We start from the raw sequence: 57,040 nt of genomic DNA on the forward strand, positions 1-57,040 counted from the left end.
CATGCCAGAGATAAAGATGCCATCGTGGCGACCATGGCACTGGCGGAGGCTGCCGCTTACTACAAGACCAAGGGCATGACCCTCTGGGATGCCATGCTTTCTCTCTATGAGAAATATGGCTATTATAAGGATGCCATCAAATCCATTGAGCTGAAAGGCATGGAGGGACTGGCGAAGATCAAGGAAATTCTGGAGACGCTGCGTCAGGAATCCCCGAAGAAGATCGGCAGCTGGACCGTACAGGCAGTCCGGGATTACCGGGAGGATACGGTGACCGATCTGGCTACCGGCGAGGTACATCCCACGGGGCTTCCCACATCCAACGTGCTGTACTACGAGCTGGATCAGGATGCATGGTTATGCGTCCGGCCTTCCGGCACCGAGCCGAAGGTGAAGTTCTACTATGGCGTGAAGGGCGCTTCTCTGGCAGAGGCAGATAAATTATCTGAGGAAATGGGAGAAGCAGTACTTGCAATGATCAACAAAATGCTTTAGAATGAGGAACGGGACTTTTGCGAAACGTGCAGAAGTCCCGTTTTGAACCTGAAAACTGACGGAAAAGAAAGACAAGAAGAGAAAGAAACCGGAGGAAGAAAAAATGCTGATGACCGTAGTTTTATTTGTGATCGGTCTTTTGTTGATCATGTTCGGCGGTGACCGTTTTGTGGATGCTGCCGTGGAAATTTCAAGAAAACTGGGCATTCCCCAGCTGGTGGTGGGTGCCACCATCGTCAGCCTGGGAACGACGCTGCCGGAGATCCTCGTATCCACCACAGCAGCGCTGCAGGGATCCTCGGACATTGCAGCGGGCAATGCCTTTGGCTCCATCATCTGTAATACCGCTCTGATCGCTGCAGTGGGACAGCTGGTGCGGCCGACCAAAAATGCAGAGGCCAGGACCTTTCGCTGGCGGATCGTTTATTTTGTCCTGTTTGCCCTGTTTCTTATGGCGGACGCTGCGGTGAAGGGACGGTTTGGCAGAGTAACGGGCATCACCCTGCTGTTGGGCTTCGTGGTATATGCCCTCATCAGCATCCGTTCCGCGGAGGAAGAAGAACAGGAAGAGGGGATCAAACCGGACGGCGGCTTTGTGCGTCCGCTGGTGACCCTGGTGGTGTGTGCGGCGCTGTTGTTCGAGGGCGCCAACCTGCTGGTGGACAACGGCATTCTGCTGGCTCAGGCACTCCATGTGCCGGAGCGGGTCATCGCCGTCACCTTCATTGCCCTGGGCACCTCCCTGCCGGAGCTGGTAACCGCCATCAATGCCCTGATCAAGGGATATGAGGATGTATCCCTGGGCAACATCATCGGCGCCAACCTGCTGAACCTGCTGCTGGTCATCGGCATTCCTGCCGCCATCCGCGGCATCCCGGTGACACCCCAGGTGGCATCTGTGGACATTCCGCTGGGCATCGGGGTGATGCTGCTGCTGGCCGTGCCGATCCTGGTGAAAAAGAGAGGCTACCGGTGGCAGGGAGCGCTGCTGCTGGTGATCTATGGGGCGTATTGTGTTATTCAATTATAGCACTCATTATATTCGTTTTCACATAACTGGTCTTACATGCGAGCGGGGCGCAGTCAAGTTCAGTCGCGCCATTCGCAGAATCGCATCTGCGATGCTTTTCGCTGCTTACGCAGCTGATTTCTGCTCATTACCTGGCGCTCTGCTTATTCTTTCATGAAACTGCCCACCCGTGCAAGCACGGTGTTCAGATTTCATGAAAGAATAGCTGAACTTGACCTAATTTCCTTGACAAATGCCCGTAAAACAGGTATAAATAAGCATGTAGGTTTTAAGCATAATAAAAGCAGGGTGCGTGCACCTTCACTTTATTAGATAATTTGAGTATTTTTTAAGGAGGAATTACCATGAACAAAGCTGAGTTAGTAGCAGCCGTTGCTGAGAGAACAGAATTATCCAAGAAGGACGCCGAGAAGGCATTAAAGGCTTTCGTTGATGTTGTAGCTGAGGAGTTAAAGAAGGGTGAGAAGATCCAGCTCGTTGGCTTTGGTACTTTCGAGGTTTCTGAGAGAGCAGCAAGAGAGGGAAGAAATCCTGCTAACGGACAGCCGATGCAGATTGCAGCTTCCAAGGCTCCGAAGTTCAAAGCCGGCAAAGCATTAAAGGATGCAATCAACGCATAATCAAATCATGAGATTAGATAAATTTCTGAAGGTCTCAAGACTGATCAAGCGGCGTACCGTAGCCAATGAGGCATGCGATGCCGGGCGTGTGCTGGTGAATGACAAGCCCGCCAAGGCCTCCCTGAACATCAAGGAAGGCGATGTCATTGAGATTTTATTCGGGACAAGATCCGTGAAGGCCAGAGTTCTGAACGTACAGGAGACGGTGCGGAAGGAAGAGGCCAAGGATATGTACGAATATTTATAAGTCATAAGATAAGAATCCCCCTAATATAATTTATGAGAACAGCATAAATGGACAGGGGGATTTTTTATATGGAAGAACGGATGGCGGGAAAAGCCCACCGGCTGACGGTGGAAGGGAGACGGACGGGGACGGTCACCGGCGTGGTGGATGTGCTTTCCTTTGACCTGACGGAGATTTTGCTGGAGACGGATCAGGGGATGCTCATGATCAGGGGCAGTGACCTGCACGTGAACCGGCTGACGCTGGAAAAGGGCGAGGTGGACGTTGAGGGCAAGATCGACAGCCTGACCTATTCGGATTCCGTTGCCAAACCCACCGGTACTTCCATTTTAAGCCGTCTGTTCGGCTGACGGCTTGACGCAGCTTTTGATCCGGGAGGAGCTGATGCTGTTTCTCCACTCCCTTCTGTGCGGTGGGTTCCTTCTGGCGGTCTACGATGGAATCAGGATTTTCCGGCTGTTTGTGCCCCACAAAACGGTGGCCGAAGGGGCGGAAGACCTGTTCTACTGGGTGTTTGATGCGCTGTTTATTTTTCACATGCTGTACCGGGAAAACAGCGGCGCCGTGCGGGGGTATGCCATTGTCGGCGTACTGCTTGGCATGCTGGCCTATCACCGGGCGTTCAGCCCGCCGGTCATGTGGCTTGGTATGAAGCTGGCCCATGGTTTCAGAAAAATCATGGAAATCGTAAAAAACACATTGAAAAAAATTGTGAAACCTTTTACAATGATGGTATATAACTTTAAGGGTGAAGCGGGTAGAAGAGATGGCAAAGAGAAAGACTAAGAAAGCCTCGGGCGGCCGCAGGGCGTGCTTCCTGATGTTTCTTTCGGTCTGTATTCTCCTCGGCGTCATGTTCGTGCAGGGAACGCGTCTCCAGGCCAGGGCGGAGAGTTATGAGGCCAGGGAAGCTGCGCTGGAAGCGGACATTGAAGCGGAGAAGGACAGAACCCAGGACATTGAGGAGCAGCGCAAGTACATGCAGACGAAGAAGTATGTGGAGGAGGTCGCGCGGGAGAAGCTGGGGTTGGTGTACCCCAATGAGACCATTTATAAGGCAGACAAGTAGAACAGCTGTGCATTCGGAAAATATGTGCGGCTGTTCTATTTTTTGTGATGCCAGGATCGAAAAGTCTGCATCCACGTGAGCTTGCTCATAGGTGGATGCAAGACCTTGAGATCCGCCCTGACATGAGCATAAAAGTGGGATGGAAATCCCACGATATGCGAATGACAGGTAGAATTGTGAAAGTGCGAAGCACGAAGCAATTCGTAGGCATCATAAGGATGTGACAGATGGAGCGGGTGAACTGAAATTTTGTCCGATTTCTGTTGCGCGGCGGTCTGGGGGGTATATAATTATTTTGTAAAAATGTCGTTAAATTTTGAAATTGTATGTAAATTTGATGGTCATACAAAGGAAAAGGAGAAAAAGAATGCAGAGACGAAAACTTCTGTGTGCATTGCTGGCAGCGGCATGCACGGTATCGCTGCTGGCCGGATGCGGTCGCACGGACACGGTTGCGGGAACAGACAACAACAGTGAGGACAACAGCAGTGCCAGTGCTGAGGAGAGCGATCACCCGGTCATTACCATGAATGCACCGTATCGGAACATGTCTGCATTCTCTGATCTGGTTCATGAGAAATATCCGGAGATCAATCTGGAGATCATCCCTTATAACGGACAGAACACCTCTGCCTATATGAAGGATATGCGCCTGTCCGGACAGATGACGGATATCTATTTTACATCGTTTTATACGCCGGGGCGGTATGACGATGAGGAAGATTTCCTGGATTTGTCTGCTTATGAGTTTACAGACAATTATACCCAGTCCCGTCTGCGTGAGGTGACATATGATGGCGGCATTTATATGCTGCCGCAGGGTTACAGTGCACTGGGCATTACGTATAATAAAACATTGCTGGAGAAAAACGGCTGGGCGCTGCCGACGAATCTGGATGAGATGGAAGAACTGAAGCAGCAGGTAGAGGATGCAGGGTATATTTTCAGCCGCTGCCAGCTGCAGTATCCCGGTTATGGGTTCCAGTATCTGTGCAACATCGCGGATACCGGTTTCTTAAGTACCCTTGACGGACTTGCCTGGCAGGAGAAGTTCTTAAAGGGCGAGACAACGGTGGCAGATACGCCGGAGATGATGGAGACCCTGCATTTGCTGGAACGCTGGAAGATGCCCTTCATGTCATGGAGGTGCTTTCCACGGTAGAAGGTCTGGAATCCCTGGAGCCGACCCAGGTGAATGCCCGTCTACTGCCGCTGAAGGACTGGAACGCCGGGGAGGACAGCTATTATGCAGATATGCTGGAGGAGCTGAACACCGGCCATACGGCGCCCTTTATTTATTCCGGCTGGGAAAATCTGGCTGTGCCTATGGGCGAGAAGATGATTGATTACATCTGCGGCAATGCCACATTGGATGAGGTGATCGCATGCTTTGATGAGAGCCAGCATCTGGTGACGGAAGATATCACACCTTATTATACGACAGTGACAGAGACGATCAGCACGGAGGACTGTGCGAAGCTGGTTGGTATCTGTTTCGGAGAAGCCACAGGGGCGGATGCGGCGCTGATTTCTGTCAACGAATGGAATTATAATCTGGAGACCAATAAGATGAATGCTCAGGGAGTCAGCGGCAATCTGTTCCCGCTGCCGACAGGCGACGAGGAGATCGTTTCTGTATTCCCGACGGGCTGGCATGATAATATCCGGACACTCACTATGACCGGATCTCAGATCAAAGAACTGGCCGCAGCCGGATATGATGCGTATGGCAATGGCAATCCGTTCCCGTATGTGCTTGTGACAAAGGGCGGTATGGAACTGGACGATGATACCACATATACCATTCCGGTGTGCGGTGCGACAGAGGAAGTGGCGGAAGCAGCAGGAGGATTTACGGACAGCGGTGTGTTTGGACTGGATGCTGCGAGAGAATATCTGAGCCAGTTTGAAACTTTGAGTGCAGAGGATATTGTTTGGGAGTAGGAAAAACATGGGGAAATCAATGAAAGACGCTGATGCCGGGAGAAAGAGCCGCCGGTCAATCCTTTGGCTTGTTATGGCAGCTTTACTGGCTGTGCTGATCAGTGTGTTTGCATTTCTGAGATTTTACAGTGCCTATATTGATAAAATGTTTCATACCCAAATAGGTGTAGGAAAACGGCTCGATGGCGGGCGGCGGCGTGTCAAGAAATATCTATGGAGTTTTTAAGAACCGCCCCGGCGGGGGCAGGTCAGGCTGTGACCTGCTCCACCTCCGGGATGGGTTTGAGATTGAAATGAATTTCGATAGAAATGTGTCTTGTCTTATCGCTGTCTATGCTCTCATGGACAACGATTTCTTTAATCAGGCGGTTTAAGGTGGCGGCGTCCAGTTCCGTGATGTCGGCGTATTCCTGAATGGCTTCCACCCATTGGCGGGCGTCACACGCAAGCCGGATTTCATCGGCCAGCTTCTTCCGGCCTTCCGTGACCTTTGCTTTCAACTCGGCCTGTTCCGCCTGCGTCTTTTCCATCAGCAGATTGAAGTTCGCTTCGCTGATACGTCCGGCAACCATGTCCTCATACAGCCGCAGAACCATCTTTTCCAGAACGTCAATGCGTTCCTCGTCTTTGGCAAGGGAGCGTTCCAACGCTTCCCGCTGGCCTTTCTGCTCGGCTTCGCAGGTGTCGGACAGCTTCCCGGCAACGGCTTCCCCGTCCATCAGGGCGGCTCTGGCGCACTCCCGGATTTTGTTCAGCACAAGGCTGTAAAGGGTGTCGTACTCAACCCGGTGCTGGGTACAGTGCTGTTTCCCGTAGGCGTTGTAGGTCTTACAGGAATAAATCTGCTTCGGGTGCTTGTCGTTGGTGTAGCGGATCGTCAGCGACTTCCCGCACTCGCCGCACTTGATAAGCCCCGCAAACAGGCTGATTTCCCCGGTCTGGCGGGGGCGCTGCCGGGATTTCAGCTTGCGCTGCACGATGTCAAAGGTCTTGCGGTCAACAAGCGGCTCATGCTGGTTCTCCACCACAATCCAGTCCTCCGGCTTCTTTTCCCCGATAGTGCCGATTTTGAAGCGGTATTCCTTCTTCTGGGAAGCGATAGCGCCGGTGTAGACGGGGTTCATCAGGATGTCCTTAATCACGGAGAAGTCCCACATATACCGCCCGTTGACCGGGTCTTTCTTTTCCCACTTGGTTGACACGTTCCGAAAGCCCCGCACCCGGTTCCAGTAGGTCGGGCATGGGATTTTTTCTTCTTCCAGCCTGCGCCGGATGTAGTTGGGGCCGTGTCCTTCCAGCGCCCACGCAAACAGACGCCGGACAATGGGGACCGTTTCCTCATCAATCAGCAGATGGTTTTTGTCCTCCGGGTCTTTCCGATACCCGAAGGGGGCAAGGCAGCCGGTAAACTGGCCTTTCTGCGCTTTCAGCAGATAAGAGGAATGAACCTTCTTGGAAATGTCCTTGCTGTACATCTCGTTGAGGATGTTCTTGAACGGCGCAATGTCGTTGTTGTCCCGCATGGTGTCGATACCGTCATTCATGGCGATATACCGCACGCCGTTGCGGGGGAAGAAATCTTCAATCAGGAAGCCGGTCTGCAAGTAATTCCTACCCAGTCTGGACAGGTCTTTCGTGACCACAAGGTTTATCTGCCTGCGCTCGATGGCTTTCAACATCCGTTTCAGGTCGGGGCGCTCCATGTTCAGCCCCGTGTAGCCATCGTCCTGATAGACTGCAACAACCTCCCATCCCTGCTTCTCGCAGTAGGTTTCCAGCATAGCCCGCTGGTTTGCGATACTGGCGCTCTCCCCGTCAAGGTCATCGTCCTTGGAAAGCCTGCAATAGATAGCCGCCCGGAAGCTGCCTGCCAGTATTGCGTCTACGCCTGTATATTCAAATCCGTTCATCATAACCGTTACCCGCACAATCCAGACGGAACACGGTCACTCTGAACCTTGTCTTTATTATACTCTAAATCTTGCTTTTTCGCAAGATATTCTTTATCATTTCTCTGGCTGTATTTCTGTGCAATCAGGCTCACGAAAACGTCCGTAGCGTCCAGTTCGCCGTCAAATACCGTTGTGACATGGATTTCAGTTTTGCTTTTTGCCATAGGCAGTTACCTCCATAAATGAAATAAGCCAGACAGGAGAGGGTCGGCAACGAAGTCCGGCAACGGGCTTCAAAAAACCTTGAAAACAATCTCTGTCTGGCGGGTTACTGTTTATTTACTTTTTCTTTTATTTTTCTGTTGCTTTGGTTGTCAGAGGGGAGAAAAGCCCGCAGTTACGGGCTTTTTCCCGGCAACCGGCCCGGCAACGGGATAGCAACGGGGTCGGCAACCGGCTGTCATTTCCCCGGATTTTTCAGAAGGGAAGCTCCATCTGCTCCGTGACTTCCACAAATCCGTCCGGCGTTTTTTCACGCCCGTTGTCAGCGCCCGTTGCCGGGGTTTCCCGTTCCCAGCCCTTTTGCCTGCCGTATCCTTCAAATATCCGGGGATTGGAGAAATACTTCCATCCCGTGATACCGTGGTTCATGATGTCGTTGACTTCCCGGATTTCCCATTGTTTCGGTTCGTCAAAGGGGTGGTTTAAGGCTTCCTTGAAAAGCTGCTTGGAGCATACGGCGCTGCCGGTGTAGCGGTCAAGGTACGCCTGTATCATCCCGGCCTTGGTATCCTCCGGCATGAAATCCCGCTGGTGTTCTTTGAGGTACTGTATCATTTCGGGGGTAAAAGACAGCTTAAAATCGCCGCTTTTGTAGGTTGTCATGGCTTCCGCCCATACCTGTTCAATATAGGCTCTGGAAGCGGCTTCATCGTCCAAAATGTGTACCTCGGCCCGTTCGGGGTAGACCATGACCGGCAGGAAGCGCCGGTTCCCGGAACGGTCAAGGGGCAGAAAGTCCAGGGCGTTGGAAGTCCCGCCGAACACGCACTGGCGCAGCCTGTCCTCCGGGTGGGTTTCGTAGGGGATTTTATAGACCTCCTTCTGGCGGCTTAAAAATGACTTGATTTCCTCTATGCTCTTGGCGTTGGCGGTGGCAATCATCTCCGACATTTCAATAATCCAGTGGCCTTGTAGCTTACGGTACACGTTATCATCGTCCAGCTTCCGCAAATCATCGGAAAACCACTCGTCTTTTACAGCCAGCAGCCGGAAGAAGGTGGATTTCCCGGCTCCCTGGCCGCCAACCAGACAGAGCATGACCTCAAATTTACAGCCGGGGCAGAACGCCCGGTGGATGGCTCCCAGCAGGAACAGCCGCAGCGATTGGAAGGTGTAATTGTCCGTGTCGGCTCCCAGAAAGTGCCGCAGGCAGCAGCGGATACGCTCTTTCCCGTCCCAGACAAGGCCGCTTAGGTAGTCCCGGATGGGGTGGTAGCTGTTGGCGTCTGCCGCAAGATCGGCGGCGTCCGCTATCTTTTTCTCGCTTGTCAGGCCGTAGGTCTTTTCCAGATACAGCCGGATATATTTCATGTCCGTATCGGTCATGGCCTTGCTGCCGGTTCTGCGTTTCCTGCCGATGGGCTTTAGAAGGTCAATGCGCTCGGTCAGGAGATTTTTCGCCACCGCCCCGGAAAGTTCGGGGTCGTGCTGGAACACGGTCAGGCAGTTTTGAATACTGTTGCGAACGCCGCCTTTCTCGGTGCTTTCCAGCATGGCCTTGACTTCCTCAACGCTCCGGGGTGGCGGGACTTCTTGTATGGTCTGTTCTACGGCCTGCCGCAGTTCGGGCGGCAAAGTCTGCCATTCTCCGCTCAAGGTTCCTCACTTCCTTTCCGTAGCTGGCAATCAGGGCAGCCCGTTCCTCAATATCGGAGAACAGCAGCACATCCAGCAGATATTCCACATGGGATTGTTTCTGCAAGGCTTCCACGAAAAGCGGGTGCCATTCCTCGTCCGGCGTCTTGGGGGCATAGTCCCGCTTCCAGCGGCGCAGCAGATTGCGATAGTCGGACAGTACCTGAAAACAGTGGCGCTCCATGCGTTTAAATTGCTGCTCCGGGCTTTCCTGCCGGGGCTGGGGGCGGCGGCTCCTGCCGGGTGGCTCCCTGTCCTCATAGGGGATGGAGAAGTCCTGCGCCAGCATGAGAGCGGCTTCCTTGGGGCTGACGTTTTCCAGACGGGAAACAAAGTCAATCACATCCCCGTCTGCCTGACAGCCGAAACAGTGGAAGCGCCGGTCAACCTTCATGCTGGGGTTTTTATCGTCATGGAAGGGGCAGACACACATCCCGTTTCTTCCTACCCGGATACCGTAATGCTCGGCGGCCTGCCGGGTGGTAACAGACTGCTTCACGGCTTCAAATACGTTCAATAGGCAAATCCTCCTGAAAATAAGAAAAGCGCTTGTCATTCTCACGGGGAAAATGGCAAGCGCCTGATTGGTTAAAGTTCCATATCCTGTTTTTGCTGGCGGCGGGGCTGCTGGCGTTTCTGTTCTTCCCGCTGCTTCACGCCCTCGATGTTCCAGCTTAATTGTTCGTTGAGGGACGGTTTCTTTCCCGGCTCCGCCACGGCTCGGCGCTGCTCCGGCGGCAACACATGGTTTATCCAGTTCCGCACATCCCGCAGCAGCTTCATATCCTCCTGAACCGCCTGCAATCCCTTATTCTTTTCAGACAGTTCCCCGGAAAGCTGCGCCCGTTCCTTTTTCAATTCTTTCGTATCAAAGGGCAGTTCCTCCTGATGGGCTTTGAAGAAACGGTTGGCGGCAAGGTAGGCGTCCAGTTCTTCCCGGTGTTCGGCGGCAAATTTCTCCTTCCGGGTTTTCCAGCCGATGGAAGCGTATTTCTTGTAAATCTCTTTGTAGGCTCCGTGGTTGGCAAGATGGGAAAGCGTGGTATCAATGGCCTTTATCCGGCGTTCCGATTTTTTTATGTCGGTCTTGACGGAAAGTATCTCCCCGCTGACCTTATCCAGATAGGCGTCAAGGCTCTCCACGGTGGAAATCTCTTTCTGCCGCAGGAAGTCAAGGGCTTCCATGACCTTGTTGAAATCGCCAACGGTTCCCTTTAGCTTCCCCTTGGAAGTCCAGCCGGTGCGTTCCTCGCTCCGCATATCCAGATACCGGGAAAGCAGTTCGGGGATGGTCGGCTCCTTTACCTGTTCCAGTGCTTTCAGCAGTACCGCCTTTTTCTCTTTCAGGCCGGACAGCCAGCCCTTTAAGCTGTGTACCATCTGCCGGATAGACTGCATGAGGGAATTGGCGGCTTTGATGTCCCGGTTCAGGTTGCCGATGTTGGTCTGTATGCCTTTCCGTTCCAGATAGCTGACCGCTGGCCCCATGTGGACGGTGGGGATTTTATCTATCCCCTGACGCTCATAGGATTTCAGGTTCAGCCGTTCCGGGCTGCCGATGGCTTCCAGATAGCGGTTCGCCGTGTCCTGCCACGCCTGCCGCCATATCTCGGCGTACTTCTGGTCGTTCCAGTCCACGGTGTCCTCTTTGTGGCTTTTCCAGTTCCCGGACGGGAGCCGGATACGCTCGCCGTTCTCGTCAAGGTCGTACACCTTCCGGCTCTTGGGGAGCCACCTGCCCTGTTCGTCCATCCCCCGCATGGTAAAGAGGATATGGGCGTGGGGATTGCCGTCCCCCTTGTCATGGATGGCAAAGTCGGCAATCATGCCTTTGGAAACAAAAAACTCCCGGCAGTAGTCCCGGATAAGGTCGGCTTGCTGCGCCGGGAGAATATCCCTCGGTATGGCAAGCACCAGTCTCCGGGCAAGCTGGGAGTTCCATTGTTTTTCTATGGCTTCGGCGGCGTTCCACAAGGTATTGCGGTCTGCGTACTCCGGCGGGGCGTGGGGTGGCAGCACGATTTCGGTGTGGACGATTTCGCTTTTATGGGAATAGTATTTCTGTTTCTGGTCGTATTCGGAAAACAGCCGTTCCCCGCTCTGGTAGGCGGCGGCAGCGACAGCAGACTGGCGCTTGCTGCGCTGGACGATTTTCAGGTCAAAGTGCGGGCATGGTGGCATGACGGATTGTGGCCTCCTTTCTCCCGGCGTCCGGGCAAAGAAAAAGCAGGAAACCGTTCCATGATTTCCTGCTCGGTGGTGCCGCCGGTGGGCGGCTGGTATTCAGTTTTGAAAGTTCGGGTCAGGGTGGCCCGATGATGGATAGCACGATAAATGGAAAGTTATCTCTTACTTAGAATATAGTATGAAAAACCATAGGAACAATGAGAATTAAAATTGCACCTACTACACATATAGTAATTACTTTTTGAAAACTTCGTTTTTCTTGTTCAGACATATCATTATACCATTTCATAGGCAAGCACCTCCTCAACTTTCAATTTTTCGCTGATTCTATTTTGCTACTTGCTGCGGGACTTCATTCTTCTTTATTTTGATTAGGGCGTTTCTTATTACAAAGCGAACCTACCAACATACCGATTGCAGAGATTATCGTTCCTGCTATAATCATTCCAAAGTCTGGGGCATTCAGTTTGTTAAAAGTAATGTTGTTTGCCATTTTGAATGTGCCATATTCGGCAAACATATACATAATACCAAAGAAAAGGGTAAACGCCCATTTTCCTTTTCCCCAGAAATTGTTTTTACCAATAACAACGGACACAATAAATGTTGTTACAGGAAGAATAATCCAAAGGAACATCAAACTGTAACCCATAGCGTCGCTTCCGCTTGTAAAGAACCAGAACACAATCATTGCAAATGCCCAAATCAACAGATAAGCAAGAATTGTAATAATTTTGTTTCTGCTGGCGTTGCTTTTCACAACATTTGTACTTTCTTCGAGATAATCATAATAGGTTTTCATTTTCTGTTCTCCCTTCAATAAATAGTCAAGAGAGACATCGTAGCATTCGCTCATTTTTATGACACTGATGATATCCGGATAGGATTTTTCATTTTCCCAATTTGAAATGGTCTGGCGACTCACTCCTAATAATTCAGCAACTTGTTCTTGTGTTAGCTTTTTTCTCGATTCGGGCTGCCTTGATTTTGCTTCCAATATCATGCTCCATGCCACTGCACCTCCCTTGCACTTTCATTGTAGGGAAAACACCCTATATCGTCTACCAAACGGCTTTTACATCACTTATAATGTGTGTCAAAATCCTTTGACAACAGCATAAAAACCTATCTGTCTTTAATTTTATTATACTATGACCAGCATCCTTTGGGAATAGATGAATTGTAAACTTGCTGGACGGGAACAGCTTGCAGCGCAAGGTGTTTCCGGGCGGCAAGTCCACAAAGGGGTAGCTGGCGGCAGCCAGCGCAGGGGAAGTGTAGCTTCCCCTGCGATGATTGGAACAGATTGAAAATCTGCGGAAATCATCTGCTCCCTGCAAGGGGCTTCCGGCAGGACGCAACGCACCGGCTTGACCGGTGTATAGTTGCGCCCTCTTTCAGAGGGGCAGTCCACGGGCTGCGGCTCTGAAAGCAATTATGACCGTTCCCGGTCTGGCTCTTTTCTCTTGGGATGTGGCTTTTCCGTCCTCGCCTGTGCCTTGGCTTCGGCAAGCCTGCGCCGGATGGAATTGTCCCGCTTCTGGATAAAACGCTGCTTCGTATCAGCGATAAAGCGGCGGCACTCCGGCTCCGGTATGGCGTCCAGCTTTCGGATGGTATTCTCCACAATCTCCCTCGTCTGCCGGTCACGGATAACCGGCACGATTTCTTTCAGCCCCGCAAGGGTTTCTTCCTTCGTACCGGCGGCGTACTGATAGACCATAGCCAACTCGTCTTTAGAAAAATTCATCTTCATTCTGCGCCCTCCTTCTCTGTGCCGTTTCCGGCGAATACTTTTTCCATAAGCTGACGGGTGCTGTCCTGACGGAACAGCAGCTTCAAAAATACGCTGACCTGTTCATCCGTGATGGCTTCCGGGTGGGGAAGGTAGCTTTCCAGCATGGCGGCTCTGGTGCAAAGCCGGTGCGTTCGTTCCTTCCGTGTCAACGTCTTTATCTGGTGTTCCAATATTTTTTCTTCATGCTGCGCCCTCCGTAGCTTCTTTTCCGTTTTCTCTATCTCCTGATTGAGTTTTTCCAGCTTTTCATTCATAAGCGGCTGTCCTCCTTCCCCGGAATGAGTACATATATTTTGTTGGGTTCCCCGAAGCCCTGACGCACTCGCAGTATCAGTCCAGCGTCCTCCAATTCATTCAGGGAACGCTTCACGGTCATGGTGCTGCGGGCAAGTGCCGCCGCCAGTTCCACGATGGGGAAATGGATAAATAAAATCCCGTTGGCGTCCTCTATGCCGGACAGGAAAACAATATCCAACATCCGGGCGTACATGACTTTGGCGGTGCTGCTGATCGGGAGCCGCAGCATGGCTCTCGGCAGCGGCATACAGGGCGGCAGGGTGGTGTCTGCGGTCATAAATTCAACTTCCATTCAATCGGTGTCCTCCTTTGCTTTTCGTTTTGAGCGTTTGGAAAGATAATGGGGGCAGTCCACAATGACCGCCCGGAAACTCTGTTTGCAAGTGCGCTGGCATTTCCGGCAAAGGTCGTTGTACGTTACCCGCCCCCGTTCATTGAGGAAGAAGGACAGTTCCAGCTTCCTCTTTTTCGGCATTCTCGGCATGGTGCCTCCTTAAACAAAAAATCCGCCCATTTCAGCCGTAACAGCCGCAATAGACGGATAGCAGATTTTAGTGTCGTGTTTCGGGGCGATTTTCAAGGAAAAAGCGGCCATAGAGCCGCCCGGAAATCCCCCATAGTATTACGGATAGGGCAGACTATGCCCTATCGGATTGTTGTGTTTCAGTATCAATTCGGTGTTCATTTTCGCCGGTTCTCCCTGATGTCGTTCCTGCCCCTGGCTCTCACAACGGCGTTTCGCTCCCTTTGGTACGCTCGTTGCGGTCAGGGTTCCTCCATTTCCCTTCCGCAAGTCGTTGCGCTACATCGCCGGGGAGCATATCCCATACAGGCCGGTCATTCGATTGGAATAATCCATCGATGAACTAAGCCCATTATGGCACATTTTTGAGCCTTCTCCCGTATATCCACAAAGTAGGAAAACCGCCCCGAAATCGAAAATTTCCACGATTGCGGAACAGGTATGGTATAATGAGATGGATGGCGGCAGCCAGCCGCAGGAAGGAGCGATGTATCTATGAAAACCCGCATTTCCGTACAGGAGCGCCTGAAAGATTTACGGGTGGAACGGGGCTTAAATCTGGAAGAACTGGCGCAGGAAACCGGCATTTCAAAATCAGCCCTCGGCAGCTATGAAAACGACAACGATGAATACAAGGAAATCAATCACGGCAGCCTGTTGAAGCTGGCAGACTTCTATAAAGTGTCCGTTGACTATCTGCTCGGCCTTACCAACAACCGGAAATATGAAAACACGCCGATAGAAGAACTGCATTTGAGTGATGAAGTCGTGGAACTGCTGAAAAGTGAACGCTTCAACAACCGGCTGCTGTGTGAGATTATTTCCCATGAAAAATTCAAGGAACTGCTGGCAGACGCAGAAATCTATGTGGACGGAATGGCAACCATGCGTTTCCATGACATGAACATCTCGCTGGCTGCTGTGCGGGCTATGATACTGGAAGCACATCCCGAAGCGGTGGCAGACCGGGCAATCAAAGTATTGGAAGCCGGTCAGGTAGAGGAAGAAGATTTCTTCTGCCATGTGACGCACAAAACATGGGACGTCATTCTTCACGACATACGCAAGGCACACGAAAATGACAGCGAAAGTGCGCCAGATACCACGCCCGCCGATGAACTGATACGGGAAGTGCAAAAAGCCATGCAATCGCCGGGGGACAGGGTTCAGCAATTCACGGAGATATTCTGCAAGGCGTTCCGGCTCAAATATAAGCGGCTCTCACAAGAAGAACAGAGCCTTTTGAAGAAGCTGTTCAAGAAATCTCCGCTGATAAAACAGTCTGGTATGAACTTCCGGCGCAGGCCGTGGAAATGAAAAACTGCCGTTGTGGGAATGGGTGTTCCTGCAACGGCAGCTTTACAGTTAATTATTTTTATGTTTCTCCATCAATTATTATTGAGTATGTCAGCAATGACTTCTGGTGCATCTTTGTTAATCTCATGCCCTGCACCGGGGACTATTTGCAAAGTTGCTTGAGGAAGTAACTCATTTAACTTCTTTGACGCTTTTAGATTGGCGCTATCTTTTTCACCGCACACAATAGTGACAGGACAAGTAACCCTATTTAATTGCGGAGTGAAATCCAATGAACGCATTGAGTGAGATAGCTTAATCGTATCAATTTTTGATAGCCCCATGTTTTCAAAACTCTTGCCGGGCATACAGCGGAACAGGAGATTTTGAAAATCTATCAGTAATGTTGGTACTTTGTATTGTGCGCCAACTAAGACCAGTGAAGCTACTTTATCCCCATGACGAATAGTGAAATCGAGGGCGAGTAGCGCCCCTAACGATAGGCCACAAATATAAAGCGGATCTGTTGTATTAGAATACTGCTGTTCCAGTTCAGCTAAAATCCGGGAGTAGGATATTTCATTTCCTGTTGAAGAAAAAAGTTCCGGGCATTCAACACTGGAAGTTGAAAGCTGGCGCACTACCTCTTTCCAGTCTTGCGCTGTTTGTCCCAATCCGTGTAAAAGAACTGTTTTCATTTTTTGTCTGTTACATCCCCTTTCCTATGGTAAAGCAAATAATCTATCCCGAAGCATACAAGAGAGAGTGTAAGGGTAATTCCGCTGTTGAATATGTCAGACGTAAAATCAAACTGGACTTGTGGCAAAAAATAAGCTGAAATATGGGTAATTGCAATCGGCACTGGTATCAAAACCAGAAGGGTAAAACCAAATGCCCGCCACAAATTTTTCGCACACTTGCGGAAAATCCAGTATATTATCCAGATAGCAGCAATCGTAATCAGTGTTATGCAAATGCCCAAAGTGAATATAACTGACTTATTCAATAGCAAGGACAAGATTGCCAGTAATGGGATAGGGATGGCACTGACCGTAACTAAGGTTTTCAAAACGATTTTCGTTCTGGAAATCAGGCTTGGAAGTATCATAAGCCATGCGGCTATGATTGAAGCAGCGGCAATCAGTGACCATGATAAACTGTCCGAAGTAAAATAGTCGCAAATCAGGCATACGCAACCAGCAACAAGTGCTGCCGCAGAAACGATTACCAAAATAATACGCTTGCTTCTTTCGGATAAACGATAATTACGCTTCTTATATGGTAACTCATCTGGTTCGGTCATTTCATCTTTAATAAGATAGTCCGAGGATACATTGAAAATGTCGCTAAGCTGGGCTATAAAATCTAAATCAGGGAGCGATTGTCCCGTTTCCCTTAGTTAAAGATATTGTTGGGTAAAAAAGAAAGGTCAGTCGATTTTGCCGATAAAGCGGTAGTAGATTTCTACTTCCTGCTCACGGCTTCCGTCCTCACCCTTGACAGCTTCATGGACGGTTATCTTTTCAATCAGAGTGTTCAGAAGTTCTGCGGTCAGCTCCACAGGGTTGACATACTGCTTCATCAGGGCAATCCACTTTTCAGCGTCCGTTGCGGTCTGTACGGCGGCTTCCATTGTTTCGTGAAGCTGCCGGATTTTTGTTTCAAGCTCTTTTTGCTCGTTCTGGTACTTCTCGGAAAGCATATTGAAGTTATACTCGGTAATGCGTCCGGCAGACCAGTCCTCATACATCTTAGCAAACAGCCCGTCAACCTCGGCTTTGCGCTTCTCTGCCTTTTTCAGCTCCGCAGCCTGCTTTTTCTTCGCAAAGGTTCGTTCTTTGTCGCTGGCATTGAGCAGCTGTTTCAACAGCTTGTCCTCGTCTTTCTGTGCCAGTACAGACCAGTATTGCAGTCTCGTAAGCACATAGGCATACAGCACATCATAGCGGATATAGTGCATGGAGCATTGACGCAGTCCCTGTCCGTTCTTGCTGCAATGGTAGTAGCCGTAAGGGTTTTTATTCTGTTTGTTTTCCCCATAGGCTAAAGACCAGCCGCAGTCAGCACATTTTATCAGTCCTGCAAAAATCTGTGTCGTACCGTTTCTGCGTTTCCTGCGTCTGCTGGCAATCAGCTCCTGCACCTTTTGGAACGCTTCCTCGGAAATGATGGCTTCGTGGGTATTCTCCACACGATACCATTCTTCCTGCGGCTTCCGCACTTTCTTCTTGTTCTTGAATGAAATGTTGCTCTGCTTGTTGTGGACGCTGTGACCGATGTAGGTTTCCTCTTTCAAAATGCTCTTGACCTGTGCAATCGTCCACGCATAGGCTTTTTCTGCGGGCGCACCGGCGTAGATATTTGCAAAAGTCCCGTACCTGTCATAGTTCAGCCAGCCGGGGGTAGGTACTTTTTCTTCCACCAGAATCCTTGTAATGCTGGCAGCTCCCCGTCCGTGTACGGCAAGGTCAAAAATCTTCTCCACAATCCAGCGGGTTTCCGGGTCAATCAGAAGATGACCTTTTTTGTCCGGGTCTTTCACATAGCCCAGCGGTGCATAGGCTCCATAGTGTGCGCCATTGGCAAACCTTGTGTGCATGGCAGCCTTGACCTTTTTGCTGGTCTGGCGGGCGTGCATCTCATTCAGGATGTTCAAGAACGGGGCAAGCTCGCTTTCTCCGTTGAGCGTGTCCACATTGTCATTGATGGCAATGTAGCGTACACCCTTGCTGGGGAAATAGATGTCCGTGTACTGTCCGGTCAGGATGTAGTTTCTTCCCAGACGGGATAAATCCTTTGTGACAACGCAGTTGATTTTCCCATCCTCGATGTCATCAATCATTCTCTGGAAGCTGGGACGCTCAAAATTCGTTCCGCTCCATCCATCGTCAATGTACTCGTCTGCCACGGTCAGCCCATGCTCGGCGGCGTACTGCCGTAACATCATGCGCTGAGTCTGGATGCTGCCGCTTTCGCCCTGTAATTCATCGTCACGGCTCAGTCTCAAATAAAGTGCTGTGTTATAAATCGTTGTATTGTATGGTTGTTTCACGGTTAAAAATCCTCCTTCAAAAAGAAACAACCCACGCTTATACAATACTCGCTGGTACAAGTATATCATAAGCGTGGGCTGATTGACAGTCATGATTCCGTATTTTTTCAGGAAGCGGCGGCAGCGTGCTGAATCACATCTTCCAGCAGGCTGTCAAGCGGCTTCCCGTCCTGTGCGAAATGCTCCGATACCTTGATTCGTACTTTCCCCATGACAAAATACTGGGTGCCGTCTTTATCGGTAAGCAGGGTGCCGCTGTTTTCGTTGTTACTCTCGTTTTTGCTTTTTACCATAGGCAGTTACCTCCATAAAATAGATTATCCGGCGGGGAGCAGCCCTGCCGGAATGAAAAAATAGTTGTATATTCAGTTCAAGTGGCGAAGTGGCAATACTGGCAATCTATAAAAATCCTGCCACTTGGATGTTCTTTGCCACTTCATTATGCTTTCAGAGACAGCAGCCATTGTGTACTGCTCCGCTCGGAAATCAGTTTGTTTCCCAAACTCTGCTTTGCGGTTCGGACTGTCCGGGCAGAAATGCCACGCTGGGCTGCCGCTTTGTCTATATCTGCACTTAACATCTGCTTTCCGTCTGCCAGCAGGTCAAGTATCAGCTTTTCCGCCTGTTCCGCTTTGGTTTCCGTATGCTCCACACCGGCAAGCAGCTCATCTGCGGTCATGTCATATTCGCCTATCCACTGAAAACCGTTGCCGTCCCCTAAAGAGAACGCCAGCGACTTCCCCGGCGGGGCAAGGGAGCTTTTCTCCTGTATCAGCACCCTCGTGGTGGGGTCATTCTTTACTTTGCCGATAAACAGCAGGCTGCGGACAACCGCTGTGATGTCGATGGAGCCTAAGCCCCGGTAGGTACTCTGGCTTCCGGCGACTTTGTTCAGATGCCCGATCAGGATAATGGCACAGCCTGTTTCCTGTGCGATTTCTCCCAGCTTTCGGAAAATGGGGCGTACCTCGTTTGCCCGGTTCATATCCACATCAGCCCCTAAAAACGCCTGCACCGGGTCGATAATCAGCAGTCTTGCATGATTCTCCCGGATAGCCCTTTCAAGCCTTTTATCAGAAAGTGTCAGCGGCTTATCTCCATCGTCAATGACCATCACCCGGTCAAGGTCTGCCCCAGCTTCCAGAAGCCGTGGCTTTACCGTATCGCCCAGCCCGTCCTCGGCGGTCTGGTAAATGACGTTGAAAGGCTCCAGCGGTTCCATGTTGGGGAGAGTACGGCGATTGGTACAGGCAGCCGCAAGCTGCATGGCAAAATAGGTCTTGCCCTCGCCGGGGTTGCCCTGTAAAATTGTCAGCTTCCCAAAAGGCAGGTACGGCTCCCACAGCCATTCCACCGCCACCTCCTGCACCTCGCTCATGCGTATCATGGGAACGGGCGGCTCCGCTGCCGGTTCTTTCAGTGTGATTGTCTCCACTATATATTTGCGGTTTGGTATTTCCTCCCGGTGCTGCAACACTTCATTCCAGTCTTTCATAGCCGGGAGCAGACGCAGGACGGTCAAGTCCTCCGGCAGTTCAGAAGAAAGGCGGGTGCAGCCCTCGTTCCCGGCATTGTCATTATCCAGACACAGAAATATCCTGCGGATGTCCGGGCGTTCAGAAAGGAAATGCGTCAATGCTTTTCCAGCCACACCGCCCAGCGAAAGATAGCTGCGTTTCGTCCAGTCTTTGGGATAAAGGCAGATAAAGGACAGCATATCAATCGGGGCTTCAAAGACAAAGAGCTGGTCGCTGTCTCCTTGATAGCTGAAATTACAGGCTTTATCCGAACCGCTCACATCCTGCCGGAACTGATCGGCTGTTCCCCGGCAGTGTGCATATCTGGGAATACCGGGTGTACCTTGTGTTCCGCTGTCCCGTCCTACAAACACCACATTATGGTGGGTGTCCTCGTAAATATCCCCGGCGGCAACAAAGGTATCGACAATGCCCCGGTCAATCTTTCGTTCCTCTGTCAGATATTTTATCGCTTTTGTGTTGGTGGTATTGTGCAATGGGAGCCGGAAGTCAGGCGATGGGGCGGGGCAAGCGTCCGGCTTGCCTGCGCCTGCTTCGCCGGTCAACAGCTGCACCGCTTCCGGGAATGACTTGCCGTAAAACTCCATCACAAAATCCACCGGATAGCCGCCCCTGCTCTGGCTGTGCCGGAACCATTTATTTCCTCGTACTGTCAGGCTGTCATGGCATTTCCAGCGGTATTCCTTTCCGCTGCGTATGAGGGTTTCTCCTTGTGACCGTAAGAAATCTTCCATATTGGTCTGATTTGCCCGGTCTATCTGTTCCTGCGAATAATACAAAATCGTCTCACCTCCAAAATCATAATTCTATCTCGTGTTTCTTTCTCTGTATGTCCATTGGCTGTTCTCTGTGACGCAGTGCGGTATCTACAGCATTCTGTACCTGCCGAAGCCGTATGACTTCCTCCCGCAGCGGCTTGTGCTGTGGGGACAGCCCGGCATACTCTGCTTTTAATTGTGCATATTCCTGTTTCCATGCTTTCAGGGCAATGGGTTCTCCATCCAGCTTTTCTTTCAGAATACGGCGGGCGGCATAAAACAGCCGCAGGTCTGCGCCGTGGGCTTCTTCAAATTTTTCCCTCTGTTTCTTAAATTTGATAGTGTTCAGTTCCGTATGAACAGGCTTTAGACGCTGGTAATTTTCACCCTGCCGTATCAATTCCTCTAATTCTTTCATCCGGGCGGATTTTTCTTTCATGGAGCCGCCCAGCGTTTCAAATTCCCCGCTGACAGTGGAAAGACGTTCCTGCAAATCTTCCAGCGTAAACAGCTTGTTTTCTGTCAGATAATTGACCGCTTCCGCAAACTGTTTTAGGTTGCCGGTTCTGGCTTTATTGCTCCATGCCCCAGCATTTCGTTCATCATAATAAGCGATCAGCAGGTCGGCAAGGCTGGGTGTCTGGGGTTTGGAAAGTTCTTCTTTTACTTCTGCCATCCAGCCGAACAGGGCTTTGATTTTCTTGCGTACATCCTGCATGAGCCGGTTAGTGGCTTTAATCCAGCGGTTCAGTTCCCCTTTCTCGGTGCGGATGCCTTTTGCTTCCATCTGCCGGACGTTGGCTCCCTCATGGACAGTAGGTATCAGGTCAACCCCCTGCCGCACATAGGAGCGGTGGTCGATACGCACATCCAGCCCCTTTTCTTCAAATTTCCCATTGCATAACACGCTCCATGCTTCCCGCCAGCGTTCCAGCGTTTCCGGCTCGTGCCAGTCGGTGGTATGGACAGCGTTAAACACATAATCGCCGTTCTTATCCCGGACACGGTTTCCATCTTCATCAAGGATATATTCCCGCCGCTGTTTCTGTCCCCATGTACCATCAGGATTCAAGGGGCGCATGGTTGTCATTACATGGAAATGTGGGTTGGGGATACCGCCCTTTTCCTTGTCCGGGGTGTGAAAGGCAAGGTCGGCAATCATACCATTTGCCACAAACTGCTCCTGCACAAACTTCCTCGCCAGCTCTATATTTTCTTCCATCGTCAATTCATTCTGCATAGCAATGTCAAAAGAATAGGCAAGCTGGGCTTTGGGGTGCTTCTCACATTTCTCCACGGCGTTCCAGAGGGCTGCCCGGTCAAGATATTCTTCCGGGGCATGGGGCGGCAGCATGATTTCACAAGCAATCACACCGCCTTTTCTCGTGTAGTCGCTGACCTCTCCATAGTAGCTGCTGAAAAGACGTTCCCCGGAACGGTAGGCTGCGCTGGCAATGGCGCTCTGACCGGCACTTCGTTTAATCTGGTCGATTGAAAAATGATAAAGTGCTATCCTTAGTCACCGCCTTTCTCCTGCGCTGTACTCCGGCTGTGGCTCTCCATAGCGGACTGGATGAGCTGTACCGATTGCGGCAGGTGCAGGAGATTATCCATCAGGGAATAAAATTCTGTTTCGGTCAGCTCCTTTGTCTGTGGCACAATGCTCTCAATGGCTGCCCCGTGGGTAATCAGCCGGTGCGTCCGCTGTTTCCGGGAGCCGCTTTCCAGATATGCCTGCCGGTTTTTCAAACGCTGCATTTTCCGTTTTTCCTGTTCCAGCAGGACGGTGGTTTTTTCATATTCTCTTTTTAACTGTTCTAAAGATTTTCCCATGTTCTCACATCCTTTCTTTCAGATAAAAATAGTGTCTTCGACACTTCAACTCCCCCTGCCCCTCAATCATGAGGGATAGGGGTTTCTTTTTGCTTCATTTTGCTTCATAATGGTCTTATGAATATCTTACAAAAAATTTTTATCGAACATTATGAAGAAATGATTTATCTTCAACATCCTCGTGATGCTATTGTTGAGAATGTAGAAAAAATGATTCATTGTGGCGATCCATCTTATGGTGGCGCCATGTATATTTGTCCCAATTGTGGTAATTTCAAATTTACTGCTTTTCGTTGTCATTCTCGCTTCTGTCCAACTTGTGGTAACATGTATTCCATTGACAGAACTACTGCTATGTCTTTTAAGATTATTGATGTACAACATCGGCATTGTGTTTTTACCATTGATGATTCTTTGCGGCCTTTTTTTCTTAAAGACCGTTCTCTTCTTAACTGCCTTTTTTCGGCAGTCAACAGCGTGATTTCTCGTATGTTCCATAAAGAAAATAAATCTGAATTATTTACTCCTGGATTTATTTGCGTCCTTCATACCTTTGGCAGAGATTTAAAATGGAATCCTCACATTCACTGCCTTGTTTCTGAAGGTGGTGTTGGTAATACTCTTTCCTGGCGACACTTCAAACATTTTAACTATCATTTTTTACGTGATGCGTTCCAAACTGCTCTTTTAAATGAACTCCATCAAAAAATAGGTCCAGCTTTCAAAAAAGTAAAATCTGCTATCTATGCAAAAGATAAAAATGGTTTTTATGTTCGCGCCATGCCTAACAAGTGTAATCCTTCTCAGGTTATCAAATATATCGGTCGTTATCTTGGCAGACCTGTTATTGCTACTTCTCGCATTGATTCTTACGATGGTGATTTTGTCACCTTCCATTACAACCGTCATGAAGACAATAAACTTATTACAGAAACTGTTCCTGTTTTGGAATTCATTGACCGCTTAACACAACACATCCCTGAAAAACATTTTAAAATGATTCGCTATTATGGTATTTACGCTCGTCACCGTAATTCTGACAATTTTTTACGAAAAGCCATTTCCAGAGAAAAACATAACTTTTTTCTTTCACTCAATAGGTGACGTGATTCAATCTTACATTCTTTTGGTTACGATCCTTTAAAATGTCCGAACTGTGGAAAAACCATGCTATTTTTAGAACTATATTTTAATCATAATCCTGTTCCTTTGCATGAATTATACGAAAAGGCTATGCAAAAACATAGATGTCGTTCGCCTGCCTCGTTTTCATATCTTCCAAAACCTCTTTTCTCATGATAAACTCAATATATCTTAAGAACGGAGGCCACACTATGAAACGTATAACAGAAGCAGAACTCGCAAAGGAACTAAGGGAACAGTACATTAAAAATCCACCGGAAGGTATGACTTCTAAAGAAGTCCATGACATGAGTGACGACGAACTTCTGGATATGGATTATTTCTTACATGAATTTGATAACCTTGATGATGACGATTTTGGTGAAGAGGGCTTTTACATCTTTTAATCCAAACCGTCTGATTCACTATGCCCGCTTTTGAGCGGGCTATTTTAGTCCCCAAGTTCTCCGAAAGGAGAACTTTCCTATAAAGTAAAGAAAGACCATCCGCAGACGGTCAGTGTGTCGGTACTTCTATAAAACCCGATGAAAAGGGAAAGACGCAAAGCGGATTTCTCTTTTCGGCGGGTACACAGGGGATAGCCGCTTTAGCGGCGCAAGGGAGCGCGGGTCTCCAGTGGAGACCTCAAAGTGCGAAGCGCTTTGAAGCGCCGACCGAGTCGGCAGACGAGAGAGCCACCTTGTCGGAGCGAAGCGAACGCAGACTTCCTCTGACTGCAAAAGCTGGCGGTCAGGGAAGCAGCTCCGCAGGACGCACGATACGGGTCTGAAAGACCTGTATAGAAGTGCGCCCTTAGTTCCTAAGGGATTTTTGGCTTCCTGCGCTTCCCCTGCAAAAAATCAATCCTTTTCCCGGTCAGCCTTTCTCGCTGAACGCTTGGAAAGATACTTCGGGCAGTCAACCACAACCACCCGGAAGCTCTGTTTACATTGGTGCTGGCATTTCCGGCACAGTTCGTTGTAAGTGATACGGGTGCGGTCATTTAAGAAGAAAGACCATTCCAGCCGCCGCTTGTTGCTCATTCTCGCCATAACCGGCTCCTTTCTCCGTTTCTATCCGCTGTACGCAGATAGGCGGGTTTGGTGTAGCGTTTCGGTATCATTTTCAAGGTTTTTTCCCTCTGTATGCGCCTTTGGGAAAGGCGGCAGTATTGCAGATAGGAAATGATACTTTCCATTTATTTGTTGCTTTTCGGTACGGTCTCGGAGCCTTTTGCCATCCATTCAAAAAAAGCAATCTTGCTGACCTTGATAAGTCTGCCCCTGCGGAACGCTGGGAAGCCGGGGGTGTGTACCAGCTCATATGCGCTCACTCTTGAAATTCCCATAATCCGCTGGATGTCTGCCACATCCAGAACCAGCGGTAAATCGTCATAGCTGCTCAATCTTTTTTTATCGTTCATTCTGTTCCTCCCATAAATCAAATAAGTTAAAATGCTTCCTGCTGCCGTTCTCCCCAAAAGCCGTTATCCTAAAAGCTACATCTCTGTAACTGCCCCATTCCTGTGGCGTTTCCCGGCATTGGTGCGCTGGATGCGTCACTTCTCCTGCCGGTCATATCCCTTTTGGACGGTCATTCACTTGTCAAGGTACTGTTTAGTACGAAATTACCAACTGCAATCATCATAGCGAACTAACCTTGACAAAACAATACTTCTGCGATACCATGAGTGTAACGGATATGATTGAATTATATAATTACCATAAGCAAAGGCAGGGGATAAGAATGGAAAACCAGTTTGTGCGGCATGAACCGTGTTTTGAGAGGATTTTGTTTGTCCTGACGCTGGACAAAAAGAAAATGAAAGAACGGATTTTGATTGGGGAAGAACAGCAGATTCGCTTCCGGCTGGACGGGAGCAAAAGTGCAGAGGTGCTTTGTGATATGACACGCCCGCTGGGAACTTTTCTGATAAATTTTGAGCAGGACACGGACAGGGAATGGAACTTATATGGGCTTTCTCCGCTGCGTCAAGCCCTCCATTCCAACCGATGGAAACAGCCGGAGCTGGAACAGGCGGCAAGCGAATTTCTCTGGAAGAAATATCTTAGCAATGAACCTCTGAAAATGTATGTGGCGTTCCGTATCTGGAACAGTTATCTGCTTGCCAGAGAACCCCGTGACCGTAACGCTGCCTGTGACCGCTTCATGGATAAAATGAGCAGCCTGACCGGGGTATTCCATGATGGAGCCATGAGCTTTGATAAGGAGACAGGAAAACCGAAACGCTTTCAGGCTGGCAGCCTTTATTTCAAAGGCGCACCGTCCGAAGATACCCGGCTTGACCTCTGGTTCCCGGAAAACCGGCGCACAGAAGAATGTGTGTCTGCCTATGCGTCCCTCTATCCGCTTATAACCTATTACCTGAACCGACTGAATGATTGGGGGCTATGCTTCCGGCAGTGTAAGGTCTGCGGAAAATATTTTCTGGCAAAGAGCCAGCGGTATGAGCTGTGCAGCGACAAATGCCGCAAGGCGCAGGCACTTCAAAACAAGCGGGAGTTTGACGAACGAGCCAGAGAAAATAACTATGATTTACTTTATAAAAATGAGTGCCAGAACTGGCGCAACAAAATCAACCGGGCAAAGAATACCAACGGCTTTCCAGCTGACCGTCTGGAAAAAATACAAGCTACCTTTGCTGACTTCAAGAAAGAAGCATTGCAGAGAAAAAAGGCTGTAAAAACAGGAACAGCCAGCCCGAAAGAATTTACGGACTGGCTGTATCAGCAGAGTAATGTAATTGTGGAGCTGACAGATTATTAAAAAATGTTTGTCAGCTTTATGGCAGTGCAAATTTATATCCGATACCGGTAACGCTTTTGATATAATCAGGATCGCCCGGTTCTGTCTTTAACTTTTTCCGCAGATTGCATACATGGTTATTGATGGCTTTCCGGGAATAGTAGGTGTAATCTTCGTTCCAAACCAAATCCATGATAACCTCATAGGTAAATACCCGGTTCGGGTTCATAATGAGCAGAAGCAGGATGTCGAACTCTTTTATAGTCAGGGCGATTTCCTGCTCATGAACAATCACACGCCTGTATTCCAGACAGATGTATAAATCGCCCTCTTGAAATTCCGTAAGCGGACTGTCTTGCTTCCAGTTGTGCTTTAAGTGAAAACACATAGTTTCAGTTCTTGTTTTCGTTGTCCTTTCAAGAAGATACTGTGCAAGCTCCTCCTGTTGCCTTTCATCAAGCAGAAGTATCAACTTTTCTCCAATCGCTCTGCCGGATTCAGATATATCAAATACAGCTAATTTCCCATATTTTCACCTCACAATTAACTCTTTATATCTGCTGTACGACGGCTTTTTTTTCTTTTGCTGTCGAGTGGCAGATGCTTCATACTATGTCAATTTCAAAAAGTTCTCTTTATCCTTTATTACTTTTCTGTTTTGTCTGATGTAAAAGCAAGATAACCAAAACAGAAATAGCTATACTGCATAGAATGTATGTCCAATTAAAATATGATAGATTGATTAAATTCTGTGCTGATTGATTTTTAATGAGGTTTGTGTATGGCGCGTTACTCTTAATCGCTTCCATAACTCCTAAAACATTTATCGGGCTTAAATTGTATAAGTACGCACCAAATAAATATATCGCTACCTTTTCAACAATGGACGGTATTAAAATAGCCAATGCAGAAAGCCATAATGGACATTGCTTGTGGGATTTCTGTAAATATACTGCCCCCAAAAGATATGGCAATATCGCAAGGCAACAGCCCAAAAGGACAATATTCTGATGAAGCCCAAAGAGGGCGAAGAATACACGGATAAAAAGATATGTTCCAAATATAATCAACCAATCAATGAGCAAGCCTTTTATTGGCGTGCGCTCTTTTATTGTTTCGTTTTGTAACTGCATTTCATTACGTATAATCCAATTATCCTCTTTTGAGGGTAATGGATTATTCCCCTTTCTCCCAATCTCTTGGGCTTTATTGAATACTCCATTATAATAATTACAGCACTGTGGATCTGTACCTATTTCATTACGGCTTTGACTGTTCCGAGGTGACTCAGACCACAGCTTTTCGTCTACTACTGGTAATTAGTTTGTTAACGCATGACGTTTGTATTTACGTGATTACGCAGCCGAATTCTCTGTGGAAGACAGCAGTGCTAAATATCTTATAAGGAGGCTTATTTCTATGACCATGTACTTTGTTGGAATCGATATTTCCAAGTACAAGCACGACTGTTGCATCATATCAGCAGCCAACCAGAAAGTTGTTTCAAAGTTTACTTTCAAAAATGATAAGTCCGGTTTTGAACAACTAAATCTTATCTTAAATTCACTCTCCACTCCTGAGGATATAAAAATAGGGTTTGAATCAACTGCCCATTATGCCCTCAATCTTGAACTCTTCCTTGAAAATGCCAACCACAGCTTCATGGAAATTAATCCAGTTTTAATCAAGGATTTCAAGAAGTCTCAGACTCTCCGACGCACCAAAACCGATTCTATCGACTGCGAGTTAATAGCCCGTTGGTTAATGACTGTTGAATACAAACCCCATTCAAAAGGATTTTACCACGCTTATTCCTTAAAGTCATTAACTCGTTTACGGGACAGGCTGGTTCGCCAGCGTTCTTTTTATCTTGTTAAAATTACAAACGTTCTTGACCACACCTTTCCAGAGTTCAAACCGTTCTTCCATGAGCGTTTATCTAAAACTGCCTTATACCTCCTTGAAAACTACGGCTCCGCTGAAAAGATAGCAAGAATGAATTCCGCATCCTATGAGAAACTTCGATCCATTTCCAGAGGAAAATTTTCTCCCCAGCAGTTTATTCGCTTGAAAGAACTTGCCGCTAATACAGTCGGTGTAAACAACTCTATCTTCGATGTAGAACTTAATAGTCTGCTGACCTTATACAAGTCCCTTGTAGATGAAATCAAAACATTAGAAAGCGAAATCAACAGACTGGTAGATGAAGTGCATCCACACTATATGTCCATTCCAGGTATCGGTCCTATATCCGCTGCTATCATTTACGCTGAATATGGTGATATTTCAAACTTCTCCAGTCCTAACCAGATGCTTGCTTTTGCCGGAATAGAACCCAGCGTACATGAGTCAGGAACTGAAGCATATAATGGCAAGATGGTAAAACACGGTTCCTCACAGCTACGATATGTGCTTATCAACTGCTGTCTGCCGTTGATACGGTTTGATGTGACATTTGCTACATACTATGCCAGAAAACGTTCAGAGAACAAGCCTCACCGGGTTGCTATCACTCATGTAGCTAAGAAGCTTGTCAGAGTCATCTATGCATTGGAGAGTCAAGATATCGACTTTGACCCAAAGAAACTTCGATGAGCTCATGTTCATAAGTTAACACCCTCCATCTGAAATACGCTATTTTCAGATGGTTTATTAAGGTTACCCTTTTTTATAAACCATAAAATTCCAAAAAAACACTTGACTGTTTATAGTTTGTCACCTCCCAAATGGACGATCCACTTTCGGGAACGTCAAGGTTACGGTTGTTCCACCGTAAGAATTGTTTTTTAGCTCCACCGTGATAGACAGGTCAGTTGCCATTTTCTGAACAAGGTATAATCCCATACCCGTAGAACGACTAAGGTAACTGCCCGTATCTCCAGTAAACCCCTTGTCGAAAACAAAGGGTAAGTCAGACAACGGTATGCTTGTGCCGTTGTCTTTAATAGATAAAGAAATCTGTTCACTATCCGCACTATCAGCAATGGAAAAGAGAAGCCGGGGAGCAGGATTGTTCCCCGCATATTTCACACTATTGCTGATTATCTGTCCTAAAATAAACATCAAACCTTTTTTTGTCAGAAATCACTTGATAATCGTTTTCGGTATATTCAACAGAAAATCCGGCTTCTTCAAGAAGCGTTAAATTATCTTCAACTGCTTCACGACAAGTTTCAAGAATTGAAAGCGGCTCAAAAAAGTAATCCTTATGAGTAGCTCCAAGCCTTGAAAAGTATAGAATTTGTTCTATATCCTGTCGGGTATGGTCGCGTACATACAGCATACGGGTATGAACCAAAGGGGACATTTCATCTTTTCGATTGTCCAGTAGCAAGGTCATAAGGGATAGCGGTTTTTTGATTTCATGTACCCAATTTTCAATGTAGTGTTCATAATCTGTAACTGTAATTTTCTGTTCGTTGATATATTCCTGCTGCGTCCTCAAATGCTGCCCCAATTCACAGATATAAGGGCGTAATACTGCGGGAACAGCTTCACACAGTAAGTATTCGTTGGTATCGTCCGGCTCCAATAGAAAACGCCGAAAAATAACGTCTGCCCTGTTGCGTTTTCTGATTGATATAGCAAGAGGAATAGCAAGTGCGGCAAATGATACAAAAATTATCAATGCAACATAGTTGATAAAATAATCGGGATTAGCCAGCCAAGCAAGGAATATAAAGAACAAGTCCAAACAGGCAAGTGTAATAATCCATACACGATTAGAGGAAATATATGTTAAAAGTATTTTTAGCTTCTTCATAATCGCACCTGCTCTTTCAAGCGGTAGCCTTGCCCGCGTACTGTTTCTATCCGATCTTCAAGACCAAATTCACGGAGCGTTTTCCTCAATCGCGTAAAGGTTACTTGCAGCGCATTTTCGTCAATGTATTCTTCCGTTCCCCAAAGCACGTTGCACAGCTCATGTTTGGTAACAAGATTAGGGCTTTTCTTCAAAAGCGCAAGCAATATTTTTCCCTCATTGGGTGGCATGAGGGAAGAACTCTTTCCCACATAGATTGTAAAGGTGTTTGGGTCAAGTAAAAATCCGTTCCCGTCCAGTAAACCTTGCCGTATCTGTTCCTCTTTGCGTCGTAATAAATTTTTAATGCGGGCAAGCAGGCGCTCCATATTACACGGCTTTGTTAAGTAGTCGTCAGCTCCCAATCCTAATGCGTGAAGTTCGTCCTGCAATTTATCTCTTGCTGTCAATACCAACGCTGTTCCAATCTGCTTTGCTTTTAATTCTTTGCAGATTTCAAAGCCGGAATGAAATGGAAGATTTATGTCGAGCAAAACCAAATCGGGGGAATACTCTGCAATTTCCGATATTGCGTTTTCAAAATCAAATAACGCAACTGTTTCATACCCCGACTTTCTCAATAAATCCGTCAGTTCTTCCCGCATATAAACATCATCTTCAACTACCATAATTCGTGCCAATACGACCACCTCCTTTCACGTAAGCCTGTTATGAATTAGGCTTGTAATTTATTTTTCCGATTTCCCGTGTAGCTGTCCGCGCAACAGCCACACCGTAAACTGCCATAATAAGAACGACAGTAAATGCCATAATAATCAGCAACGGATAAGATTGCCCGATCTTTGTGCTGTCAGAGTATAAATGTTGCTGCATTGCATAAAGACCAACCGTACCGCTTATACAAGCCAACATTAGGGGGAGCAGGAAATACCATAAAACTTGTTTATAAATTGACCGCTTTATCTGTTCGCGTTGCGCACCCAAAATTGAGAGTGTCAAATATCTTAATTTTGTCGATTGCATTTGTGTTAAGAATTGCAAAGCAAGCAATGCACACGCAATAATCAATAGCATAAAGCCCATATATAAAGTCGTGTAACTCCCGGAGATAAGATAAAATAGCTGTCGCCCGAAATTATCAAGATAGCTTTCGTAATACAGACCGGACGGCTTCAGCAAATCACGTGCTTCCATAACGGACAACATCAGCCCATTTGCTTCTACAAGCTCATTCGGAATACAGAAATTCCAATATACGGAACACGTGTCCGGGTCTACATAGTTATGATATATCTCGTCGGAAACAATCAACGCGGTTACAATTTTAACATTTTCATCCGCAGTAAGCCCTTTCATTGGTACAGACGGAACAAGTGTAACTGACTTTTTGTCAATGGAAATCAACGCATTACCGCTTGTCTGTGCGTTCTCTGCAATCCTGTCTAACAGAGCAATGGTATCTTCCTGTGCTTTCCCTAAAAAGTCCGGGTTGAGGTAAAAAACAGCTTCGTCATTTTCAAGATTTATTTGCTTTTCTCCTGCGGCTTCCAACAAGCGATTATATGATGAAACTGGGAGCATATAAGGAGCAACACTCCCCGTATCAATAAATCCAAGCAGATTAAGGGCTGCGGGTTGATGTGAGCCTAATTCGCAACTGGCAGCTTCTTGTGTAGCAGGGTCTATTACACCCTCTGGCAAGTTTTGAACAATCTCTTTTCTTAATACAGACCAGTCAACAAAGGATTTCATTTCCCCGGAAGCAGGACGTTTCATGTTCCCTGTTTCCATACGGTTAAGATTAGCTACATAAACTCGCATTTGCTCGTCGGAAAGGTATTGTTCAATATTCTGTTCTTCGCCCATTACTGTAAAATCATAGACAGCAGAAGTTCTTGTTAATTCATTCCCATGCGACATAATAGTTGCAGAACCATTTGCAATAAACATAATGGTAAGCATCATCAGAATAGACGCAACACTAATTGAAATATATTTATAAACAACATTTTCGTGAAGCTGTCGCAAAGTAAATACATAAAGTCCATTTGTCGCTTTACGTTTGTTAGAAGCAGCTACTATACTTAAAAGCCGAGCAATGCCACGGATAAAAAGAATTGTTCCAACAATTCCAAGCAGGACAGCAACAAGCAGCATTACACCACCGCCAGCCATGAAGTGTTCTATGGCAACCCAGTATGCAACAAGTAAAACTGCCGTACCAATTACAAGGGATAGCAAACTTCCGTGTGTGCTGCCCGTGTGTTGTTTTTTTGCCATTTCTCCATAAAGCAGTTGGTGAACTTCTTTCTTAAACAATTTTCCACATAGTATAAACAACGCCACACATTGGATAATTAAAAATCCCAATATCGTAAAGAAAACTGCGCTTAACGAAAAACTTGATTGATGTGCAATAATACCGTGTCCGACTAAACGTGCCGTTGCAAGGCTGATAACTTCGGATAGAAAACCACCGCAGATAAGTCCACCCAAAAGAGCGACAAGTGAAGTGATAAGCCCCTCCGTCATAATTTGCGTAAATAATCGGGTCTTTGTCATACCAAACATCAAATATAACCCTAATTCCCGACTGCGACATTCGAGCTGATACTTATTTGCAAATACTACAAGGAAAAATACAAATAATAATGCACAAACATAGACAGTAGGCAAAAGGTTTGTAAGTAGCCGTTCCACGGCGTCGCTTTCAAGGCTACTTAAAAAGCGTATCACGTCCTGCGCTCCGAGAGAAAGCACAATGTAAAATGCCGCTACCGCCGTTACCATTGTCAGAAAGTAAATCAGATTTTCGTTGCGGCTACGTTTGGAATTTCTCCATGCAAGGTTAAAGAACATTTGCGCTCCCTCCTCCCATTTGCGCCATTACGTGTAATATGCGCGCATAAAATTCTTCCCGTGTTTCTGTCGGAACTTTGCGACGCAATTCATGGAAAATAACGCCGTCCTGTATGAACAAAATGCGGGAACAGAAACTTGCTGCGTTAGGGTCATGCGTAACCATTAAAATTGTACGTTCTTGTGATTGATTGACTTCCCGTAACTTTTCCATGAGCAGCCGCGCGGCTTTTGTATCTAATGCACCTGTCGGCTCGTCAGCCAAAATAATATCCGGGTCAGAAATCAAACTACGGGCTGCGGCTACACGCTGCTTTTGACCGCCGGACATCTGCGCCGGAAACTTTGAAAGAACATCAGTAATTCCAAGAAATCCGGCTATATCATTTAGGCGCTTTTCGGCTATGGAAATATCTATATTGTGAATGGATAAGGGCAACAGAATATTTTCTCTGCCTGTCAAATTATCAAGCAAAGCAAAGTCTTGAAACAGATAACCAATTCTATTTCCACGGTATTCCGCTAACTTAGCACCGTCAAAAGCACTTATATTCGCTCCGGAGAGCAAAATTTGTCCAGAGGTGGGTTTAATGACCGTAGCAATACAATTCAATAATGTTGTTTTCCCGGAACCGCTGGCTCCCATAATTCCCAAATACTCGCCATTGAGAACATCAAAGGTAATTCCGTTTAGTGCTTTTGTGGGAACACCTTCTTTGGAATATGCTTTGTGCAGGTCGCGTACTTCTAAAAGTTTTTTTGTATAATCCATACTTAACACCTCTTTTTTGTTCATGTTTTTTTACAATTAAAATTTTACTACACAAAGCACAAATACACCACTTACATTTGATGTAAGGTTCCTTTGCTTGAATTTCACCGCTATTCTTTATGCTGCTTTTCGTCTGTCACCAGACATTCAATCTTCTACAAAATATTCACCATATATCATAGTCGGTTGACCGACCAATAACAACACACTATTTCTTGACAACCTTATACTCATGTTCTACAAGAGTTCTAAATCTATTTGTTTAATCCATAAATGCAAAAAGGACAGCAGTATCAAATTGCTATCCTTGCATTTTATTATGGCTGATAATGTATAAGCGTGGGTTCGTCATATTTGGTGTGGTATCTTTAACTATGGGAAACTCCCAATTCCCATTTTGAAATTGTTTGCCGTGTAACTGTTACCTTTTCAGCGAGTGCCTCTTGCGAAAGTCCTCGTTGCTTTCTCAATTTCTGTATTTTCTCTCCGAGTGTCATAATATCCCTCCTGCTACTTTGATTATGAAAAAATCATAGCAGACAAGCCGTTTTATATCTACCAACACACGCAGGAACAACCGCAACGAACCGTTGCAACGGGTAGCTATCACCAATTTTAGCCCGTCTGTCCCTCATTTTTCGGTTCTTTGTCCGGCTCCAGCTCAATCACATCCAAAATACCACAATTCAGGGCTTCGCAAATACGAACCAGCGTTTCCATACTGATATTTTTTCCCTTACCCATGTTGGCAATCATATTTGTGGTAAGACCGGCGGCAAGCCGCAAGTCCTCTTTTCTCATATTACGCTCAACCAGCGTGTGCCAGAGGGGTTTATAGCTTATGTGCATTTATCCTCCTGCCTTTCTCCCGGTTCCGGGGTTCCTGTTCCCATTATATCAAAGTTCTTGCTATTCCACAAACATTTCTTGACACAATCGCCGGTTCCGTCTGGATTGTGCTTTTCCTTTCTTTTCTTGATTACATCTACTTAGCCATAAGCTGCTTTATGCCGAGCGGTTGAGCCAGATGCGGGAGGTGACCACCCAGCTGTTTGCCGGTCTGGAGGATGTGATGAACAACCAGTGGCGTACGGCCTCAGAACAGTGCCGTACACTGCAGCGGGAGAAGCCGCAGACCATGGACGGGTTGATGGATTTTCTGCAGGACCAGGCTGTTCTGGGAGAGAGAATATCTTCTTTCTTCCTCGGAGCGTGTCAGCTACGTGAGCAATTCCCTCATTTCTGATGAAACGCGGATGGTGTTTTTGCAGCGGCTGGAAGAACCGGTGACGGTGGAGAATGGCGGCCAGCAGACAACATTGATCTATTATGGTATTTCACAGAATATGGAAGAGCTGAATCCGTATTTCGAGTGCTCTGCCTATAATGGGAATAACAGCGTATATGTGGTGGATGAAGCCGGGCTGCGGCTGTTCAGCAGCAATGGCGACGGGTTACTGAAAGGGTTTAATATCTATCATATTCTGGAAGGAATGGAGTATCTGCACGGCAGTTCTTTTGACCTGGCAAGAAAGGAACTGGAAGTGGAGAATATCGCCTATTCCAATGCAGTGATCAACGATACGGAGGTTTACTATGCGCTGTATCGGATGGAAAATGCCGAGTGGACGCTGATTTTCCTCGTTCCTTCCGCTTATGTGGCGACCAATACGGTGGCGCTGGTGAATACCACCATCCGCATGGTTCTGATTTTTGCAGTGCTGCTTGTGATTTTCAGTGCGGCGGCGATTTTCTGGCTGATGCGCATGCAGCAGCGGGCAGCGCTGGAAGTGGAGCGTAGGAACAATGCCCAGCTGGAGCGGATCAATGAGGAGCTGGCTGCTGCCGTGGAAGTGGCAGAGAAAGCGACAAAGGCCAAGAGTGATTTCCTGGCCAATATGTCCCATGACATTCGGACGCCCATGAATGCCATCGTGGGCATTACGAACCTGATGGAGCATGAGGCGGATGCTTCGGACAAGCTGCATACCTATATTCAGAAAGTACAGCTTTCCAGCCGGCATCTGCTGAGTCTCATCAACGATATTCTGGACATGAGCAAGATCGAGTCCAGTGAGGTGGCACTGAATCAGGATTCCATCAGTCTGGCGGAGCATGCCACGTTCCACATCACGGTGGAAGATAATGGATACGGCATGGAAGAGGCATTTGTAAAACATATTTTTGAACCGTTTACCCGGGGCGAAAGCTCCATGACCAACAAGGTGCAGGGAACGGGCCTTGGCATGGCGATCACGAAAAATATCGTAGACCTGATGGGAGGCACCATCACGGTGCGCAGTACGGTAGACCGGGGCAGCTGTTTTGATGTGACGCTGACTTTTCCCATTGATGACAGTGTGAAAAACCAGGTGTCCGTGGAAAGCCTGCTTCTGATTGCAGAGGAAAAGGAACTGACCGGCAATCTGCAGGCAGTGCTGCAGGAGGCGGGGGTATCTTTCTTCGCCGCATCATCGGAAAAACAGGCAGAAGAGGTTCTGCAGGCACGGCGGGTGGAAGCTTTTGAACAGGTGAAGCCTGGGGACTATGATGCGGTGCTTCTGGACATTCAGATGCCGCGGATGAACGGCCTGGAGGCATCCTGAGCTATCCGAAGCGGATCGAACCCGCTGGGCCAGACCATTCCCATCATTGCCATGACGGCAAACGCTTTCACCGAGGATATCCGGGATTGCCTGAATGCCGGGATGGACGCCCATGTATCCAAGCCTATTGACATTGCGGTGCTGGAGCGCACCCTGCGCAATCTGATGGTAGAAAATGCGGGGGGGGCAAAACCCGGAAACCGGGGATGGTATAGACTTAATCGAAAGACCTTAAAAATGGTGGAGAGGACTGTGGTACACCTCTCTGAGAAATCATAGAAACTGTCTGTGCGGTGCACAGGATAGAGAACAATACTGCCGCAGGGCGGTTCCGGGAAGGAGCTGTCCTGCGGCTCTTTTGTGATGTCATATGCAGTATGAGAATCGCTGTGATGGGAAAATCTGGCGAAAAAATCTGGAAAACGGGTCTGTTTTTTGACAAAGATTTTATCGCCCGTTTTTTATAATTACTCCCATGATTTTGGAAAAGGGAGGGTGCACAGGATGGACTATCCGGGAAGAGAACGTGTGGAAGAGTGTGCCAGAAGCTTCGGGGAGCTGGCGGACATTTATTATCGGATGCCCTGTCGGAAGGAAGGCTTTGGCAGGCAGGATATAGAGGATATTTTTGAGGAACTGACAGGAACGGTGTGCCGGGGCTGCCGGTCGTTTGGAAAATGCTGGAAGGATCAGGCGGCGGGCACATATCAGCGGCTGTATGAGGCGCTGACGGCCATGGGCGAGGGAAAAACAGAAGGGGATATCCGCGCCGGGATGAGCGATGCGTGTATCCGTGCGGGAAAAATGGCGGGCAGTATGGTGTGGGCGTTCCGCAATATGCGGATGAAGCTGTACTATGCCAACCGGCTGCTGGAGGGTCGGGAGGCAGTGGCGGATCAGTTGTGGGAGATGGCCCGTCTTCTGGATGATATGGCGGAGGAAATGCAGCGGACGGGAGAGCTGAAGGAACCGGTCAATCGAAGGCTCTGCCGTCTTTTTGACCGGCGCGGGGCCCAGGTGCGCAAAATTTTCCTCATGCACAAACGCAAGCGGCGGGACGAGCTGTACATCACCATGCACGCCCGGAAGGGGGAGTGCGTGCCCATTCGGGATCTGGCGGGCATTTTGTCTGTGGTGCTGCACCGGCGGATGGTACCGGCCAGAAACAGCCGTACCGTACTGGGGGCCGAGGACGAGACCGTATTGTTCGTGGAGGAAACCAGGTATTGCCTGCTTTACGGCATCAGCCGGGTACCCAAGGAAGGGGAACTGCTGTCCGGGGACAGTTTCTCTTATTTTCAGAACGACCAGGGCGCGGCGGTGCTGAGTCTGTCTGACGGCATGGGAAGCGGCCGGGAAGCGGCGGCGGAGAGCCGGAAGCTCATCGAACTGCTGGAACAGTTTCTGGAGGCGGGGGTCAGCGAGGAGACCGCCCTTGGGCTCATCAATTCGGCCTCCGTTTATGAGAAGAAAAGCTGCTCCACTTTGGACATCTGCTCCGTGGATCTGTACAGCGGCAACTGTGACATTCGCAAGCTGGGGGCGGCACCCACGTTTCTGCGGCGGGACGGACAGGTGGAGATCGTGCAGAGCTTCCGCACCCCGGCGGGACTTTTTCACCATCTGGATCCCGAGACCCAGAGCTTCCGGCTGGGGGACGGGGACACCATCGTTCTGGTGACGGACGGAGCGCTGGATGTTTTCTCCGGCCAGAAAAAGGAAGAACAGTTTGCGGCACTGCTGGAGGAACAGACCGCGGCCAATCCCCGGGAGCTGGCTGCCGCTCTCATGGAACAGCTGATGGAGCGATGCCAGGGAAAGGCCCGGGATGATATGACCGTGTTCGTGGGGGGACTGTGGCAGCGGGTGTAGGGCTTGCTTTTTTTATCAATTCATGTAATCATGGAACAGGAGCAAACGTGGATGCAAGATTCAAGCCATTTGATATAGGATTGATCAGAACGAAAGAAAATCCGAGAGAGAGGTGAGCGCGGTGGATGCTTTTCCGGAAAAAATCATGAAATATGTAGATCAGCATGCCCTGCTGTCACCGGGGGATCGCATCGTGGTGGGGCTGTCTGGTGGTGCGGATTCTGTCTGCCTGCTGCTGATTTTGCAGGTGATTTCCGGGAAAATGCCGCTGTCTCTCTGTGCGGTACATGTAGAGCATGGCATCCGGGGGCAGGAGGCGCTGGAAGATACGGCCTTTTGCCGTCAGCTGTGTGAAACGCGTGGCATTCCGTTTCGGGAAGTACACTGTGATGTGCCCGGAATGGCCCGGCGGGAAGGGCTCTCTCTGGAGGAGGCGGGCCGCAAAGCCCGTTATGAGACCTTTGCCCGGGTGCGGGAGGAATGGGGCGGCACGAAGATCGCCGTGGCCCATCACCGGGAAGATCAGGCAGAGACACTGCTGCTGCATCTGTTTCGCGGCACCCATCTGGCGGGGATGCAGGGCATGCGCCCCCGGCAGGGTGTGATCATCCGTCCGCTGCTGGATGTCAGCCGGGAAGAGATCGAGGCGTGGCTCTGTGCCCAGGGTGTATTCTGGCGGACGGATTCCACCAACCTCACCGACGACTATGCCAGAAACCGTGTCCGGCACCGGATCCTGCCGGAAGCCCGGCAGATCAATGCTGCGGCCACAGCGCATCTGGCCGAGGCCTGCGATGCCATTGGCGAGGTGATGGACTACATGGAGGCCGAGGCGGAGCGGCTTTACAGACTGTGCCGGATCGTGCAGGAACCAGATCAGCTTTACGGCAAGTGTCTGATGAAACGGGAAGAGAATGATCTCTCCGTAGAGGGAAGGATTGCCGTAGAGAGTGATTGCGGCGTATCCGCCGAGCCTGCGCAGGAAATGGCAGATAAATTCCAAGAACTGGAACGAACGACAGATGATGAGATGTCGAAACAAGAGGATGGAAAACAGTCGCTGACAGGCGTAGATTGTCGAACAACACAGAAGGAAATTGAGAATAATCAGCTGGAGTCGCGGGAAGGGGTTACATTAAATGTGAATATCCTTACATCCGCCCCACCGGTGCTGGCGCGTTTTGCCCTGAAAAGGGCCTACCTGGACTGCTGCGGCCAGTGCAAGGACGTGGGCGCAGTGCATTATGTGGCGCTTATGGGGCTGCTTGCCGGGGAGACAGGAAAACAGCTGGATCTGCCTCACGGCGTGCGGGCGGAAAAGAATTATGACCGGCTGACGCTGTATACAACGAAGCAGCAGGAAAACCGGAGAGACAACAGATGGAGGGCGAGTACGGAACGGATCACAGAAGGAGCGCCGGAATATTCTCTGCCTATCCAGGAAGCTGCCACTGCCCCCGACGCGGTTTCGCAGACGATTTTCCTGCCGGACGGCAGCCAGCTCACGTTTTCCCTGGAAGATTTCAAAAAAGGTACCGGGATTCCGATAAAAACATATACGAAATGGCTGGATTATGATACAATAAAAAGAAGTCTTGTGCTGCGTCACCGCCGCCCGGGAGATTACCTGATCATCAATGACCAGGGCGGCAGGAAGAAGCTGAAAGACTATTTTATCGATGAGAAGATCGAACGCCGGGAACGGGACCGATTGTGGCTTCTGGCAGATGGAAGCCATGTCCTGTGGGTGATCGGCGGCCGGATGAGTGCGGCCTGCCGGGTGACAGAACGGACGGAGAAAGTTCTGAAAATACATGCAGATGGAGGAGTATGGAATGAGTGAGAAAATCAGTGTATTGATTCCAGAGGAAGAGATCCGGAAACGGATTGCCGAAGTGGGAGCACAGCTCAGCAGGGATTATGAAGGAGAGGAAGTACTCATGATCTGTATTTTGCGGGGCGGTGTGTTTTTTGCGTGTGAACTGGCGAAGCATCTGACCGTGCCGGTAAGCATGGATTTTATGTGCGTTTCCAGTTACGGCAGCGGCACCGTTTCTTCCGGCAGAGTGAAGATCATCAAGGATCTGGATGAAAATATCGAAGGAAAGCATGTGCTGATCGCGGAAGATATCGTGGATTCCGGTAATACTTTAAGTACACTGATCAAGATCCTGCAGGTGAGAAAGCCTGCCAGCATCAGGCTGTGTACGCTTCTGGACAAGCCGGAACGCCGTGTGGTGGATATCAAAGCGGATTACAGCTGCTTTGAGATCCCGGATAAATTTGTCGTGGGCTATGGCCTGGATTACAACCAGCATTACCGTAACCTGCCTTATGTGGGCGTTGTGGAGCTGGATGAGGAAAAATAACGTGCCTGCCGCGTTTTTGGCCGGGCATTGATATATGGATGCGTAGGAGAGAGGAGAAAAAGGTTTGGACAGACGAGCAAGAGGAATGAGCACCTACCTGCTTCTGATGGCGGCGCTGATGCTGTTCCTGTACTACTGGGGCGGCGGCAACAGCCAGTCGAAGAGCTGCACCCGGCAGGAATATCAGGCAGCCGTGGAGAGCGGGGATGTAAGTTCCGTTACAGTAAAGATGAATCCGGAAGGATCCACCGGACAGCTCCTTGTGAGCATGAAGAACGGCGATTCAGAGACGCTGTACACCCCGGATGTAAAAGATGAGATCAATTATCTGGAAGACAACCAGGTGGCGGTGAATGTCACGGAGGTGGCAAAGGAAAGCTGGTTTACGGCACATCTGCTGCCCCTTCTGGTGGTACTGGTCATCATTATCGTATTTTTCATGATGATGAACCGGCAGGCAGGCGGCGGCAATGCCAAGATGATGAACTTCGGCAAGAGCCGGGCCAAGATGACCGTGGACGGCGTGGGCAAGATCAATTTTGACAAGGTTGCCGGGCTGGAGGAAGAGAAGGAAGAATTACAGGAGATCGTGGATTTCCTGAAAACACCGGAGAAATATATTGAGGTGGGCGCAAGAATCCCCAAGGGTGTGCTGCTGGTGGGCCCTCCGGGAACCGGTAAAACCCTGCTGGCCAAGGCAGTGGCAGGCGAAGCGGGCGTGCCGTTTTTCTCCATTTCCGGTTCCGATTTCGTGGAAATGTTCGTCGGCGTGGGTGCTTCCCGTGTCCGGGATCTGTTTGAGGATGCGAAGAAAAACGCCCCCTGTATTATTTTTATCGATGAGATCGACGCGGTGGCGAGACGCCGCGGCACCGGTATGGGCGGCGGACATGACGAGCGGGAGCAGACATTGAACCAGTTGCTGGTGGAGATGGACGGTTTCGGCGTCAATGAGGGCATCATTGTGATGGCTGCCACCAACCGGGTGGATATCCTGGATCCCGCGATTCTGCGTCCCGGCCGTTTTGACCGGAAGGTTGGCGTGGGCAGACCAGATATCAAGGGAAGAGAAGAGATCCTGAAGGTGCATTCCAAGGGAAAACCGCTGGGAGACGATGTGAATCTGGCAGAGATCGCCCAGACAACGGCTGGCTTCACCGGCGCGGATCTGGAAAATCTCATGAACGAGGCTGCCATCAATGCGGCCCGCCACAACCGGAAATTTATCTGCAATCAGGATGTGAAGGAATCCTTTGTCAAGGTGGGCATCGGCGCGGAGAAGAAGAGCCGCGTCATTTCTGAGAAGGAGAAGCGCATCACGGCTTACCACGAGGCAGGCCATGCGATCCTCTTCCATGTGCTGCCGGATGTGGGCCCGGTGTACTCCGTTTCCATCATTCCCACGGGCATGGGGGCAGCAGGCTACACCATGCCGCTGCCGGAAAAGGACGAAATGTTCATGACCCGGGGCAAGATGCTCCAGGAGATTATGGTTTCCCTGGGCGGCCGGATCGCCGAGGAGCTGATCCTGGACGACATCACCACAGGCGCTTCCCAGGACATCAAGCAGGCCACCCAGATGGCCAAGGACATGGTGACCAAATACGGTATGTCCAGCGAAATTGGTCTGCTCAGCTACGACAACGACGATCATGAAGTTTTCATCGGCCGGGACTTTGCCCATGCCAAAGGCTACGGTGAGAACATGGCTACCAAGATCGATCTGGAAGTGAAGCGGATTGTGGATGATTGCTACGCACAGGCTTCCGATATTATCCGACAGAATATGGATGTTCTGCACCGCAGTGCACAGCTGCTGCTGGAAAAAGAAAAAATTTCCGGCGAAGAATTTGCAGCGTTATTTCAGGCTCCGCAGACAATATCTGAGGCATAAAACAGCAGACTTGTGAAAAAATACAGAAGGATTTTTCGGAACGGGAAAATTCTTCTGTATATTTTTTATAGAAACATTTCGAAAAATTCCTCATGTTTGTGCACACTTATTTTGCAGTGTGTGATACTATAATTCTTGTAAAACCCCCCCAATACATTATATAGTTTTTGCTACACCCCATAAGAAAGAAGAAATACCTTCTCCGAAAAAGACAGCGGATCGTTTGGCTGTCTTTTTTGCTGTCCAGGGAAAATATTACCACAGGAGAAAAGAACATGGATCAGAGCAGAGAGCAGAAGGCGCTGCGGGCGCTTTACAGTGATGAGACAGAAAATTATCGCTTCCCGATCGAACCGTCGGCCGGAGACTGGGTGACCACCCGTTTCCGTACGCTGAAAAACAGCGCCGACATGGTGTGGATCGTATATGGCAGCCGCAAGAGCAAAATGCTCCGGTGCAGCATGGACGACTGGTTTGATTATTATGAGATCCGGATTCGGCTGGGGGAGGAGAAGTTTTCCTATTATTTTGAAATCTTTATGGCAGGAAACTGCTATGTGTATACAAGAACTGGGATCGAGGATGGGAAAGAGATTGCCCGGACTGAAAGCGGCACAGTGCACATGTGGGCGGGCAGTGCAGGATCAGGGGATGTTTTGACTGCCCGGAGAAAGATGGACATGGATGTAAATCGTGGCGCAGATGACCGATACGGAATGTCGGTTGATGCAAACCAGGCTGCTTACGCAGGTGCTGCCCGCATGGACTTTGTGAACGGCCGTCAGCTGTCGCTGGGCGGCGGGAGGCGTTCTGACCTAGGCAACGTGGAAGGTGTTGTGCCCAGCAGTGCGGCGGAGCAGACACTGTTTTCTGCGGATCAGGTGCGCTGCTGCTTTGTCATTCTGCCGGGCTTTGTCACCCCTGCCTGGGCCAAGGGCGCAGTCATGTATCAGATTTTCGTGGATCGTTTCTGCAACGGCGACCCGTCCAACGACGTGCTGGATCGGGAGTACGCCTACATCAGAGGCTACGCCAAACAGGTGAAGGACTGGAATACAAGGCCTGAGGCCATGGACGTGCGCTCCTTTTACGGCGGTGATCTGGCGGGCGTCATGAGCAAACTGGATTACCTGAAAGAGCTGGGCGTGGATGTGCTCTATCTGAATCCCATCTTTGTGTCGCCCTCCAATCACAAATACGACATTCAGGACTATGATTATGTGGATCCCCATTATGGAAAAATCCTCCGGGACGGGGGAGAGGCGCTGGCGGAAGGTGACATGGACAACACCCATGCCTCCCGCTATATCAGCCGGGTGACAGACCGGGAAAATCTGGAAGCCAGCAACGAGCTGTTTGCGCAGCTGGTGCATGAGGCCCACGCCCGGGGCATGAAGGTCATTCTGGACGGTGTGTTCAACCACTGCGGCTCCTTCAACAAATGGATGGACCGGGAGCGGATCTACGAGGGCTGTGACGCTTACGAAAAAGGTGCCTATGTGGCCCAGGAAAGCCCCTACCACGACTTTTTTTCCTTCCGGGAGGGCGGCAGCTGGCCGTATAACGGCGCGTATGAGGGCTGGTGGGATCACGATACCCTGCCCAAGCTGAACTACGAACAATCGGTCTGTCTGCAGGAATACGTGCTGCAGATCGGCCGCAAATGGGTGTCAGCGCCCTACTGTGCCGATGGCTGGCGGCTGGACGTGGCGGCAGACCTGGGCCACAGCAGCGCTTTCAACCATGATTTCTGGAAACGGTTCCGACAGGCGGTGAAAACGGCTAACCCGGAGGCGGTCATTCTGGCGGAGCACTACGGGGACGCCAGCGACTGGCTCCAGGGCGATGAGTGGGACACGGTGATGAACTACGACGCCTTCATGGAGCCGGTGACCTGGTTCCTGACCGGCATGGAAAAACACAGCGATGGCCGCAACGACGACCTGTTGGGCGATGCGGAAAGCTTCCGCGGTGCCATGAAGCATCACATGTGCAGCTTCGCCTATCCGTCGCTGGTAACGGCCATGAACGAGCTGTCCAACCATGACCATTCCCGTTTTCTCACCCGGACGAACCGGAAAGTGGGACGGGTGGGAGACTTGGGCTCCGACGCGGCGGAGGAAAACGTGCGCAAAGCCGTATTCAAAGAGGCGGTGCTGCTGCAGATGACCTGGCCTGGGGCGTCCACCATCTACTACGGCGACGAGGCCGGTGTGTGCGGCTTCACCGATCCCGATAACCGGCGTACCTATCCCTGGGGTGCAGAAGATCAGGAGCTGGTGGAATTCCATCGGCAGGCCATTGCCATGCATAAGCGGTACCGCACGCTGACCTACGGCTCCCTGAAGGCCGTACACGAAGACCGGGGCGTGCTCTGCTATGGCCGTTTCGACAGCCAGGAGCAGCTGCTGGTCATCCTCAACAACCGGGAGGAGGGCGTTTATCTGGATCTTCCCGTGTGGGAGATCGGCGTCAGCGAGGACGACTGCATGGAAAACGTACTCACCAGCTGGGAGGACGGCTTCTCCACCCGGGAAGAAAGCTGGGAGACAGAAAACGGCTGGCTGCACATTTATGTACCGGCGGAAAACGGCATGGTGCTGCGGGCGGTGCGGTAGAAAATATTGTGTAAAAAATATTTTATATATATTTTTAGAAAAACTGTTGACAAATAGGAAAACATGTCCTATAATAATTTTCGTTGCCGGTTCAATACCGGAACATGCGACAGTAGTACAGTTGGTAGTACGCCACCTTGCCAAGGTGGAGGTCGCGGGTTCGAGTCCCGTCTGTCGCTTTTTTTATTTTGTTTTTTTGCGGGTGTAGTTCAATGGTAGAACACCAGCCTTCCAAGCTGGACACGTGGGTTCGATTCCCATCACCCGCTTTTTGGTTACAGTTTACGCATATGTTCTTGTATACAGATTCCATGCTTGCATGAAAATCCGGCTGCACGAACATGCGAAGGGAGCTGTAACTTTTTTGTTTTTACAGGGAATTGCGTTTGTAAATTTTATATGCAAAGCGCAGGCAATCATGGTATAGTGGAAATATCGTAAAAGAAAAGGGGATGGGTTTTATGAAGATGCAGCATGTAACGATTATGACCAGATGTCTGGAGGATTCTGTGAAGTTCTATCAGGAGCAGGTGGGCCTGACGATCGTGCGGGATATGCGGGACAACCCGGCGCACCAGATCGTGTTTCTGGCTAATGCAGCAGGGGAGCCCTGCGTGGAGCTGATCGCCAATCCGGAGGCGGTAGGCAGCAGCGAGGGCATTTCCATGGGCTTTGCAGTGGATGACGTGGAAGTGGAGCGAAAGAAAAAAGAGGCGGCAGGACTGCAGCCGGGGCCGATGGTTTCTCCCAATCCGAAGACGAAGTTTTTCTTCGTGAAGGATCCTAACGGTGTGTCCATCCAGTTTATTCAGGAACTTTAAGAAAAATATGAATGATAGAAAAGGCTTATATTTAACCTTACCAGGGTCGAATATAAGCCTTTACTTTTTATGTGATGGGAATTACGCCCGATTCAGAATGTCCATGAATTCTTCGCCGGTGATGGTCTCTTTCTCGTACAGATATTTGGCCAGCTCATGCAGCTTGGGCAGGTTGTCCTGGAGGATCTGCAGTGCTTTCTGGTGCTGCTCTTTGACGAGGGTGATCACCTTCTGGTCGATGATGGAAGCGGTGTCCGCTGCGCATGCCAGGGAAGTATCACCGCCCAGGTACTGGTTGGACACGGTTTCCAGTGCCACCATGTCGAAATCCTCGCTCATGCCATAGCGGGTGATCATGGCCCGGGCAAGCTTGGTGGCCTGCTCGATATCATTGGAAGCGCCGGTGGTGACAGAGTGGAAGATCAGCTCTTCTGCCGCACGGCCGCCGGTAAGGGTGGCGATCTTGTTCTCCAGTTCTTCCTTGCTCATCAGGTTCTGTTCCTGGGCTTCTACCTGCATGGTATAGCCCAGGGCGCCGGACGTTCTCGGAATGATGGTGATCTTGGTTACCGGTGCGGAATTGGTCTGCAGGGCGGCCACAAGGGCATGTCCGATCTCGTGGTAGGAAACAATGAGCTTTTCCTTGTCGGAAAGCACTTTGTTTTTCTTCTGGTAACCGGCAATGACAACCTCCACGCTTTCCTCCAGATCTGCCTGAGTGACGAATTTACGTCCGTCCCGGACTGCCCGGAGGGCGCCTTCATTGATAATGTTAGCCAGTTCTGCGCCGGATGCACCTGCGGCCATACGGGCAATGGCATTGAAGTCGATGGTATCTGCCAGCTTTACTTTTTTCGCATGTACCTTCAGAATATCTTCCCGCCCTTTGAGATCCGGCAGCTCTACCGGTACGCGGCGGTCAAAACGGCCGGGACGCAACAGGGCGGGATCCAGTGTCTCCGGGCGGTTGGTGGCAGCCAGAATGATCACGCCCTTGCGGCCGTCGAAGCCGTCCATCTCGGTGAGCAGCTGGTTCAGCGTCTGTTCCCGCTCGTCATTGCCGCCCATGGTGCCGTTGTCACGCTTTTTGCCGATGGTATCGATCTCATCGATAAAAACGATACAGGGCGCTTTCTCATTGGCCTGCTTAAACAGGTCACGCACCTTGGCAGCACCCATGCCGACGAACATTTCCACGAATTCAGAACCGGAGATGGAGAAGAACGGGACATTGGCCTCTCCGGCGACAGCCTTGGCCAGCAGTGTTTTACCGGTTCCGGGAGGGCCTACCAGCAGGGCGCCTTTCGGCAGGGAAGCGCCGATCTCGGTGTATTTTTCAGGGTTGTGCAGGAAATCCACGATCTCCGTGAGGATTTCCTTGGCCTCGTCCTCACCGGCCACGTCAGCAAACTTGATGCCGGTCTTGGACTCCACGTAAATCTTGGCATTGCTTTTTCCAAAACTCATGGCCTGGGGGCCGCCGCCCATGCGCTTCATCAGCATGGAATAGAACAGCTGGCCGAGAACGACCATGATCACAACAGAGATGATCCAGTTCAGCAGCGGGGAGCGTTTCTGGGTGGCGATGGCGGAGAAGGTGGCACCGGAATCGTGCAGCCGGTCAACCAGTTCCGGGTCGTCCATCCGACCGGTGGTGTAGTAGCCGGTGGGATCGGCGTTGTCGGTGAAGACAATCTGTTCGTCCTCAATCTCCACTTCTTTTACATTTTTTTCATCCAGCATATCCAGAAACGTGCCGTAATCCACACTCTTGATCTGCGTTTTCACAAGGCGGGGATACACGAAGCTGTTAAACAGAATGATGATCAGCAAAGCGATGCAATAGTAAGAAAATATTGACTTTTTGGGTGGCTTTACTTCTTTCATGGCAATAGTACCTCACTTTCTTATGGCCGAAACAGGCGGCCAGTGTTTTTTTGTCTGATTTTGAAAATAGAATACTCCCGCGGGAACCATTTGTCAATGATTATATTAAATAAAAGTGAAATATAGCTAAAAGTTGACATTTTCTTAAAAATATGTTAAAACAAAAGCAATTTCGGAAGAGAAAGGATGATTACATGGAAGAAAATATGGAGCTGGCTTTGCTGCTGGTGAATTTTATGAAAAAAATGGTCACGACGGTGCGGCATCCGGCAGTGGAGGATAAAGAAATGAAGCTGACATCCCATGCGTTCAATGCGCTGTGGATTCTGGACCGGCCCCAGGACAGCCCGGTGACGATGACGGCGCTGGCAGAGCAGATGGGCATTTCCAGCCAGCAGCTGACGAAGCTGATCAATGAGCTGGAGGGACGCTCTCTGGTGGCCCGCAGCCACGACAGGAAGAACCGGCGGCTGGTGCATGTGGAGATCACCCAGACAGGCAGAGATTTTCTGCAGGAGCACGTGGGCCGCATCAGCGCGGAGCTTGCCAGAAGGCTGGCGGTGTTATCTGAGAAGGATCAGCAGCGGCTGACGGCCAGCATCGAAACGCTGGATGAGATTATGGATATGATGTTGTATTCGCATACTGTGGGATGATTATTCCACTTTTATGTTCATATGATATTATTACAAATATTTTAATAAAAATTAAGATTTTGAGAGGCTAAAAAGAAACATTTGTCTGATACAGTTGATTTATCAAAGGCGGCAGAGGACGGATGAAGCGTGTATCAGAGTGCAGGAAGAAGCGGACAGTTGGATTTTTATCATATAAGAAGTTCCCGGAGAACCCAGGCGGAGGACGAGCGCTGGATGGATGACTGGGAGGAGGAACGGTATTCCGACCGGTATTATTCGGACAGACATGAACAGAAGACAGGAAAGAGGCGGCGCTCCACGGGGAAGCGGCCGGTACATATTCTGGCGGCAGTGATCGTTTTTGCGCTGGTGTTTTTCATGGGACGGGGCGTCCGCAGTCTGGCAGGCAGTCTGTTCGGCGCGGGGAACGTTAATGTAACCGGGGATTCGATCCTGCCGGAGGCAGATGCCTTGCTGGGCAAGAAGACCGCGGCAGTGAAGAACAAGCAGATCGTCTATCTGGATGCGGGCCACGGCGGCAAGGATCAGGGGACAAGCTATCAGGAGGTGCTGGAGAAGGACATCAACCTGGCGGTGGCGAAGAAGGTACAGAAGCTTCTGACGGATGCCGGATATCAGGTGGAGATGACCCGCTCGGATGATACGAAGGTGGACAACTACACCCGGGCGGAGATGGCCAACAAGGCCGGTGCCAACGTGTTCGTCAGCATCCACTGCAACTATTTGGAGAAAGGCGAAGCCAACGGCATCGAGATCTACTATGACAGCAATAACGCAGAGGGCGGTGTGCTGGCGAAGAAGACCCAGAGCTGGCTGGTGAACATGACCGGCGCCAAGGATCGCGGCACCCGGACAGAGGATTTCATCGTGACCCGGGAGACGACCATGCCGTCCATCCTGGTGGAACTTGGATATTTAAGTGACAGTACCGAGCGTGCCCGGCTGCTCACCGACAGCTACCAGAACCTGCTGGCAGGCGGTATCGCCAGAGGTGTGCGGGAATATCTGGCAGGGGTCGAATGAGTGCCGGTGTGCGGGAACGTTATTGCTGTTCCTTTCCCTCCTGCTGCTTCAGTAAAGTGGCATAACGAAGGAGCTGTTTGCGGGATGAAACGCCCAGCTTGTTGTAGATATTTTTGTTGTGGAATTTTAATGTGTTTTCTGTCACGCCCAGGATCGCAAGAATCTCTTTTGCATTTTTTCCTTCAAGATACAGATCAAAGACCTTCCTTTCTGTCGGAGTGAGCTGACTGATCCCCTCCCAGAAATATTGAAAATCATCGGGATCGATCTCCTGTTTTCTGGAATAGGCAAGCCGGGCAATTTCTGCCTGCGCAGATCCAAGATCATTGCTGGCCTGTTCCAGTTTGCTTTGCAGCCGCTCCTGCCTGCTCTGCGCTTCCAGCCGCTCCTGCTGTAAAGAGGATAAAGTTGCCTCATGTGCCCGGTCCTGCTCTGCGAGGAAAGCAAAGAGATCCTCGATTTCCAGAACGTGGGATTCGCCCTGTGCCCGGTCTGTGCTGGTCTTAATCTGTTCCAGGCCCTGTAAGATGGGTGCAACATATTTTTTGCTGCACCAGAGAACGGAGACCAACGTGGCCAGAAAGGCAATGAACAAAAATGCGGCAATTTTAAGCTGTGCCGTCCGTATAAGCGCCTGGTATTCCGTGGCAGGGAGCATAACGGCAACCAGATGGGGCGTCGTTCCTATTTTCAGTTTCTGGATTTTACCGATAAATTTGGTATTCCCGCTATGGAAGATCGTCAGAGGTTTCCTGTCATCAAGGAAAAAAGTATTTTCAACCAGCGGGAAATAGCCGGATTGATTTCCTGCAACCTGGCCTGCATAATGATCCGATTCTTCTGTCAGCAAGGCGCAAAAGATATGTGCCTGTCCGCTTCCCATCGTTTTGTGAGAAAGTGAAAAATACAGACTGCTGATCTCAAAGCCGCATACACCTATTGTGACTCCGTCAGGATCTAAAACGGGTATACAGAGAAAACGGACACTTTCCCAGGTGTCGGGCAGTTGATAAACAGATGTAAGAAACCAGGATTCAGAAAGATTCCCGCTTTTGCCGGACATCAATCCGTCAATTTCCGGAAACGCCTCCGTCTGTGTTTCTAACTGCCATGTGCTGTGGAGATTCATATTCTTTTTCCGCGCGACAGTGGGAAATCCACGAAAAAGGCAAACATCATTATGAATGGTGTTTTCTGCATAAAGATTCGCAAACTTCAGATACAGCCCGCTATAGCTTTTATCGGGCAGGGTATCGTTGACAGTTGTGTTCAAAAAGCAAAATGCGCCGCTGCAGGGTGTAAGCAGCATATGGCTGTTGACGATCTCAAAGAGCTTGTTTTGCATGGATTCCAGAGCATCGGGATGATTGCGCAGCTGGTCGAAGGTAATCCCGGCATCTGTCAGTTCATTTCTGACCGCTTCTGTTATCTGTTGGGAAAAATCAAGTGCGTAGGCAGCCTGATCGTTGCCCTGACGTTCCAGGAGATTCGCAGAGTTCTTCAGCTGATTGTCCAAAGCCCGCTCAATCTCATATCCGATGGGAGTGATGGCGCCGAAAAGGAGCAGCAGTATAACGATCAGGAGTGCGAAAAAAACGATGATGGTAAAAAGGTAGATCATCAGGCGGCGGCGCATGGAAACTCCCTGCGTTTGCGCTGCCGCCAGTGCGGCTTTCATTTCTTTCAGGCGTAGCAGCATAGTTCTGCCCCCTTTGTGTGTGTCAATGTGCTGTGGCTTCCCGGATTTCCGAAAGCGAAGAGTCAAGGAGCTCTTGCATAACCGATTCCGGGTCATCTCCGTGTTCTGTGCGGCTGATATAGTCCCGGTGGGCAATCGATAATATGTTCTTCACGGTTTCCTCAAACCGCGACTGTGTTTCGCCGGAAGCGTTATACAGCGGCAAAGGAGAAAAAGTGTAGGAACCATACATTTGATCCACTGCTTTATAAAGCATCTGGAATTTCTTATTTTCAACAATTCCCATGTCAGAGAAGAGTGTGGAAAAGGCATCTTCTGTAACCGGCAGGTAGCCGGAAGCAGTTGCAAAGTCCAGATTATGTTCATTCTCTGTGATCCATTTTCCGAAAACTGCGGCAGCTTCATTCTTCCTCTCATCTTCGCTTTTCATGGCAAACAAACCGGATCCCCTTTGTATGGCCACCGGTGAGGCGTCGGAAAAGACCGGGTAAGGATACACCGCTGTTTCGATTTCTTCTGTGGTATTATCCTGATAGGTCACATAGTCCCGCAGATACAGCATTCCTGCCGTAGAACCGATATTGCTGATCACCTCGGCAGTCTTCCAGCGGTCAGAAGCATAGCCGTCCCCGGTGCACAGTCCGCCATAGATTGCCGCCCGGGCCATTGGCAGATAGGTTTGTGCAAATTCTTCGCTGCTGCAATCCGGCTTCCCGTCCCGGATGAACTGTCCGCCCCGCCCGGCGATATTGACCAGGAAGTAATGGTAGAAGTCATTGATCTGAAACATCTGTGCCCCGTCTGACCAGTCATAATATCGGCAGCACAGATCGAAAAGGGTCTCAAAATGGAGAAGATCGTCCGCTGATGCGCCTGTGTCTGCGGAAAAACGGTCGAAGATCGTTTTGTTCAGGAACAGCAGCTCTGTCGATTTGGCGATGGGCAGCATAACCAGACGTCCATCTATGATGCCTTCTTCCAGAAATGCATCCACATAGGCGGAGCGTTCCTTCTCCGAAAGATATCCGTCCCAATCCAGAAGCCTGTCAGGCCCGATTTCTTCGGCCACCCGTGGATAGGCTGTGAACAGATCCGGCATGGAAACCGCCCCCGGATCATTATGGGCAGAGGCGATCAGCGCATCATCGATCGCAGAGGAATTTGTGACGGAAACAACAGAAACTACAATGCCGTTTTCTTTCCCCTTTGTCTGGTTAAATTCATCGATCAACGCATTGAGCGGTGATTCTGTCTGACTTCCATAGACATGCCACATGGTCAATGTGACGGGATCCTTTGCGGTTTTATTACCGCAGCCTGTCATGCTCACCAGAAGTATCATGGTGAGAACTAAAATGAATATTCTTTTTATGTTGGTACCCTCCTGTCTTCGATTCGGCCCGCCGTCATTTCTTTTCTAAAGTGCATCAATGACAGCAGAGAGATAGCTGGAAGAAACAGAGCCGTAAATAAAATTATCCACCAGACCGTCCTTTTTGGCCTGACGCACCCTGTCAGCCAGTTTCCTCTCTGTATTTTCATCCACCACCAGCACGATTTTGCAATCCGGATGCTTCCGTTTCAGGGCGTTTCGGATTTTCAGCCGTTCTTCCAGCGTCCGGGATGGGTATGTGGTGACCTCCATGATCAGGACATTTGCAAGCACAGTATCACACAGAGACAGCGTTTTGTCGGGGTTCTCGCTCATGAACGGTTCCAGATCGGAATCAAAGTTGCGCAGGGCTTCGGCTACGGCATCTGCAAACAGGATATTTTGCATATCAATAACGATTCTTCGCATAAAGCGGCCTCCTGTCAGTCATTTTGAATCCTTTGATATTACCAGTATAGCAAAAAAGCCACTTTCGCACACTGTCCCCGGGTACAGGTGATAAACGGTCTGCACTGTTATCCGGTGATGTCGGGATCCAGATCCTCCGGGAGGCTCGGAATAATAAATTTTTTGCCTGTGACTGCTATGGCAAGACGGGTTTTGTTGGCATAGCCGGTTTTCTGCAGAATGTTGGAAACATGATATTTCACAGTCCGTTCTGTGATAGAAAGAGCCCGGGCGATCTCACTGTATTCCAGACCGTCGCAAACCAGGCGCAGTACCTGGATCTCTTTTGCTGTCAGGTCGGTGCTGCTTACAAGCCCCAATTTCACCGGTGGTGTTTCCCGGGGGAAGATCTGTTCTCCCGCCATCGTGCGGTCAATGACATCCAGCAGATCTTCGGGACTTAAATCTTTGTACCAGAAGCTGTCAACCTTTGCAGCTTTTGCCCTTTCCAGGAAACCGGCCTCGACCATGGATGTGACAATGATAATCTTTATGTCAGGGAACGCCGCTTTGATCTCAGCCGAGGCTTCAATGCCATCCTTGTTTCCGGAAGTGCATACATCCATCAGGATCAGATCGATCATCTGCCGCTTACAATAGGCGAGTGCAACATCTGCACCGCTGATACTGGCTGCAAGGGCATAATATTTACTGTCAGAGATCATACTTTCCATATATTTTCTGGGCATCCGCTGATCTTCTACAATGAGCACCTGCTTCATTCTGCCGCCTCCTTTTCTGTGGGTATGGTGATCGTCAGCGCAAAGGCCGGAGTCCACCGGAGCTCCATCGTACCGCCTGAATTCGAAACATGGCGGTGGAGATTGCGTAATCCGCCTTTTGGTACAATGGCGCCTTTTGGGGGAATTCCGTTATTTGTGATACACAGGCAACTGTTGCGCCCATCCTGCCGGGCAATGACGGAAAGGGACGTTGCGTCCGCATGGCGGACGCTGTTGGTCAGACACTCCCGCATGGCGATCACAAATATGCGATAGATTTCCCCCTGCTTTGGCATTTCACCGGTCAGTTCTACCTTTACACCGATGGTCGCGGCATCCTGCAAAAATTCCGCTAGCATACTGCATTCCTGAGGGGATTCATCGTCATTTTTAATGGCTCTGATCGCTTTCTGAAACAACAGAAGACTGTCTGCGGCTTCCCGGGACACCTGATCCTGCTGCAAAATCTGCCGCATAGCGATGATCCCCGCCCCCATCTGGTCGTGCAGCCTGGTCTTTGCCGACAAGACTTCCGCCTCCTTTGTAAGGGTCAGTACATTGTCCGAAAGAACCTTTAAATCACGGGAGAATTTCTTCAGCTGTGCAGTCTGTTCCCTGAGCTTTTGTCCCTTTTCGTAAAGCTCAGTCACATCTGAAAAGACTACCTTCATGTAAACGGTGCCATCCGGCACCGTTATTTCTGTCTGAGAGTAACGCCAGACCTTGCCATCGGGGAACAGATAGGACGGCACTTCCTCCGGGAGCCTGACAACACTGCTTTTCCGGTCACACGCCGTAAACGCCTGCTGCAATTCATGGAACTGCTGGAGGTCGCTGTGCGCCAGTATGCGGAACAGACGGTACATTTGCAGATTGCACAGCTTGAGTGCACCTGAAGGGGTGAAATAGCAGACGGCACTGGGCAGCATATCCATGGCCTGTTTTACGGAATTGCGACTGAGTGTCCGGTCTTTTTCATGGATGAAGACGGCAGACTGACCGAGAAGCAAAGTGCCTGCCATGCCGGCGATGCACCACAGCAACCACATGGGGAACGGAAGCCGGGGATGTGCAGGAAGTCCGGCTGCCGTTTTGTGAAAGGCATCCCCGGCAGTGCACAGGAGGATCAGCAAAGCGATAAATATCCCGATATTGAAAAGCCTGTTCCATCTGCGTCCGCTCCGGTCAAGGGATGTAAGAAAAAAGAAATACGTCCAACAGCAAAGCAAAGAACAGGCAGATCATCCATGCGGACTGTTCTGTTTCAGAGGCTGCATAAAATGTAGTCATGTTTGTCCACCTGCCTTTCCGATGCGGAGAATCAGGCACCATACGCCATCTTCAAATGAGCAGCTTTCGCAGATATTCCGAAAATCTGCAAGGGAGCTTTCACACTCCACCTCCAGACGGAGAATGATGGAATCTGTAAGAATACGCGCTTTCAGCCAGACAAAGCGCAGATCATCTATGGCGGTCTCCATCACTTCCTCAAAAAAGTCGTAGATCAGGATCGCATCCCGGGTAGAGATTTTACTGCCCCCGGGTATGTCCGCTTCGCATTCTGCACCTGTCAGTTTCAGATTGGCAAAGGATTCCTCTATACACAGGGCCAGCTCTGTGGTGTCGGTGGTTTCCGTTTTTTCACGGATAAAGATCAGATTGCCTTTGCGTTTGATGTAAGCGCCGATCACGGTAATCTTTGCAAGCAGACGGCGGCGCTCTTTAGGATGTTCTTCTTCGTTATACCGGGAAAACAGGTCGTTCAGTAAACGGATCTGACGGGCGGTTTCTTTCTGCAAAAGATCATAGAGCCGGTTTTTTTCCCGCAGGGTGTGGATCTCCAGCTTGATACGATAATTTTCCTGCTCCAGGTGGTTGCTTTCTGCAATGGCTTCCCTGTTTTCTTCCAGCTTTTCAAGCAGGGCAGTGATTTCCGTGATATCTTCCTGCCAATATACATGACCGCCTTTGATGGGGCAGCTTTTCAGCAGAGTATGTTTGTCGAGGTTGAAAGGGCCTCTGTCTGCCGCACACATAACCTGCGCAGAAAGCATGGGCGGATCTGCGGAGGCATAACAGACCTTATGGTCATGGTCAGTGATCTGGGCGCGGAAGGTTCCTGCCTTAAATATCTCGTCATAGCCGGTATTGGTCTGGATCAATCCGCACTGGATACAGCTTTCCAATATGGCTATAAACATCAGGCATTGCGCCGCTGTAAGGTCCCCTCCTATCACCTGCATCCATCTGGCGCCGCTGGCATAGATAAAGGCGTATATGATAGAGCAGGACAGCAGAAGTGCCGGTAAGTATTTTCTCCTTTGGGCCACCCGGCATTTGATGAGCATGATCATAAATGCGGTCAGCGCACAGGCAATGATCCATCCCATGACAAGATAATATCCGTATGCATATCCGTTATCTGCATCGCTCCATACTGATCCGGCCGGGAAGGAAAAAACGAGCTGATGGAGATCGTTTGTCAGCACCAGCAGCAGAAAAAACAGGGTGGGAACATATAACAGCCTCGCCCATTTCGGTAAACGGTAGTTTTCCGGCTTGCCCAGAGACATGGCAACAAACACGGAAAGCAAAGGGATGAGCAGCATCGGGCAATAGTACCAGTACCATAGATACCGGATCACAACAGGATCCGTCACAAAAAAATATTTTACTGACCGTACAACAAACCAGAAAACAGTCAGAAATGAAACGCCAATCATATAGCGGCGTACTTGTGTCTGTAAAATGCGGTGGCTGACGGAGAGCCCCCAGCCAATATACAGGCCGATATAAATCATCGTGCGGATCAGACCCAGCGGTACAAGAAGAATATTAAATTTCCCCGGAATGCGGGCGAGGATGGCACAGATGACCAGCGTGGCTGACAATATAAAACTCATCACGGTATCTTCCTTTGTATCTCATTTGCATTTGCAGCATTTTCGGACCGGGTTTTGGACGGGATCGGGATTTTTTACTCATCCTGCCCGTTTTTTTTATTTCATCCTACCCTTTTGAGGGGTTTGGGGTGGGGACAAAAGTGCGAAAATTGCTTAAATTGTGAGTACAGATTAAATCTATTTCAGATATTATACCATACAACCATGACTTTATCGAGAGGCAGAAAAGAAAGGAGGGATTTGATGGCGCTTGCTCATAAAACAGCACACTATCGGGTGATCGCTGATGCAGGGGGCAATCGGTACAGTTTTTTTTGTGACATAGCAGGTGCATTGTTGTATACGTCCG

At 49.5% G+C, this 57,040-nt stretch carries 58 protein-coding genes, 2 tRNA genes and 4 pseudogenes (1 of these 64 running past the window's edge); 28 read left to right on the plus strand and 36 right to left on the minus strand.

Annotated elements, in window-relative coordinates:
• The 7 genes from RJD28_03205 to RJD28_03235 form a co-directional block, all read left to right on the plus strand.
• Positions 1–495: the 3' portion of a phospho-sugar mutase gene (locus tag RJD28_03205; protein ID WNV58557.1), read on the plus strand. The gene continues 1,245 nt to the left of window position 1, outside the view; 495 of the gene's 1,740 nt are visible here — the last part of the coding sequence; its start codon lies off the left edge, out of view; it ends in the stop codon at positions 493–495.
• A 103-nt stretch (positions 496–598) separates the two neighbouring features.
• On the plus strand, positions 599–1,525 hold the full coding sequence (locus RJD28_03210) for a calcium/sodium antiporter (GenBank protein WNV58558.1): 927 nt from the start codon (positions 599–601) through the stop codon (positions 1,523–1,525).
• A gap of 344 nt (positions 1,526–1,869) precedes the next feature.
• Positions 1,870–2,145, plus strand: a complete 276-nt coding sequence (locus RJD28_03215) for an HU family DNA-binding protein (protein WNV58559.1) — start codon at positions 1,870–1,872, stop codon at positions 2,143–2,145.
• Between the two features lie 7 nt (positions 2,146–2,152).
• Positions 2,153–2,392 (plus strand): RNA-binding S4 domain-containing protein, encoded by a 240-nt coding sequence (locus RJD28_03220; GenBank protein WNV58560.1) that lies wholly within the window; start codon positions 2,153–2,155, stop codon positions 2,390–2,392.
• A 68-nt stretch (positions 2,393–2,460) separates the two neighbouring features.
• On the plus strand, positions 2,461–2,742 hold the full coding sequence (gene yabP / locus RJD28_03225; protein WNV58561.1) for a sporulation protein YabP: 282 nt from the start codon (positions 2,461–2,463) through the stop codon (positions 2,740–2,742).
• A 4-nt stretch (positions 2,743–2,746) separates the two neighbouring features.
• Positions 2,747–3,178 (plus strand): spore cortex biosynthesis protein YabQ, encoded by a 432-nt coding sequence (locus RJD28_03230; protein WNV58562.1) that lies wholly within the window; start codon positions 2,747–2,749, stop codon positions 3,176–3,178.
• Entirely contained in the window at positions 3,159–3,461 is a 303-nt protein-coding gene (locus RJD28_03235; GenBank protein ID WNV58563.1) for a septum formation initiator family protein, read from the plus strand. The genes RJD28_03230 and RJD28_03235 overlap by 20 nt, the downstream gene beginning before the upstream one ends.
• A gap of 35 nt (positions 3,462–3,496) precedes the next feature.
• Here the strand turns inward: RJD28_03235 and RJD28_03240 are convergent, their stop codons facing one another.
• Positions 3,497–3,688: a hypothetical protein gene (locus RJD28_03240; protein WNV59549.1), complete on the minus strand. Its 192-nt coding sequence runs from the start codon at positions 3,686–3,688 to the stop codon at positions 3,497–3,499.
• A 140-nt stretch (positions 3,689–3,828) separates the two neighbouring features.
• Here RJD28_03240 and RJD28_03245 point away from each other — a divergent pair, with 140 nt between their 5' ends.
• From RJD28_03245 to RJD28_03255, 3 genes are read left to right on the plus strand one after another with little or no spacing between them, the layout of a single operon-like run.
• Positions 3,829–4,623, plus strand: coding sequence for an ABC transporter substrate-binding protein (locus RJD28_03245; GenBank protein WNV58564.1), 795 nt, complete (start codon positions 3,829–3,831; stop codon positions 4,621–4,623).
• Entirely contained in the window at positions 4,602–5,405 is an 804-nt protein-coding gene (locus tag RJD28_03250) for a hypothetical protein (protein WNV58565.1), read from the plus strand. The genes RJD28_03245 and RJD28_03250 overlap by 22 nt, the downstream gene beginning before the upstream one ends.
• Positions 5,406–5,412: 7 nt before the next feature.
• Positions 5,413–5,631 carry a hypothetical protein gene (locus RJD28_03255; protein WNV58566.1) on the plus strand — a complete coding sequence of 73 codons (219 nt, stop codon included), beginning with the start codon at positions 5,413–5,415 and terminating at the stop codon, positions 5,629–5,631.
• 22 nt (positions 5,632–5,653) lie between these two features.
• Here the strand turns inward: RJD28_03255 and RJD28_03260 are convergent, their stop codons facing one another.
• From RJD28_03260 to RJD28_03310, 11 genes and pseudogenes are all read right to left on the minus strand, one after another.
• The gene (locus RJD28_03260; GenBank protein ID WNV58567.1) at positions 5,654–7,318 is read right to left on the minus strand and encodes a recombinase family protein; all 1,665 of its coding nucleotides are present in this window, start codon (positions 7,316–7,318) and stop codon (positions 5,654–5,656) included.
• Positions 7,319–7,323: 5 nt separating this feature from the next.
• Positions 7,324–7,521 (minus strand): hypothetical protein, encoded by a 198-nt coding sequence (locus RJD28_03265; GenBank protein ID WNV58568.1) that lies wholly within the window; start codon positions 7,519–7,521, stop codon positions 7,324–7,326.
• Positions 7,522–7,774: 253 nt separating this feature from the next.
• Positions 7,775–9,073 (minus strand): virulence-associated E family protein, encoded by a 1,299-nt coding sequence (locus RJD28_03270; protein ID WNV59550.1) that lies wholly within the window; start codon positions 9,071–9,073, stop codon positions 7,775–7,777.
• Positions 9,074–9,086: 13 nt separating this feature from the next.
• Positions 9,087–9,731 (minus strand): CHC2 zinc finger domain-containing protein, encoded by a 645-nt coding sequence (locus tag RJD28_03275; GenBank protein WNV58569.1) that lies wholly within the window; start codon positions 9,729–9,731, stop codon positions 9,087–9,089.
• A gap of 71 nt (positions 9,732–9,802) precedes the next feature.
• Positions 9,803–11,395, minus strand: a complete 1,593-nt coding sequence (gene mobQ / locus RJD28_03280) for a MobQ family relaxase (protein ID WNV58570.1) — start codon at positions 11,393–11,395, stop codon at positions 9,803–9,805.
• 172 nt (positions 11,396–11,567) lie between these two features.
• On the minus strand, positions 11,568–11,690 hold the full coding sequence (locus RJD28_03285; protein WNV58571.1) for a hypothetical protein: 123 nt from the start codon (positions 11,688–11,690) through the stop codon (positions 11,568–11,570).
• A 63-nt stretch (positions 11,691–11,753) separates the two neighbouring features.
• Positions 11,754–12,411, minus strand: a pseudogene (locus RJD28_03290) (helix-turn-helix transcriptional regulator).
• 482 nt (positions 12,412–12,893) lie between these two features.
• Positions 12,894–13,151, minus strand: a pseudogene (locus tag RJD28_03295) (transposon-transfer assisting family protein).
• A gap of 2 nt (positions 13,152–13,153) precedes the next feature.
• Positions 13,154–13,453: a DUF3847 domain-containing protein gene (locus RJD28_03300; GenBank protein WNV58572.1), complete on the minus strand. Its 300-nt coding sequence runs from the start codon at positions 13,451–13,453 to the stop codon at positions 13,154–13,156.
• Positions 13,450–13,788, minus strand: a complete 339-nt coding sequence (locus tag RJD28_03305) for a DeoR family transcriptional regulator (protein ID WNV58573.1) — start codon at positions 13,786–13,788, stop codon at positions 13,450–13,452. The genes RJD28_03300 and RJD28_03305 overlap by 4 nt, the downstream gene beginning before the upstream one ends.
• Positions 13,789–13,980: a hypothetical protein gene (locus RJD28_03310; GenBank protein WNV58574.1), complete on the minus strand. Its 192-nt coding sequence runs from the start codon at positions 13,978–13,980 to the stop codon at positions 13,789–13,791.
• A 534-nt stretch (positions 13,981–14,514) separates the two neighbouring features.
• Between RJD28_03310 and RJD28_03315 the strand changes: the two genes are divergently transcribed.
• The gene (locus RJD28_03315) at positions 14,515–15,336 is read left to right on the plus strand and encodes a helix-turn-helix transcriptional regulator (GenBank protein WNV58575.1); all 822 of its coding nucleotides are present in this window, start codon (positions 14,515–14,517) and stop codon (positions 15,334–15,336) included.
• A 71-nt stretch (positions 15,337–15,407) separates the two neighbouring features.
• On the opposite strand, the gene RJD28_03320 is transcribed toward RJD28_03315, so the two are convergent.
• From RJD28_03320 to RJD28_03350, 7 genes are all read right to left on the minus strand, one after another.
• On the minus strand, positions 15,408–16,013 hold the full coding sequence (locus tag RJD28_03320) for an alpha/beta hydrolase (protein WNV58576.1): 606 nt from the start codon (positions 16,011–16,013) through the stop codon (positions 15,408–15,410).
• Positions 16,010–16,618, minus strand: a complete 609-nt coding sequence (locus tag RJD28_03325) for an XRE family transcriptional regulator (GenBank protein ID WNV58577.1) — start codon at positions 16,616–16,618, stop codon at positions 16,010–16,012. The genes RJD28_03320 and RJD28_03325 overlap by 4 nt, the downstream gene beginning before the upstream one ends.
• A 126-nt stretch (positions 16,619–16,744) precedes the next feature.
• Complete coding sequence (locus RJD28_03330; protein ID WNV58578.1) at positions 16,745–18,367, minus strand: recombinase family protein; 1,623 nt, start codon at positions 18,365–18,367, stop codon at positions 16,745–16,747.
• Between the two features lie 107 nt (positions 18,368–18,474).
• Complete coding sequence (locus tag RJD28_03335; GenBank protein ID WNV58579.1) at positions 18,475–18,660, minus strand: hypothetical protein; 186 nt, start codon at positions 18,658–18,660, stop codon at positions 18,475–18,477.
• A 146-nt stretch (positions 18,661–18,806) separates the two neighbouring features.
• On the minus strand, positions 18,807–20,684 hold the full coding sequence (locus RJD28_03340; protein WNV58580.1) for an AAA family ATPase: 1,878 nt from the start codon (positions 20,682–20,684) through the stop codon (positions 18,807–18,809).
• A 19-nt stretch (positions 20,685–20,703) separates the two neighbouring features.
• Entirely contained in the window at positions 20,704–22,176 is a 1,473-nt protein-coding gene (mobQ, locus tag RJD28_03345; GenBank protein WNV59551.1) for a MobQ family relaxase, read from the minus strand.
• Positions 22,177–22,178: 2 nt separating this feature from the next.
• Complete coding sequence (locus tag RJD28_03350; GenBank protein WNV58581.1) at positions 22,179–22,496, minus strand: DUF3847 domain-containing protein; 318 nt, start codon at positions 22,494–22,496, stop codon at positions 22,179–22,181.
• A 117-nt stretch (positions 22,497–22,613) separates the two neighbouring features.
• On the opposite strand from RJD28_03350, the gene RJD28_03355 reads away from it, so the two are divergent.
• Positions 22,614–23,600, plus strand: a complete 987-nt coding sequence (locus RJD28_03355; GenBank protein WNV58582.1) for a transposase — start codon at positions 22,614–22,616, stop codon at positions 23,598–23,600.
• Between the two features lie 230 nt (positions 23,601–23,830).
• On the plus strand, positions 23,831–24,025 hold the full coding sequence (locus tag RJD28_03360; GenBank protein WNV58583.1) for a hypothetical protein: 195 nt from the start codon (positions 23,831–23,833) through the stop codon (positions 24,023–24,025).
• A gap of 453 nt (positions 24,026–24,478) precedes the next feature.
• Here the strand turns inward: RJD28_03360 and RJD28_03365 are convergent, their stop codons facing one another.
• Together RJD28_03365 and RJD28_03370 are read right to left on the minus strand one after the other, a co-directional pair.
• Entirely contained in the window at positions 24,479–24,670 is a 192-nt protein-coding gene (locus RJD28_03365; protein ID WNV58584.1) for a hypothetical protein, read from the minus strand.
• 146 nt (positions 24,671–24,816) lie between these two features.
• A complete protein-coding gene (locus RJD28_03370) occupies positions 24,817–25,041 on the minus strand; it encodes a helix-turn-helix domain-containing protein (protein WNV58585.1) in 225 nt (74 codons plus the stop codon).
• 323 nt (positions 25,042–25,364) lie between these two features.
• Between RJD28_03370 and RJD28_03375 the strand changes: the two genes are divergently transcribed.
• Positions 25,365–26,405, plus strand: a complete 1,041-nt coding sequence (locus RJD28_03375; GenBank protein ID WNV58586.1) for a DUF6076 domain-containing protein — start codon at positions 25,365–25,367, stop codon at positions 26,403–26,405.
• A 16-nt stretch (positions 26,406–26,421) separates the two neighbouring features.
• On the opposite strand, the gene RJD28_03380 is transcribed toward RJD28_03375, so the two are convergent.
• Both RJD28_03380 and RJD28_03385 read right to left on the minus strand, forming a co-directional pair.
• Positions 26,422–26,772: a response regulator transcription factor gene (locus RJD28_03380; GenBank protein ID WNV58587.1), complete on the minus strand. Its 351-nt coding sequence runs from the start codon at positions 26,770–26,772 to the stop codon at positions 26,422–26,424.
• 247 nt (positions 26,773–27,019) lie between these two features.
• Positions 27,020–27,517: a hypothetical protein gene (locus RJD28_03385; protein WNV58588.1), complete on the minus strand. Its 498-nt coding sequence runs from the start codon at positions 27,515–27,517 to the stop codon at positions 27,020–27,022.
• Between the two features lie 286 nt (positions 27,518–27,803).
• Between RJD28_03385 and RJD28_03390 the strand changes: the two genes are divergently transcribed.
• Positions 27,804–28,979, plus strand: a complete 1,176-nt coding sequence (locus tag RJD28_03390) for an IS110 family transposase (protein WNV58589.1) — start codon at positions 27,804–27,806, stop codon at positions 28,977–28,979.
• Positions 28,980–29,099: 120 nt separating this feature from the next.
• Here the strand turns inward: RJD28_03390 and RJD28_03395 are convergent.
• The 6 genes and pseudogenes from RJD28_03395 to RJD28_03420 all read right to left on the minus strand — a co-directional run bounded on the left by RJD28_03395 (position 29,100) and on the right by RJD28_03420 (position 34,627).
• Positions 29,100–30,147 (minus strand): annotated as a pseudogene (locus RJD28_03395) (sensor histidine kinase).
• Positions 30,144–30,827: a response regulator transcription factor gene (locus RJD28_03400; GenBank protein ID WNV58590.1), complete on the minus strand. Its 684-nt coding sequence runs from the start codon at positions 30,825–30,827 to the stop codon at positions 30,144–30,146. The pseudogene RJD28_03395 and the gene RJD28_03400 overlap by 4 nt, the downstream one beginning before the upstream one ends.
• 28 nt (positions 30,828–30,855) lie before the next feature.
• Entirely contained in the window at positions 30,856–33,006 is a 2,151-nt protein-coding gene (locus RJD28_03405; protein WNV58591.1) for an ABC transporter permease, read from the minus strand.
• A complete protein-coding gene (locus tag RJD28_03410) occupies positions 32,996–33,778 on the minus strand; it encodes an ABC transporter ATP-binding protein (protein WNV58592.1) in 783 nt (260 codons plus the stop codon). The genes RJD28_03405 and RJD28_03410 overlap by 11 nt, the downstream gene beginning before the upstream one ends.
• 377 nt (positions 33,779–34,155) lie before the next feature.
• Positions 34,156–34,275: pseudogene (locus RJD28_03415) on the minus strand (helix-turn-helix transcriptional regulator).
• 118 nt (positions 34,276–34,393) lie between these two features.
• The gene (locus RJD28_03420) at positions 34,394–34,627 is read right to left on the minus strand and encodes a helix-turn-helix domain-containing protein (protein WNV58593.1); all 234 of its coding nucleotides are present in this window, start codon (positions 34,625–34,627) and stop codon (positions 34,394–34,396) included.
• Between the two features lie 178 nt (positions 34,628–34,805).
• Here RJD28_03420 and RJD28_03425 point away from each other — a divergent pair, with 178 nt between their 5' ends.
• From RJD28_03425 to RJD28_03475, 11 genes are all read left to right on the plus strand, one after another.
• Positions 34,806–35,024 (plus strand): hypothetical protein, encoded by a 219-nt coding sequence (locus RJD28_03425; GenBank protein ID WNV58594.1) that lies wholly within the window; start codon positions 34,806–34,808, stop codon positions 35,022–35,024.
• On the plus strand, positions 35,002–36,384 hold the full coding sequence (locus RJD28_03430; GenBank protein ID WNV58595.1) for an ATP-binding protein: 1,383 nt from the start codon (positions 35,002–35,004) through the stop codon (positions 36,382–36,384). Before RJD28_03425 ends, RJD28_03430 begins: the two co-directional genes overlap by 23 nt.
• Positions 36,385–36,435: 51 nt before the next feature.
• Entirely contained in the window at positions 36,436–36,663 is a 228-nt protein-coding gene (locus RJD28_03435; GenBank protein ID WNV58596.1) for a hypothetical protein, read from the plus strand.
• A 225-nt stretch (positions 36,664–36,888) separates the two neighbouring features.
• Entirely contained in the window at positions 36,889–38,256 is a 1,368-nt protein-coding gene (locus RJD28_03440; GenBank protein WNV58597.1) for a SpoIIE family protein phosphatase, read from the plus strand.
• A gap of 145 nt (positions 38,257–38,401) precedes the next feature.
• The gene (gene tilS, locus RJD28_03445; protein WNV58598.1) at positions 38,402–40,099 is read left to right on the plus strand and encodes a tRNA lysidine(34) synthetase TilS; all 1,698 of its coding nucleotides are present in this window, start codon (positions 38,402–38,404) and stop codon (positions 40,097–40,099) included.
• Positions 40,092–40,625 (plus strand): hypoxanthine phosphoribosyltransferase, encoded by a 534-nt coding sequence (gene hpt, locus RJD28_03450; protein ID WNV58599.1) that lies wholly within the window; start codon positions 40,092–40,094, stop codon positions 40,623–40,625. Before tilS ends, hpt begins: the two co-directional genes overlap by 8 nt.
• A 118-nt stretch (positions 40,626–40,743) precedes the next feature.
• Positions 40,744–42,519, plus strand: coding sequence for an ATP-dependent zinc metalloprotease FtsH (ftsH, locus tag RJD28_03455; protein WNV59552.1), 1,776 nt, complete (start codon positions 40,744–40,746; stop codon positions 42,517–42,519).
• Between the two features lie 275 nt (positions 42,520–42,794).
• Entirely contained in the window at positions 42,795–45,137 is a 2,343-nt protein-coding gene (locus RJD28_03460) for a glycoside hydrolase family 13 protein (GenBank protein WNV58600.1), read from the plus strand.
• A 106-nt stretch (positions 45,138–45,243) separates the two neighbouring features.
• Positions 45,244–45,316: transfer RNA gene (locus RJD28_03465), tRNA-Gly, on the plus strand.
• Between the two features lie 19 nt (positions 45,317–45,335).
• Positions 45,336–45,406: transfer RNA gene (locus RJD28_03470), tRNA-Gly, on the plus strand.
• 192 nt (positions 45,407–45,598) lie between these two features.
• Positions 45,599–45,958 carry a VOC family protein gene (locus RJD28_03475; GenBank protein ID WNV58601.1) on the plus strand — a complete coding sequence of 120 codons (360 nt, stop codon included), beginning with the start codon at positions 45,599–45,601 and terminating at the stop codon, positions 45,956–45,958.
• An 81-nt stretch (positions 45,959–46,039) separates the two neighbouring features.
• On the opposite strand, the gene ftsH (RJD28_03480) is transcribed toward RJD28_03475, so the two are convergent.
• Positions 46,040–47,845, minus strand: coding sequence for an ATP-dependent zinc metalloprotease FtsH (ftsH, locus tag RJD28_03480; protein WNV58602.1), 1,806 nt, complete (start codon positions 47,843–47,845; stop codon positions 46,040–46,042).
• A gap of 194 nt (positions 47,846–48,039) precedes the next feature.
• Here ftsH (RJD28_03480) and RJD28_03485 point away from each other — a divergent pair, with 194 nt between their 5' ends.
• Entirely contained in the window at positions 48,040–48,501 is a 462-nt protein-coding gene (locus RJD28_03485; protein ID WNV58603.1) for a MarR family transcriptional regulator, read from the plus strand.
• Positions 48,502–48,630: 129 nt separating this feature from the next.
• Entirely contained in the window at positions 48,631–49,527 is an 897-nt protein-coding gene (locus RJD28_03490) for an N-acetylmuramoyl-L-alanine amidase (protein ID WNV58604.1), read from the plus strand.
• Between the two features lie 19 nt (positions 49,528–49,546).
• Here RJD28_03490 and RJD28_03495 read toward each other — a convergent pair whose 3' ends face one another.
• The 6 genes from RJD28_03495 to RJD28_03520 all read right to left on the minus strand — a co-directional run bounded on the left by RJD28_03495 (position 49,547) and on the right by RJD28_03520 (position 56,691).
• Entirely contained in the window at positions 49,547–51,226 is a 1,680-nt protein-coding gene (locus RJD28_03495; GenBank protein ID WNV58605.1) for a LuxR C-terminal-related transcriptional regulator, read from the minus strand.
• 22 nt (positions 51,227–51,248) lie between these two features.
• Positions 51,249–52,502 (minus strand): extracellular solute-binding protein, encoded by a 1,254-nt coding sequence (locus RJD28_03500; protein ID WNV59553.1) that lies wholly within the window; start codon positions 52,500–52,502, stop codon positions 51,249–51,251.
• Positions 52,503–52,643: 141 nt separating this feature from the next.
• Complete coding sequence (locus tag RJD28_03505) at positions 52,644–53,027, minus strand: hypothetical protein (protein WNV58606.1); 384 nt, start codon at positions 53,025–53,027, stop codon at positions 52,644–52,646.
• A 107-nt stretch (positions 53,028–53,134) separates the two neighbouring features.
• Entirely contained in the window at positions 53,135–53,788 is a 654-nt protein-coding gene (locus RJD28_03510) for a response regulator transcription factor (GenBank protein WNV58607.1), read from the minus strand.
• Entirely contained in the window at positions 53,785–54,921 is a 1,137-nt protein-coding gene (locus RJD28_03515; protein WNV58608.1) for a hypothetical protein, read from the minus strand. Before RJD28_03515 ends, RJD28_03510 begins: the two co-directional genes overlap by 4 nt.
• A gap of 153 nt (positions 54,922–55,074) precedes the next feature.
• On the minus strand, positions 55,075–56,691 hold the full coding sequence (locus RJD28_03520) for a histidine kinase N-terminal 7TM domain-containing protein (protein WNV58609.1): 1,617 nt from the start codon (positions 56,689–56,691) through the stop codon (positions 55,075–55,077).
• Positions 56,692–57,040 lie beyond the last annotated feature (349 nt).

The organism is Oscillospiraceae bacterium NTUH-002-81 (assembly GCA_032620915.1).
GTDB lineage: Bacteria > Bacillota > Clostridia > Lachnospirales > Lachnospiraceae > JAGTTR01.

What these genes read in the sequence shown, in the direction of transcription:
- RJD28_03300 (WNV58572.1), bottom strand. Translation starts at nt 13,453, where the DNA reads ATGAATGAAAAGCTGGAAAAACTCAATCAGGAGATAGAGAAAACGGAA.
- RJD28_03215 (WNV58559.1), top strand. Translation starts at nt 1,870, where the DNA reads ATGAACAAAGCTGAGTTAGTAGCAGCCGTTGCTGAGAGAACAGAATTA.
- RJD28_03210 (WNV58558.1), top strand. Translation starts at nt 599, where the DNA reads ATGCTGATGACCGTAGTTTTATTTGTGATCGGTCTTTTGTTGATCATG.
- RJD28_03325 (WNV58577.1), bottom strand. Translation starts at nt 16,618, where the DNA reads ATGACCGAACCAGATGAGTTACCATATAAGAAGCGTAATTATCGTTTA.
- RJD28_03310 (WNV58574.1), bottom strand. Translation starts at nt 13,980, where the DNA reads ATGCCGAGAATGCCGAAAAAGAGGAAGCTGGAACTGTCCTTCTTCCTC.
- RJD28_03360 (WNV58583.1), top strand. Translation starts at nt 23,831, where the DNA reads ATGAAACGTATAACAGAAGCAGAACTCGCAAAGGAACTAAGGGAACAG.
- RJD28_03495 (WNV58605.1), bottom strand. Translation starts at nt 51,226, where the DNA reads ATGCTGCTACGCCTGAAAGAAATGAAAGCCGCACTGGCGGCAGCGCAA.
- RJD28_03410 (WNV58592.1), bottom strand. Translation starts at nt 33,778, where the DNA reads ATGGATTATACAAAAAAACTTTTAGAAGTACGCGACCTGCACAAAGCA.
- RJD28_03510 (WNV58607.1), bottom strand. Translation starts at nt 53,788, where the DNA reads ATGAAGCAGGTGCTCATTGTAGAAGATCAGCGGATGCCCAGAAAATAT.
- ftsH (WNV59552.1), top strand. Translation starts at nt 40,744, where the DNA reads ATGCTGTTCCTGTACTACTGGGGCGGCGGCAACAGCCAGTCGAAGAGC.
- RJD28_03245 (WNV58564.1), top strand. Translation starts at nt 3,829, where the DNA reads ATGCAGAGACGAAAACTTCTGTGTGCATTGCTGGCAGCGGCATGCACG.
- RJD28_03460 (WNV58600.1), top strand. Translation starts at nt 42,795, where the DNA reads ATGGATCAGAGCAGAGAGCAGAAGGCGCTGCGGGCGCTTTACAGTGAT.
- RJD28_03380 (WNV58587.1), bottom strand. Translation starts at nt 26,772, where the DNA reads ATGTGTTTTCACTTAAAGCACAACTGGAAGCAAGACAGTCCGCTTACG.
- RJD28_03285 (WNV58571.1), bottom strand. Translation starts at nt 11,690, where the DNA reads ATGAAATGGTATAATGATATGTCTGAACAAGAAAAACGAAGTTTTCAA.
- RJD28_03320 (WNV58576.1), bottom strand. Translation starts at nt 16,013, where the DNA reads ATGAAAACAGTTCTTTTACACGGATTGGGACAAACAGCGCAAGACTGG.
- RJD28_03435 (WNV58596.1), top strand. Translation starts at nt 36,436, where the DNA reads ATGACGGCAAACGCTTTCACCGAGGATATCCGGGATTGCCTGAATGCC.
- yabP (WNV58561.1), top strand. Translation starts at nt 2,461, where the DNA reads ATGGAAGAACGGATGGCGGGAAAAGCCCACCGGCTGACGGTGGAAGGG.
- RJD28_03485 (WNV58603.1), top strand. Translation starts at nt 48,040, where the DNA reads ATGGAAGAAAATATGGAGCTGGCTTTGCTGCTGGTGAATTTTATGAAA.
- RJD28_03385 (WNV58588.1), bottom strand. Translation starts at nt 27,517, where the DNA reads ATGCAGTTACAAAACGAAACAATAAAAGAGCGCACGCCAATAAAAGGC.
- RJD28_03260 (WNV58567.1), bottom strand. Translation starts at nt 7,318, where the DNA reads ATGATGAACGGATTTGAATATACAGGCGTAGACGCAATACTGGCAGGC.
- RJD28_03315 (WNV58575.1), top strand. Translation starts at nt 14,515, where the DNA reads ATGAAAACCCGCATTTCCGTACAGGAGCGCCTGAAAGATTTACGGGTG.
- RJD28_03305 (WNV58573.1), bottom strand. Translation starts at nt 13,788, where the DNA reads ATGGAAGTTGAATTTATGACCGCAGACACCACCCTGCCGCCCTGTATG.
- RJD28_03355 (WNV58582.1), top strand. Translation starts at nt 22,614, where the DNA reads ATGAATATCTTACAAAAAATTTTTATCGAACATTATGAAGAAATGATT.
- RJD28_03370 (WNV58585.1), bottom strand. Translation starts at nt 25,041, where the DNA reads ATGAACGATAAAAAAAGATTGAGCAGCTATGACGATTTACCGCTGGTT.
- RJD28_03335 (WNV58579.1), bottom strand. Translation starts at nt 18,660, where the DNA reads ATGGTAAAAAGCAAAAACGAGAGTAACAACGAAAACAGCGGCACCCTG.
- RJD28_03505 (WNV58606.1), bottom strand. Translation starts at nt 53,027, where the DNA reads ATGCGAAGAATCGTTATTGATATGCAAAATATCCTGTTTGCAGATGCC.
- RJD28_03270 (WNV59550.1), bottom strand. Translation starts at nt 9,073, where the DNA reads ATGCTGGAAAGCACCGAGAAAGGCGGCGTTCGCAACAGTATTCAAAAC.
- RJD28_03390 (WNV58589.1), top strand. Translation starts at nt 27,804, where the DNA reads ATGACCATGTACTTTGTTGGAATCGATATTTCCAAGTACAAGCACGAC.
- RJD28_03475 (WNV58601.1), top strand. Translation starts at nt 45,599, where the DNA reads ATGAAGATGCAGCATGTAACGATTATGACCAGATGTCTGGAGGATTCT.
- RJD28_03405 (WNV58591.1), bottom strand. Translation starts at nt 33,006, where the DNA reads ATGTTCTTTAACCTTGCATGGAGAAATTCCAAACGTAGCCGCAACGAA.
- RJD28_03440 (WNV58597.1), top strand. Translation starts at nt 36,889, where the DNA reads ATGGACTATCCGGGAAGAGAACGTGTGGAAGAGTGTGCCAGAAGCTTC.
- RJD28_03350 (WNV58581.1), bottom strand. Translation starts at nt 22,496, where the DNA reads ATGGGAAAATCTTTAGAACAGTTAAAAAGAGAATATGAAAAAACCACC.
- RJD28_03420 (WNV58593.1), bottom strand. Translation starts at nt 34,627, where the DNA reads ATGCACATAAGCTATAAACCCCTCTGGCACACGCTGGTTGAGCGTAAT.
- ftsH (WNV58602.1), bottom strand. Translation starts at nt 47,845, where the DNA reads ATGAAAGAAGTAAAGCCACCCAAAAAGTCAATATTTTCTTACTATTGC.
- RJD28_03365 (WNV58584.1), bottom strand. Translation starts at nt 24,670, where the DNA reads ATGGCGAGAATGAGCAACAAGCGGCGGCTGGAATGGTCTTTCTTCTTA.
- RJD28_03235 (WNV58563.1), top strand. Translation starts at nt 3,159, where the DNA reads ATGGCAAAGAGAAAGACTAAGAAAGCCTCGGGCGGCCGCAGGGCGTGC.
- RJD28_03425 (WNV58594.1), top strand. Translation starts at nt 34,806, where the DNA reads ATGCGGGAGGTGACCACCCAGCTGTTTGCCGGTCTGGAGGATGTGATG.
- hpt (WNV58599.1), top strand. Translation starts at nt 40,092, where the DNA reads ATGAGTGAGAAAATCAGTGTATTGATTCCAGAGGAAGAGATCCGGAAA.
- RJD28_03375 (WNV58586.1), top strand. Translation starts at nt 25,365, where the DNA reads ATGGAAAACCAGTTTGTGCGGCATGAACCGTGTTTTGAGAGGATTTTG.
- RJD28_03255 (WNV58566.1), top strand. Translation starts at nt 5,413, where the DNA reads ATGGGGAAATCAATGAAAGACGCTGATGCCGGGAGAAAGAGCCGCCGG.
- RJD28_03220 (WNV58560.1), top strand. Translation starts at nt 2,153, where the DNA reads ATGAGATTAGATAAATTTCTGAAGGTCTCAAGACTGATCAAGCGGCGT.
- RJD28_03265 (WNV58568.1), bottom strand. Translation starts at nt 7,521, where the DNA reads ATGGCAAAAAGCAAAACTGAAATCCATGTCACAACGGTATTTGACGGC.
- RJD28_03520 (WNV58609.1), bottom strand. Translation starts at nt 56,691, where the DNA reads ATGAGTTTTATATTGTCAGCCACGCTGGTCATCTGTGCCATCCTCGCC.
- mobQ (WNV58570.1), bottom strand. Translation starts at nt 11,395, where the DNA reads ATGCCACCATGCCCGCACTTTGACCTGAAAATCGTCCAGCGCAGCAAG.
- tilS (WNV58598.1), top strand. Translation starts at nt 38,402, where the DNA reads ATGAAATATGTAGATCAGCATGCCCTGCTGTCACCGGGGGATCGCATC.
- RJD28_03500 (WNV59553.1), bottom strand. Translation starts at nt 52,502, where the DNA reads ATGTGGCATGTCTATGGAAGTCAGACAGAATCACCGCTCAATGCGTTG.
- RJD28_03250 (WNV58565.1), top strand. Translation starts at nt 4,602, where the DNA reads ATGGAGGTGCTTTCCACGGTAGAAGGTCTGGAATCCCTGGAGCCGACC.